Source organism: Streptomyces sp. NPDC001027 (assembly GCF_040299045.1).
Lineage (GTDB): Bacteria > Actinomycetota > Actinomycetes > Streptomycetales > Streptomycetaceae > Streptomyces.
This window is the reverse complement of sequence record NZ_JBEPBI010000048.1, coordinates 1-48619: the sequence shown is the minus strand read 5'-3', so window position 1 is coordinate 48619 and position 48619 is coordinate 1. Positions and strand designations below refer to the sequence as shown.

Annotated in this window: 53 protein-coding genes and 4 pseudogenes; 26 read left to right on the top strand and 31 right to left on the bottom strand. The window is 68.9% G+C overall.

What is annotated here, in order from left to right; genetic code table 11:
• Positions 1–972: helix-turn-helix transcriptional regulator (locus ABT300_RS16405; protein ID WP_351675769.1), on the bottom strand; the 972-nt coding region annotated here is incomplete at its 3' end.
• Between the two features lie 101 nt (positions 973–1073).
• Here ABT300_RS16405 and ABT300_RS16400 point away from each other — a divergent pair.
• The gene (locus tag ABT300_RS16400) at positions 1074–1472 is read left to right on the top strand and encodes a VOC family protein (RefSeq protein WP_351675767.1); all 399 of its coding nucleotides are present in this window, start codon (positions 1074–1076) and stop codon (positions 1470–1472) included.
• A 112-nt stretch (positions 1473–1584) separates the two neighbouring features.
• Here the strand turns inward: ABT300_RS16400 and ABT300_RS16395 are convergent, their stop codons facing one another.
• The 3 genes and pseudogenes from ABT300_RS16395 to ABT300_RS16385 all read right to left on the bottom strand — a co-directional run.
• A complete protein-coding gene (locus ABT300_RS16395; protein ID WP_351675765.1) occupies positions 1585–1731 on the bottom strand; it encodes a hypothetical protein in 147 nt (48 codons plus the stop codon).
• A 10-nt stretch (positions 1732–1741) separates the two neighbouring features.
• Positions 1742–1945, bottom strand: a complete 204-nt coding sequence (locus ABT300_RS16390) for a hypothetical protein (protein ID WP_351675763.1) — start codon at positions 1943–1945, stop codon at positions 1742–1744.
• Between the two features lie 255 nt (positions 1946–2200).
• Positions 2201–2493: pseudogene (locus ABT300_RS16385) on the bottom strand (helix-turn-helix domain-containing protein); the annotation flags it as partial.
• Between the two features lie 143 nt (positions 2494–2636).
• On the opposite strand from ABT300_RS16385, the gene ABT300_RS16380 reads away from it, so the two are divergent.
• Entirely contained in the window at positions 2637–3626 is a 990-nt protein-coding gene (locus tag ABT300_RS16380) for an alpha/beta fold hydrolase (protein ID WP_351675761.1), read from the top strand.
• Positions 3627–3636: 10 nt separating this feature from the next.
• Here ABT300_RS16380 and ABT300_RS16375 read toward each other — a convergent pair whose 3' ends face one another.
• The 4 genes from ABT300_RS16375 to ABT300_RS16360 all read right to left on the bottom strand — a co-directional run bounded on the left by ABT300_RS16375 (position 3637) and on the right by ABT300_RS16360 (position 6060).
• On the bottom strand, positions 3637–3807 hold the full coding sequence (locus ABT300_RS16375) for a hypothetical protein (RefSeq protein WP_351675759.1): 171 nt from the start codon (positions 3805–3807) through the stop codon (positions 3637–3639).
• A gap of 141 nt (positions 3808–3948) precedes the next feature.
• Entirely contained in the window at positions 3949–4668 is a 720-nt protein-coding gene (locus tag ABT300_RS16370) for an SGNH/GDSL hydrolase family protein (protein ID WP_351675757.1), read from the bottom strand.
• The gene (locus ABT300_RS16365; RefSeq protein WP_351675754.1) at positions 4665–5141 is read right to left on the bottom strand and encodes a cupin domain-containing protein; all 477 of its coding nucleotides are present in this window, start codon (positions 5139–5141) and stop codon (positions 4665–4667) included. Before ABT300_RS16365 ends, ABT300_RS16370 begins: the two co-directional genes overlap by 4 nt.
• 82 nt (positions 5142–5223) lie before the next feature.
• Positions 5224–6060: an AraC family transcriptional regulator gene (locus tag ABT300_RS16360; RefSeq protein WP_351675777.1), complete on the bottom strand. Its 837-nt coding sequence runs from the start codon at positions 6058–6060 to the stop codon at positions 5224–5226.
• Between the two features lie 528 nt (positions 6061–6588).
• Between ABT300_RS16360 and ABT300_RS16355 the strand changes: the two genes are divergently transcribed.
• From ABT300_RS16355 to ABT300_RS16345, 3 genes are all read left to right on the top strand, one after another.
• Positions 6589–8826 carry an FG-GAP-like repeat-containing protein gene (locus ABT300_RS16355; protein WP_351675752.1) on the top strand — a complete coding sequence of 746 codons (2238 nt, stop codon included), beginning with the start codon at positions 6589–6591 and terminating at the stop codon, positions 8824–8826.
• A gap of 157 nt (positions 8827–8983) precedes the next feature.
• Positions 8984–9934, top strand: a complete 951-nt coding sequence (locus ABT300_RS16350; RefSeq protein ID WP_351675750.1) for an RNA-binding protein — start codon at positions 8984–8986, stop codon at positions 9932–9934.
• A gap of 336 nt (positions 9935–10270) precedes the next feature.
• Positions 10271–10876, top strand: coding sequence for a hypothetical protein (locus ABT300_RS16345; RefSeq protein WP_351675748.1), 606 nt, complete (start codon positions 10271–10273; stop codon positions 10874–10876).
• A gap of 122 nt (positions 10877–10998) precedes the next feature.
• Here ABT300_RS16345 and ABT300_RS16340 read toward each other — a convergent pair whose 3' ends face one another.
• The 3 genes from ABT300_RS16340 to ABT300_RS16330 all read right to left on the bottom strand — a co-directional run bounded on the left by ABT300_RS16340 (position 10999) and on the right by ABT300_RS16330 (position 13107).
• Positions 10999–11142 (bottom strand): hypothetical protein, encoded by a 144-nt coding sequence (locus ABT300_RS16340; protein WP_351675746.1) that lies wholly within the window; start codon positions 11140–11142, stop codon positions 10999–11001.
• A gap of 146 nt (positions 11143–11288) precedes the next feature.
• Entirely contained in the window at positions 11289–11942 is a 654-nt protein-coding gene (locus ABT300_RS16335; protein ID WP_351675744.1) for a hypothetical protein, read from the bottom strand.
• 247 nt (positions 11943–12189) lie between these two features.
• Positions 12190–13107, bottom strand: a complete 918-nt coding sequence (locus tag ABT300_RS16330) for a transposase family protein (protein WP_351675742.1) — start codon at positions 13105–13107, stop codon at positions 12190–12192.
• Positions 13108–13510: 403 nt separating this feature from the next.
• Between ABT300_RS16330 and ABT300_RS16325 the strand changes: the two genes are divergently transcribed.
• The gene (locus ABT300_RS16325; protein ID WP_351675740.1) at positions 13511–13702 is read left to right on the top strand and encodes a hypothetical protein; all 192 of its coding nucleotides are present in this window, start codon (positions 13511–13513) and stop codon (positions 13700–13702) included.
• A gap of 295 nt (positions 13703–13997) precedes the next feature.
• Here the strand turns inward: ABT300_RS16325 and ABT300_RS16320 are convergent, their stop codons facing one another.
• Positions 13998–14267: a hypothetical protein gene (locus ABT300_RS16320; protein WP_351675738.1), complete on the bottom strand. Its 270-nt coding sequence runs from the start codon at positions 14265–14267 to the stop codon at positions 13998–14000.
• 6 nt (positions 14268–14273) lie between these two features.
• Positions 14274–14798: a hypothetical protein gene (locus tag ABT300_RS16315; protein WP_351675736.1), complete on the bottom strand. Its 525-nt coding sequence runs from the start codon at positions 14796–14798 to the stop codon at positions 14274–14276.
• A 77-nt stretch (positions 14799–14875) separates the two neighbouring features.
• Between ABT300_RS16315 and ABT300_RS16310 the strand changes: the two genes are divergently transcribed.
• From ABT300_RS16310 to ABT300_RS16300, 3 genes are all read left to right on the top strand, one after another.
• On the top strand, positions 14876–15187 hold the full coding sequence (locus tag ABT300_RS16310) for a hypothetical protein (RefSeq protein WP_351675734.1): 312 nt from the start codon (positions 14876–14878) through the stop codon (positions 15185–15187).
• A 24-nt stretch (positions 15188–15211) separates the two neighbouring features.
• Positions 15212–15373, top strand: coding sequence for a hypothetical protein (locus tag ABT300_RS16305; RefSeq protein ID WP_351675732.1), 162 nt, complete (start codon positions 15212–15214; stop codon positions 15371–15373).
• Between the two features lie 366 nt (positions 15374–15739).
• Positions 15740–16144, top strand: a complete 405-nt coding sequence (locus ABT300_RS16300) for a hypothetical protein (RefSeq protein ID WP_351675730.1) — start codon at positions 15740–15742, stop codon at positions 16142–16144.
• A 362-nt stretch (positions 16145–16506) separates the two neighbouring features.
• Here ABT300_RS16300 and ABT300_RS16295 read toward each other — a convergent pair whose 3' ends face one another.
• Both ABT300_RS16295 and ABT300_RS16290 read right to left on the bottom strand, forming a co-directional pair.
• The gene (locus ABT300_RS16295) at positions 16507–16755 is read right to left on the bottom strand and encodes a hypothetical protein (protein ID WP_351675728.1); all 249 of its coding nucleotides are present in this window, start codon (positions 16753–16755) and stop codon (positions 16507–16509) included.
• 124 nt (positions 16756–16879) lie between these two features.
• Positions 16880–17545, bottom strand: a complete 666-nt coding sequence (locus ABT300_RS16290) for an NADPH-dependent F420 reductase (protein ID WP_351675726.1) — start codon at positions 17543–17545, stop codon at positions 16880–16882.
• Between the two features lie 73 nt (positions 17546–17618).
• On the opposite strand from ABT300_RS16290, the gene ABT300_RS16285 reads away from it, so the two are divergent.
• Positions 17619–18014 (top strand): winged helix-turn-helix transcriptional regulator, encoded by a 396-nt coding sequence (locus ABT300_RS16285; RefSeq protein WP_351675724.1) that lies wholly within the window; start codon positions 17619–17621, stop codon positions 18012–18014.
• 17 nt (positions 18015–18031) lie between these two features.
• On the opposite strand, the pseudogene ABT300_RS44505 reads toward ABT300_RS16285, so the two are convergent.
• The 6 genes and pseudogenes from ABT300_RS44505 to ABT300_RS16260 form a co-directional block, all read right to left on the bottom strand.
• Positions 18032–18211 (bottom strand): annotated as a pseudogene (locus ABT300_RS44505) (IS5/IS1182 family transposase); the annotation flags it as partial.
• Between the two features lie 134 nt (positions 18212–18345).
• A complete protein-coding gene (rbsD, locus tag ABT300_RS16280; protein WP_351675722.1) occupies positions 18346–18747 on the bottom strand; it encodes a D-ribose pyranase in 402 nt (133 codons plus the stop codon).
• Between the two features lie 4 nt (positions 18748–18751).
• The gene (locus tag ABT300_RS16275; RefSeq protein WP_351675720.1) at positions 18752–19702 is read right to left on the bottom strand and encodes a ribokinase; all 951 of its coding nucleotides are present in this window, start codon (positions 19700–19702) and stop codon (positions 18752–18754) included.
• Entirely contained in the window at positions 19695–20495 is an 801-nt protein-coding gene (locus ABT300_RS16270) for an ATP-binding cassette domain-containing protein (protein WP_351675718.1), read from the bottom strand. Before ABT300_RS16270 ends, ABT300_RS16275 begins: the two co-directional genes overlap by 8 nt.
• A gap of 8 nt (positions 20496–20503) precedes the next feature.
• Complete coding sequence (locus ABT300_RS16265; RefSeq protein ID WP_351675715.1) at positions 20504–21463, bottom strand: ABC transporter permease; 960 nt, start codon at positions 21461–21463, stop codon at positions 20504–20506.
• 7 nt (positions 21464–21470) lie between these two features.
• Complete coding sequence (locus ABT300_RS16260) at positions 21471–22508, bottom strand: sugar ABC transporter substrate-binding protein (protein ID WP_351675713.1); 1038 nt, start codon at positions 22506–22508, stop codon at positions 21471–21473.
• 1032 nt (positions 22509–23540) lie between these two features.
• Between ABT300_RS16260 and ABT300_RS16255 the strand changes: the two genes are divergently transcribed.
• The 5 genes from ABT300_RS16255 to ABT300_RS16235 all read left to right on the top strand — a co-directional run bounded on the left by ABT300_RS16255 (position 23541) and on the right by ABT300_RS16235 (position 28235).
• Positions 23541–24536 carry a LacI family DNA-binding transcriptional regulator gene (locus ABT300_RS16255; RefSeq protein ID WP_351675711.1) on the top strand — a complete coding sequence of 332 codons (996 nt, stop codon included), beginning with the start codon at positions 23541–23543 and terminating at the stop codon, positions 24534–24536.
• A gap of 354 nt (positions 24537–24890) precedes the next feature.
• Positions 24891–25202 (top strand): hypothetical protein, encoded by a 312-nt coding sequence (locus ABT300_RS16250; protein WP_351675708.1) that lies wholly within the window; start codon positions 24891–24893, stop codon positions 25200–25202.
• Positions 25203–25779: 577 nt separating this feature from the next.
• Entirely contained in the window at positions 25780–26487 is a 708-nt protein-coding gene (locus ABT300_RS16245; RefSeq protein ID WP_351675705.1) for a peptidoglycan recognition protein family protein, read from the top strand.
• A gap of 140 nt (positions 26488–26627) precedes the next feature.
• A complete protein-coding gene (locus ABT300_RS16240) occupies positions 26628–27221 on the top strand; it encodes a YdeI/OmpD-associated family protein (RefSeq protein WP_351675775.1) in 594 nt (197 codons plus the stop codon).
• 423 nt (positions 27222–27644) lie between these two features.
• Positions 27645–28235, top strand: coding sequence for a hypothetical protein (locus ABT300_RS16235; RefSeq protein ID WP_351675702.1), 591 nt, complete (start codon positions 27645–27647; stop codon positions 28233–28235).
• A 225-nt stretch (positions 28236–28460) separates the two neighbouring features.
• On the opposite strand, the gene ABT300_RS16230 is transcribed toward ABT300_RS16235, so the two are convergent.
• Complete coding sequence (locus tag ABT300_RS16230) at positions 28461–29420, bottom strand: extracellular catalytic domain type 1 short-chain-length polyhydroxyalkanoate depolymerase (protein ID WP_351675699.1); 960 nt, start codon at positions 29418–29420, stop codon at positions 28461–28463.
• Positions 29421–29476: 56 nt separating this feature from the next.
• The gene (locus ABT300_RS16225; RefSeq protein WP_351675697.1) at positions 29477–30409 is read right to left on the bottom strand and encodes a CE1 family esterase; all 933 of its coding nucleotides are present in this window, start codon (positions 30407–30409) and stop codon (positions 29477–29479) included.
• Positions 30410–31371: 962 nt separating this feature from the next.
• On the opposite strand from ABT300_RS16225, the gene ABT300_RS16220 reads away from it, so the two are divergent.
• Entirely contained in the window at positions 31372–32019 is a 648-nt protein-coding gene (locus tag ABT300_RS16220; RefSeq protein ID WP_351675773.1) for a dihydrofolate reductase family protein, read from the top strand.
• 484 nt (positions 32020–32503) lie between these two features.
• Positions 32504–32821 carry a hypothetical protein gene (locus tag ABT300_RS16215; protein ID WP_351675694.1) on the top strand — a complete coding sequence of 106 codons (318 nt, stop codon included), beginning with the start codon at positions 32504–32506 and terminating at the stop codon, positions 32819–32821.
• Between the two features lie 139 nt (positions 32822–32960).
• Here the strand turns inward: ABT300_RS16215 and ABT300_RS16210 are convergent, their stop codons facing one another.
• Together ABT300_RS16210 and ABT300_RS16205 are read right to left on the bottom strand one after the other, a co-directional pair.
• Positions 32961–33434: an NUDIX hydrolase gene (locus ABT300_RS16210; protein WP_351675692.1), complete on the bottom strand. Its 474-nt coding sequence runs from the start codon at positions 33432–33434 to the stop codon at positions 32961–32963.
• A gap of 73 nt (positions 33435–33507) precedes the next feature.
• Positions 33508–33963 (bottom strand): MarR family winged helix-turn-helix transcriptional regulator, encoded by a 456-nt coding sequence (locus ABT300_RS16205; RefSeq protein ID WP_351675689.1) that lies wholly within the window; start codon positions 33961–33963, stop codon positions 33508–33510.
• Between the two features lie 63 nt (positions 33964–34026).
• Here ABT300_RS16205 and ABT300_RS16200 point away from each other — a divergent pair, with 63 nt between their 5' ends.
• The gene (locus ABT300_RS16200) at positions 34027–34860 is read left to right on the top strand and encodes an alpha/beta fold hydrolase (protein WP_452992761.1); all 834 of its coding nucleotides are present in this window, start codon (positions 34027–34029) and stop codon (positions 34858–34860) included.
• 104 nt (positions 34861–34964) lie between these two features.
• Here the strand turns inward: ABT300_RS16200 and ABT300_RS16195 are convergent, their stop codons facing one another.
• Both ABT300_RS16195 and ABT300_RS16190 read right to left on the bottom strand, forming a co-directional pair.
• Positions 34965–35255, bottom strand: a complete 291-nt coding sequence (locus ABT300_RS16195) for a hypothetical protein (protein WP_351675683.1) — start codon at positions 35253–35255, stop codon at positions 34965–34967.
• 239 nt (positions 35256–35494) lie between these two features.
• Entirely contained in the window at positions 35495–35950 is a 456-nt protein-coding gene (locus ABT300_RS16190) for an Lrp/AsnC family transcriptional regulator (protein WP_351675680.1), read from the bottom strand.
• 122 nt (positions 35951–36072) lie between these two features.
• On the opposite strand from ABT300_RS16190, the gene ABT300_RS16185 reads away from it, so the two are divergent.
• From ABT300_RS16185 to ABT300_RS16170, 4 genes and pseudogenes are all read left to right on the top strand, one after another.
• Positions 36073–36618, top strand: coding sequence for an RBBP9/YdeN family alpha/beta hydrolase (locus ABT300_RS16185; RefSeq protein ID WP_351675677.1), 546 nt, complete (start codon positions 36073–36075; stop codon positions 36616–36618).
• A gap of 64 nt (positions 36619–36682) precedes the next feature.
• Positions 36683–36853: pseudogene (locus tag ABT300_RS44500) on the top strand (helix-turn-helix domain-containing protein); the annotation flags it as partial.
• A gap of 765 nt (positions 36854–37618) precedes the next feature.
• Positions 37619–37879: a hypothetical protein gene (locus ABT300_RS16175; RefSeq protein ID WP_351675675.1), complete on the top strand. Its 261-nt coding sequence runs from the start codon at positions 37619–37621 to the stop codon at positions 37877–37879.
• Positions 37876–39786 (top strand): helix-turn-helix domain-containing protein, encoded by a 1911-nt coding sequence (locus ABT300_RS16170; RefSeq protein ID WP_351675672.1) that lies wholly within the window; start codon positions 37876–37878, stop codon positions 39784–39786. Before ABT300_RS16175 ends, ABT300_RS16170 begins: the two co-directional genes overlap by 4 nt.
• 160 nt (positions 39787–39946) lie before the next feature.
• On the opposite strand, the gene ABT300_RS16165 is transcribed toward ABT300_RS16170, so the two are convergent.
• Together ABT300_RS16165 and ABT300_RS16160 are read right to left on the bottom strand one after the other, a co-directional pair.
• A complete protein-coding gene (locus ABT300_RS16165; RefSeq protein WP_351675670.1) occupies positions 39947–41242 on the bottom strand; it encodes a M20 metallopeptidase family protein in 1296 nt (431 codons plus the stop codon).
• 409 nt (positions 41243–41651) lie between these two features.
• Positions 41652–41903, bottom strand: a complete 252-nt coding sequence (locus ABT300_RS16160) for a hypothetical protein (protein WP_351675667.1) — start codon at positions 41901–41903, stop codon at positions 41652–41654.
• Between the two features lie 694 nt (positions 41904–42597).
• On the opposite strand from ABT300_RS16160, the gene ABT300_RS16155 reads away from it, so the two are divergent.
• From ABT300_RS16155 to ABT300_RS16145, 3 genes are read left to right on the top strand one after another with little or no spacing between them, the layout of a single operon-like run.
• Positions 42598–43014, top strand: a complete 417-nt coding sequence (locus ABT300_RS16155; protein ID WP_351675665.1) for a RidA family protein — start codon at positions 42598–42600, stop codon at positions 43012–43014.
• Positions 43008–44327 (top strand): MalY/PatB family protein, encoded by a 1320-nt coding sequence (locus ABT300_RS16150; protein ID WP_351675662.1) that lies wholly within the window; start codon positions 43008–43010, stop codon positions 44325–44327. Before ABT300_RS16155 ends, ABT300_RS16150 begins: the two co-directional genes overlap by 7 nt.
• A 52-nt stretch (positions 44328–44379) precedes the next feature.
• Positions 44380–45156 carry a helix-turn-helix transcriptional regulator gene (locus tag ABT300_RS16145; protein ID WP_351675659.1) on the top strand — a complete coding sequence of 259 codons (777 nt, stop codon included), beginning with the start codon at positions 44380–44382 and terminating at the stop codon, positions 45154–45156.
• A 171-nt stretch (positions 45157–45327) separates the two neighbouring features.
• On the opposite strand, the pseudogene ABT300_RS16140 reads toward ABT300_RS16145, so the two are convergent.
• Positions 45328–45474: pseudogene (locus ABT300_RS16140) on the bottom strand (thioredoxin-disulfide reductase); the annotation flags it as partial.
• 154 nt (positions 45475–45628) lie between these two features.
• Entirely contained in the window at positions 45629–46405 is a 777-nt protein-coding gene (locus ABT300_RS16135) for a hypothetical protein (protein ID WP_351675657.1), read from the bottom strand.
• 132 nt (positions 46406–46537) lie between these two features.
• Between ABT300_RS16135 and tap the strand changes: the two genes are divergently transcribed.
• Positions 46538–48619, top strand: a 2082-nt coding sequence (tap, locus tag ABT300_RS16130) for a telomere-associated protein Tap (RefSeq protein WP_351675655.1), incomplete at its 3' end; no start/stop codon positions are given.

Genomic DNA, 48619 nt, shown 5'->3' with positions numbered 1-48619 from the left:
CTCCGTGAGCCGTTGGGCGAGAGCTTCGACAAGCCCGCGGAGCTCATCCGGGCGTTCGACGACGAAGGGCCGGTCCAGCGAGGCGAGTACAGCAGGCAGCCAGTCGAGCCGGTCCACACGCAGTTCGACGCGGAACCAGCGCTCGGTCTGCGGATCTGCGCCGTGCGGGCACGCCAGTTCCTCCACGATCGCGACGCCGGCGGGAAGCCGGGTGCGGATGTGCTCGGCCGTTCCCTGGATCCGGAGGGTCACCTCATGCTGGTACGAGGCAGTGGCGAACCCGGTCAGGACGCGCACCGCCGGGTCGAGTCCGGCGGGTGGTTCGAACGAGCCGGGCAAGGCCCTCACACCGGTGATGCGATCCAACCGGAACGTCCGGTCCTGGCCGGACGTGAGATCCGCAGCCGTTACGTACCACCGGCCCGAGTGGGCGACGAGCCCGTGCGGGTGCAGTGTGCGTTCGCTGCGCCGGCCGTCGGCGGCGGTGTACCGGATCGAGATCGGCCGGTGATGGTTCACGGCGTCGGCGATCGGGAGCAGGACCGTGGAATCCGGGGCGGCTGTCTCACCGGGCGGGGTCGTGAAGGCAAGGGAGCCGAGCACGGCGTCGAGTGTGAGGCGCAGCCGCTCGGGCAGCACTCGCCGGATCTTGGCCGCCGCTGTCTCGCTCGCCGCACCCGCGGCCGTCATCAGGCCTGCCCGCCGGCCCGCGAGCAGGCCGAGCAGCACGGCGAGCGCTTCGTCGTCGCTCAGCATGAGCGGAGGCATGCGGTAGCCGGGGGCGAGCCGGTAGCCGCCGTGGCGGCCGCGCACCGATTCGACGGGCACGTCGAGGTCGAGGAGGTGGTTGACGTAGCGCCGCACGGTGCGTTCGTCGACGCCGAGCCGGTCGGCGAGTTCGGTGACGGTCCGGATGCCTCCCGACTGCAGAAGCTCCAGCAGGGTGAGCACGCGGGCAATAGGGCGAGGCATGCCCTGAAGTCTTCCAAATATACCGGGCGGGTTCCGCCCGGTATTCGTCGTAGCGTGCGACCAGAAGAACCGACCTGCACCGATCTGCCAGGAGAAGACTCATGGATTTTGTCTCTGTCCGCATCATCACGGGCGACGTCGCCCGTCTCGTCGAGTTCTACGAGCGTGCCACCGGCGTATCCGCCACCTGGTCCACCGAGGACTTTGCTGAGCTCAGGACCGCCTCGGCCACCCTCGCGATCGGCAGTGCCCGTACGGTCCCTCTGTTCGCGCCCGGCTCCGCCCGCCCGGCCGACAACCACAGCGTCATCGTTGAGTTCCTTGTCGACGACGTGGACAGCGTGCACCAGAACCTGATCGGTTTCGTGGAGGACTTCGTCAACGAGCCCACCACGATGCCTTGGGGCAATCGCGCACTCCTGTTCCGCGATCCCGACGGCAACCTCGTCAACTTCTTCACCCCTGTCACGCCGGCCGCCATTGAGAAGTTCGCTCGCTGAGAACTACACGGCCGCCCGGCAGGCACACGGCTTCGGCATCGAGCCGACTTCGCTGGCAAACGGTCCGGGCTCGTTGTCACTCAACACCCGGATCGGCCCGTCGGGTGTCACGTCACGTGGTGCCCCGCGCCCGCCCGCCGTACTCGTTCAGGCAGTGGAGGTCGTGGTGGTCCTCGGGCTCGTGCAGCACCAGCGGGCCTTCGGCGCCGTACGCTGCGGCGGCATCGAGCAGGCCGGCCTGCTGCAGGGCGGCCAGCATGTGGGCGGGTTCAGGCAGCTCGTTGGCAGCGCAGGGCGGCGTCGGCGGCCGGGACGTACGTCCTCCCGGTGGTGGCGGGCAGCTGCGCGATGCGTTCCCACTCTGCGACTTCGGCGGGGCCGCGTTCGCCGTCGCCCAGGCCCTCGCGGTCGCGGCCGAGGTGCTGATGCAGCCGGGCGCCCTTGAGCGCGGCCGTGGCCTCAGTGGCGGTCATGCCGGTGGCGCGCCGTCGAACCGAGCTGCCGCCGGCCTCCGCCCGGTCGACGGTTGGCGGGGAGCGGCCGCGCCGGGCGCGGGAGCGCAGGAACGGCGACCGGATCGAGGCTCAGGGGTGCTCGCACGGGCCTCTCAATCGTCACGGAAAGGACGCGATATCGGGCGCCGCGTCTCGGGTGCGGCGGCCACAGATGAGCCGAGACTCAGTAGTTGTCACCGGCAGAGCCGGAGACGGGGCGAATGAGACCGAATGAAGCAGCACCTTGCTGTCGTCGAAGCTCAGCGGCGCCGAGGTGCGCGGCTCGACCGCTGGGACGGGTGCGATACCGGCCAGCTCGTCCAGCGAGACGCCGTACTCCTTCGCCAGCCGCAGCACCACCTCCAGGGTGGGCTTGCGCCGGCCGGCCTCGATCCGCGACAACGTGCTCGGTGAGATGCCCGTCGCGCGCAGCTGATACCGGCGAGCGTGGCGCCGTGCTGCTCGCGCGCGGCTCGCAGCCTGGGCCCCGTCGCCGCCAACGTGCCGTCCACCTCGTCGACTGCCACCGTGACCGTTCCTCCCGACCGCACTGCTCCACCGTCTGCCCTGCGAGTTTGCCAGGATGGCAAGGTCGATCGCATCGGGTGGGCGCCGCGCCGCATGATCGATGAATAGTCGCGTCTGCCCGCCAACCGAGGAGAAGCCCCCCATGCAATCCGAGCCGACCGCCGAACTCCGCCACCGCACCGTCGAGGCCCCGGCCGGACGCCTGCACCTGGTCGAGCAGGGCACGGGCCCGCTGGTCCTGCTCGTGCACGGCTTTCCCGAGTCCTGGTACTCCTGGCGCCGCCAGATCCCGGCCCTCGCCGCGGCCGGTTACCGGGTGGCGGCGATCGACGTGCGAGGCTACGGCCGTTCTTCCAAGCCGGAGGCGACCGGCGCCTACCGGATGCTCGACCTGGTGGAGGACAACGTTGCCGTCGTGCACGCCCTCGGCGAGGAGAACGCGGTGGTCGTCGGCCACGACTGGGGTTCCAACATCGCCTCCGCCTCCGCCCTGCTCCACCCCGAGGTCTTCCGCGCCGTCGGCCTGCTGAGCGTTCCCTACGCGCCGCCCGGCGGCCCCCGCCCCACCGACGTCTTCGGCCAGATCGGCGGCCCTGAGCAGGAGTTCTACGTCTCCTACTTCCAGGAGCCGGGCCGCGCCGAAGCGGAGATCGAGCCCGACGTCCGAGGGTGGCTCGCGGGCTTCTACGCGGCCCTGTCCGCCGACACCATGCCCGCCCAGGACGAACCCGACCCGCACTTCGTTGCGCGCGCCGGCGGCCGGCTGCGCGACCGCTTCCCCACGGGGGTCCTCCCGGCCTGGCTGAGCAAGGACGACCTCGACGTCTACGCCGGCGAGTTCGAGCGCACAGGGATCACCAGCGCACTCAACCGCTACCGCAACATGGACCGAGACTGGGAAGACCTCGCCCCGCACCGCGGAGCCCCGATCAAGCAGCCCGCCCTGTTCATCGGGGGCGCCCTGGACGCCTCCACCACCTGGATGGCCGACGCCATCGACGCCTACCCCACCACCCTCCCCGCCCTGGCCGCCTCCCACCTCTTGGACGGCTGCGGCCACTGGATCCAGCAGGAACGCCCCGATGAGGTCAACAGCCTGCTGACCGACTGGCTCGCCACCATCCACGGCTGAACCGGGCGGGCTACCCGGGCACCCTGGCGGTTCGTTCGGGGTGGGCGGCGGTGACGCAGCGCGTGGCGGTCTGCCCGGTGATGCCGAACATCCGCATCAGCCCGAGCGGGTCGGCGATTCCGGCCGCTTCAAGGAACGGAAGGCGCCGCCGGTACTCGGCGACGGCGGGACGGGGCCGCATCCTGCACCCGTAGTCAGCGCTTCTGTCCCGCGCCTCAGACGAGCAGCACTCGGCGTCGTACCGATCGGCGCCGAGCCGATGCCCGAAGCCATGCCACCACTGCGCGGTAGATGGCTTCGGCTGGTCAGGCGCCGGAAGGAGCTACGCGCTCCGGGTCAGCAGACCGGCGTCGATGACCTCAGCGATAAGGGTGGCGCCGCGGCTGTTCTGGTGGATGTGGTCGGTCGTGAGGACGAGACCTCGCCGCCGCGAGATCGTGTCGAGGCTGCGGCGCAGCACTGCGTGCTGGACGAGGACGCCGACGCCCGCTGCGGGCGTCACCTCCCGGTAGGAAATCGGCGGCGGGTCCACTTGGCGCAGTTCCTCGATCTGGCGTTCGTGGAGCGGCAGGTAGGCCACCTCGTCGGTGGCGGCGACCTCGGCGATCATCCGGCTGTACGCCTGCGATGCCTGTGCCGCTGCTGCGTCGAGTTGTTGGCCGAGTACCGGTAGCGACAGCAGACCGATCGTCGCGTCGGTCTCCGCTCGCAGCCGTGCGACGACGGCTCCCAGGCACTGTTGGAACCAGCCTGCCGACGGGCGATCGGGGAGCTTTTTGCGCTTCATGGCCTGCTCGACGGGGTAGCCGGCAAGGCTCGCTCGGGCGTCGTTGGTCCCGATCAACACGGTGATCACATCGGGTGGGTTCGTGACGACAGCGTCGAGGCGCTGCATGAGTTTGTAGGCGAAGTCGCCGTTGGCGCCGAAACGGGCAAGCTGCACGTCGCCGGGAGGGAGGCGTCGTCCGAGAAGTTCCAGGTAGTCGACGCTGAACTGCGCGCGGGTGAGGCTGTCGCCCAGGCACGCGATGCGTGTCGTCACGGCGCTTCCTCAGGGCTGGGCATGCCGACGCGTTCGATCGGGCGGGTGCGGGTGCCGGTCCGAGGACGGTGGTCGGTGCCGAGGGGCGCAGTGATGGCCAGGATGGACGTCGACCCCTCCATGTCGACCACGTGCCAAACACCGGCCGGGTTGATGGTGGCCTCGCCCGGCCCGAGCAGAACGTGGTCCTGCAGCCCGTCCACGTCGCGAGTGACCGTCACGGACCCGCTGAGGCAAACGACCAGCTCGTCGCCTGCAGGGTGGCTCTCCCAATGGTCGCCGAGCCCGTCGCCGTCGAAGATCATCACCATCCGTCCCTCGGCGCCGTCTGCCGCGACCGCGGCGCTGTAGGCCTGGAGCGCCTCCGGGTCCCAAGTGAATCCCTCGACGGGCTTCGCTCTCGATCCCAGTCCGAGATGCACGGGGGTGGTCCGCAGGTCCACGGCATTGCGTTCGTGGTTGACGAGTCTCATGCCGACGATCGTCCACGACAGCGATCGGGCGGTCTTGAAGAAAAGGGAAGTGAAGCCGACGCGAAGGGCGCACGGTTGGCGGCTACCCCGCTCCGAGGAGGACTTCGCCGCGACGCCAGGCCGTCGGCGATCGGCCCGTGAACTCGCGCCAGTCCCGGACGAGATGGGCCTGGTCGGCGTAGCCGGAGACGGATGCCACATCGCCCCACGGGAGCGCGTCCTGCGCCGCCGCCAGCTCGTGCGCGTGCTCGAAGCGCAGGACTCGGGCGACGGTCTTCGGCGACAGGCCCACCTCACCGCGAAACCGCTCGGTGAGGTACCGACGGCTCCAGCCGAGTTCCGCGGCGACCGCACCGACCCGGACGCAACCCCGCGCGGCGACGAGACGGCGCCACGCCTCGGCCACCTCGGGGCGCAGCCGACGCACAGGGTCGCCACTGGCGCCACGGCCGACAGCTCGAAGGAGCAATTCGTCCAGCGCGGTGAACCGCGCCGCCCATGTCGTCGCCGATCGGAGCCGGTCGACCAGCTCGACGGCAAGCGCTCCGAGAAGCTCGTCAAGTGGGACCAGCCGGCGGGCGAGCTCGGCGGACGGCATGCCGTAGATCGCACGGGCCCCGAGCGGTGTCAGCGATACCCGGACACCTTGCTGGCGTCCGTCGTGGTGAACCGCGACGGACCGGCACATCAGACCGCCGGCCACGCTGCCGAATCGAGTGACCGGTGACCCGTCGTCAACGCCCGCCGCCACCTCCAATGGATCTGACAGGCTGATCACCGCGTTGAGCGCGCGGCCCGGCGGGCCGCAATGCACCCCCGTCGGAAACCCGCGGAGGTCGAAGCCGACATAGGAGTCGACGTACTCCCGCAAGACAGGCGCCGGACGTGCACCGATCCCGGTGGCCGTGTGGTTCAGCAGCGGTGCACTGTACGTCTCCCGCCGTCCTTCGGCGAATTCGTACGGGATGTTGCGCCGGTTCTCGTCAAAGAACCGCTGAGGGTCCCGATCCACCACTACAACTCCCTAACTCCCCTGACATGCACCGCAGTTACCCGTGCGCAGGCTACAGGTGGGGTCTGTCTGACAGACCCCGTACACCCTCGCAGGCAGCGGCGAGTTCAACGGGACGGTGTCCACGACGCCGTCGCCAGCGACGCCGCGACCGGCATCTTGTGGCTCCACCCTCGCACCGCCACCGCTCTCGGCACCCGACAACAATCGGCAGCGGCTGGTAAGCGCCCCTGTGGCCCCGAGACATGGCGATCCACACGACACCCGCCCCGGGGCGGTATGTTGCGACCTGGGTTCGCTCCAGTAGCAAGATTCCCCGCCGCCAGGCGCACGGACGGTCGGCAGGGCCAATTCGCCTGCCGAGCCCTGGTCAACGCCCGCTTCTCCGAGATCTGCACCCTGCGACCTCGTCGCCTCAACGAAGGAACTCGCTCCTTGTTCCCCATACGCGACGCCCGGCGACGCCTCGCCGCGGCCGTCACCGTCGTCCTCGCCCTCACCGCCACCGGCGCCGCCCTGCCCTCACCCGCGACGGCCGCGCCCGCCGTCGGCCTCACGGCCACGGGGGCCGCGGACCAGTCGGTCGTCGCCTTCCCGAAGGGGAACGTCATCACCGGGGCCACCGCCTCGGGCTACCTGACCTACAACCCGGCCACCGGCCGAAGCTGGCTTCCCGCCGCGGGCGGCGCCGCGACGAAATGGCCGTCGAGCTTCACCGTCCTGGGCACCGGGTCCGGCGACCTCGTCGCCACGTACGCCGCCCCCGCCAACACCACCGGCATGATCACGGACATGGCGACCGGATCGGTCGTCTACTCCTACTACCCCGGCCCCTCCGCCTCCGGGGTCACCTTCGCGGGCGCCGCCGGCGTCTGCCTCTTCACCACGCTGGACAACGCCGCGGGCGGCAAGACGCTCCGAATGCACACCAACGACATGCCGCTGCGCACGGTGACCGGCCTTCCGGACACGGCCACCGAGGTGAAGGTCGTGCCCGCCACCGCCGCCCACGCCCAGGTGACCTACGCCACCGGCGCCGGCACGGACACACAGCGCTTCCTCGGTCTCCTCGACCTTGCCGCCGGCACCGTGACCGAGACCTACGAGCTGCCGGCCGCCGACGTGAGCACGGACATCGCGCTCTCGCCGACGCGCGTGGCGTGGGTCGAGTACGACCCCACGTCCGACGCGGCGTACGAGGCGACGGTGGCCGTCACCGACCGCTCCACCGGAACGCGGCAGCACATCCCCGTGGGCAAGGTGCGGTCCAAGAGCGTGGAGATCGGCCTGCAGGGCGACTGGGTGACGTACGGCGACCGAAGCGCCCTGGACGCCGACGGCACCTACTCCTCGGACGCGCTGACCGCGTACGACCTGACGAGCGGCGCCACCCGCAAGCTCCTCGACCACCTCACCTCCGCCGCCACCGCCCCCGACGGCACACTCTTCGCGCGCGGCGGCACGGTCGCCGGCAACGAGGGCGTGTACCGGATCGCGCCCGGCCAGGACGGCCTGCCGGCCGCGACCCTGGTCGCCGGCACCGGCGAGTCCACCCGGGTCACGCTGACCGGCTCCGACGTCCCCGCCGCGATCGACCTAGATCCACGCGGCGGCGACGCGGCGATGGCATGGAAGCTGTCCCGGAACAACGTCTTCGTGACCGTCACGCTGCGGCACGTCCGCACGGGCAAGACCGTCACCGCGTACTTCACGCGCCCCCTGCAGTCCTCCGTCACCTTCAACTGGGACGGCGAACTGGGGTGGCCGGAGCGAGGCAACGCCTACAACGGCGCCTACACCTGGACGCTCGTCGCCAAGCCCCTCAACGGCATCGGCCCCGACCTCACGTCTTCAGGCACGTTCACGGTCACACGCACCGCCAAGCCGCACGACTTCGACGACAACGGCGCGCCGAACGTGCTCGCACGAGACAGCGCCGGGCGTCTGTGGAGCAGCGACACCTACTACGACCCCTACAACCCCGGGCAGTTGGCGGAGCACGAGAGAAGGCTCATCGGCCCGGGCTGGAGCATCTACAACCAGATCGAGGCCGTCGGCAACGTGGGCGGCTCCCAGCACGCCGACCTGATCGCCCGTGACGGCAGCGGTGTGCTGTGGCTGTACCTCGGCACCGGCGCCGGCGGCTTCTCGAGCCGCACGAGAATCGGCGGCGGCTGGCAGACCTACAACAAGATCACCGGCGGCGCCGACTACACCGGGGACGGCCGGGCCGACCTGCTCGCCACCGACGCTTCCGGGGTGCTCTGGCTCTACAGGGGCACCGGCAACCACGCCGCTCCGTTCGCGACCCGGACGAAGCTCGGCGGCGGCTGGGGCCCCTACAACAAGATCACCGCTGTGGGGAACGTCGGCGGCACCGCCGCGGGCGACCTCGTCGCCCGGGACGCCGGCGGTGTGCTGTGGCTGTACCTCGGACACGGCAACGGCACCTTCGCCTCACGCGTCAGGATCGGCAGCGGCTGGAACGTCTACAGCGACCTCGTCGGCATCGGCGACGCCGACCACGACGGCCGACCCGACCTGCTCGCATACGACAAGAGACAGAACATGACGTACCTCTACCGCGGCACCGGCAACTCGTCGGCACCATTCGCGACGCGGATGAACTACTCCCCCAACAACCCAACCGTCGCCTACAACCGCCTGGCATGACACATGCGTGATCGCCGCGCAGCCCGTGTCCAGAGTTGAGGTTCAAGGCCCGACCATCGGGCCTTGAACCCGTCGATGCAGGGACCGCCTCCCCCGGCCGCGGAACCGGGAGCGGGATCTACGCTGGGCGCTCCTTCCGCCCTGTCCGAGGAGTAGCGTGCCGCCGGCCTTCGTCCACCAAATCACCAAATACGCACCTGCCGACCGCGACGAGCACGGCCGCTACACCGGCGCCGAGGACGCGGTCAGCGACCATGGACCTGTCGAAGCGGCGTATCTGGCGGCGATCGCCGCCTTCGCGGAGGCATCAGGCATCGACCGGTTGGAGATCCGCGAGCCTGCGATCACCGGCTTCGTCCAGTTCGGTGTGGAGGCGCCGGTTGAGGGGCACGGCCTCGACGGGCTCTTCCCGCCCGACCTGACCGGCTACCACGACGGGGCCGAGGTCTCTCTTCCGGTCGCCCTGGAACTGGTCCGGGCCATGCTCCGGGACCAAGGCGCTTGGTGCCGACTGGAGGTGGGGGATTTGTTCACCGTGCATGTCGGGTGGGACCAGTATGTGTACGTGGGCAGCGACCGGCCCTGTGCGGACGCGGTGGCCCGTACACGGGAACTCGGCCTCTTTCCGGAACCGCTTACCGCCTCGCCCTACGCGGCCGAGGCCGACGAAGCGGAAGTGACGGAACCAGCCGACGAGCACTTCTGGACACGCGTGAACGCCGCGCTGGCCTCACGACATGCACTGCTCCTCGAGGAAGGCTACGTCCGCAACGCCGCACGCTGGCACCGAATCACACCGGAGAACCTCGACACCGTGCGCGCCGACCTCGGGCCGCGCGCCCTGCTGACGGTCTGGCCCGACCTGACCCCGAACGTCGGCGCCGTCCTCGCCGCAATGCCCCAGGAGGAATCCATCGACTTCGTCTGGGAGGCACAGAACGGGACGATCAGTCACACGATCGTCGACGGCACCGACTACCAGGCGCTCAGCGCCCACGTGGCCAGTGCCCGTGCCGCCTGCGCCCTCCCCCTGGCGCTCGCCGAACGCCACCCGCTGCTCTGTGCCGCCCTCCCAGACAGCGACGGCGTACTGCGCGCCCGGTGGTGACCGGTTCGCATGCCACGCGAACCAGCAGGCCCTGTCCATCGACGACCGACACACCCTGGGGTGCCGCCGGCGGGCGTTCCATGCCAGTCATGCCATGCCGTGCCAGCGGCCGCATCGTGAGCCCTCGGCATCGGTGACATGCGAGTCGGCGCGCCTCGCCACCCAGATTGACCTGCACAGGCGGCGATGCTCTGTCTCGCCCCACCGGTCGCACGTCGTCGTCGGATCAGAGGAGTTCGGGCTGCGGTTCGCGTCGCGGTTCCGGGTGGGCCGGCACGGCCGTCAGTTCCGACTGCCTTCGTCTCTCCCGTCACCGGCGACACCACGGACGACGACGTGACTTTGTCGGCCACCCAGTCCAGTGCGTTCACCGCGGTGACGTACCAGTTCCGGATCGGCGACGGCGTCAACCGGGAGTCCATTCCCGTCACCTACGTGACGAAGAACGGCTCCTCTCTCTCCTCCTGGCCGCTCTCCTTCTCCTCTTCCGCCAACCCGGCCGACCTCACCTGGGCGGCGACGAGCCAGCTCACCGACGACGGCCCGGTGCAGGTAAGGGCGCTGTTCACCGACGGCGCCCACACCTACGGCACCGACCCGGCGACGGTCACCGTCGACCGCAAGGCCGAAAACGCGCCCAGCAACCCGATCGGTCCGGGCACGGTCAACCTGCTCACCGGGAACTTCGCCCTGGACGCCACGGACGCCGGCGCATTCGGCGCCTCAGTCACCCGTACCCTCTCCTCCCGTGACCCGCTCGCCGGGGCGGGCCAGCCCGGCCAGGTCGCCGTCTTCGGTCCCAACTGGACGTCGGGCATCACCGCGTCGGCCTCCGAGTGGACGTACGTGAAGAAGACGTCGACCACCTGCCAGCTCGTCGCCGACCTGCCGGGCCACGACCGGCCCTGCAGCCTGCCGCACGCGGCGAGAATGTGCTTGTAGTCGGGCGGGAGGATGGTCTCCTTTCACGACCGACGTGCGGTGCGGGACCACCATTACGGCCCATCCGCCCACTTGTCCGGACGTCCGCGCAGCCGAGGCTCGCCCATCGGGGAGCTGCTCGCTCATCCGCACAAGGCCCGTTCGGCGGGGGCGAGTTCGTCCCGCTCGGCCCTGACCTCCGCCAACTGCTGGCCCAGCTGTTCTTCGAGTTCGTCCGGCTCCGCACGCCGTGCGGTGATCCGTATCAGCCGTTCGGGATCCAGCATGCCCCAGACAGTGGGCGGCCACTCAACCGCGGCGGGCGGGAACCGGACGGCTGGGTACCAGTTTCTGCCGTCGACCGCATACGCAGGACGGCTCTGGCGTTGTTGCATAGCAGCCTTTTGATCTTCGACTTCAGGCCGGCGAAGGCTTACTGGTCGGCGACCGGGTGGGCGCGGAGCGCGGGGTCGAGCAGGTCATGGGAGGCCTGAGCCGGGGCTTCGTCCTCTCCATAAGCGTTTGCGGTGAGGAAGTCGGTCTCGATGGGCGTCAGGTTCGCGATCAGGGTGTCGAGTGGGTAGGTGTCGACGAAGCGGGCTCGGGTGTGAGTGACGAGCATGATCGCGAAGGGCTCGTCGCCGGGCATCGGGAGGCCGGGGTAGACGTCGCCGCCCCAGTACATGACCGGCGCCTCGGTGCCGTGGTGCGCGAAGCGGCCCGCGCCGGCCAGCATCAGCAGATCGGTCTGGGTGCTGGTCACCTCGCCGTGGTAGTCGTACAGATAGACCTCCAGAGCCTCGTCACGGTGGCGGAGCAGGCTGAAGCCTTGGGCGGCGCGCGGGGCGAGCAGTCGCAGGGGGGTCTTGTCCCGCTCGGCGCGGATTCCGGCGACTGCCTGCGGGTAGCAGGCGGCGGTCTCGGCCAGGTCCCAGTCCGGGTCGGCGCCGTCGATGGCCCACCCCACGTACATCGCGGACGGGTTCTCGATGATGTCAACGCCTGGCAAGGGCGTGCGCAGCCACTCGTCGAAGCCATCGCGCGACATCGGTATCCGTGTCGCCAGCATGAACGAACGAGCGCCCATCAAGTGTCTCCTCGGGGCAACAGCGGCGGACCTGACCGGCATCCGCCGACCACCGGCCCGGAAACCATCGGGTGCCTCGCACAATAGCCCCGCCCACCCACGCCGTTTCAGGCCCGCATACTTCCACGGCGAAACTCAGTATCAAGTTCCGTGGTTTCACCTAGCGGCCGCCACCGCAGCCGCGCCCCCTAACGAGCTCGTGCATGGTTGGCCGTGAGACGTCGAGGACTGCGGTGGGGCTCGGGGATCACATCTGCCCTGCCGATTTCAGGTCCGTGATCTCTTGGTGGGACAGCAGGCCGGCGATGGCCTGGACGGTGTCGCTCATGTGCTCGCGGCGGCCGAGGTGGCGTGCGAGTGCCCGCCAGTTCTTCAGGTGGGCGATGCCGTGCTCGACACGGATACGGCGTGAGGAGTGCGTTTTGCGCTGGCGCTCGTATATCTCCTCGTACCAGTCTGGGGCGTTCTTCTTGAACTTGCGGTGCGGTGGTGTCACCACACGTCCGCCGGTCTGAGCACCCAGACCCTGATAGCCGGCATCGGCGAGGATCTCGACCGCGGGTCCGTCGGCCAGGAGCTTGACCAGCCCCAACTGGCGTGCGTGGGTGATGTCCGCGCAGCTTCCGGGCTTGGTCGGGCTGCAGAACAGCACCCGGCCGTCCTCATCCGTGACCACCATGGATTTGACGGCGTTCTGCTTGTTCTTGCCGGAGATGAACTTGTCCCGGTCCTTGCGTCCTTGGGCCGGGCGGCGGACCCGGATCTCGGTGCCGTCGATGATGCCTGTCTTCCCGGTCGCGCCGAGATGGTCGACGACCTCGGCCAGGCTTCGCAGCCGCACGTCGGGGCTGATGGTGCACCCCCGCTCGGCGAGCAGGGGCCGCACCTCGCCGACGGCCCGGGTGATGGTCGAGCGGTCTACTCCGAACCAGCAGGCCAGCACGTCGTGGGTGGTCCCGTGACGGAGATGGACCAAGGTGGCCAGCAGCCGGTCATGGCCGTCACTCCCGCCGACTCCACCCGGTGCTCCTTGGCTCCCATGCGTTGCCGTCGATCCACATATCGTGGAGCGGGCGTGGTTACTGGCGTCCAGGTGGAGCGCGTTATTGTTCCTGCAGGAACCACAGCTCGCGTGACCTCGGCTGCGACAATCCTTGCGGACCAATCCTGGGAGGGGAACGTGATCCGGATCGAACCGGTGTGGACCTGGAAAAGCTGGTTCCAGCTTGCCGTTTTCCTCGCGTGGGGAGTCCTGGTGGGACGATCCGGGGGTGACGGCTGGTGGTTCTTCCTCAGCCTTCTATTCTTGATCGCCCAACTCGCATATCTGCCTCGTACTGTGCCGTTCCGTCGGGTCAGGACGGGAACGTTGACTGACGGAGGCCATGCGGCAGGGCCGCTACAGCCGTGGGGATCATCTTCGGATTGACGGCTGGAAGAGCGCTACCGCGATGCCCGAAGGGTCGTTGCCCCTGACCGAGTCGGGTCGCACCCAGCATGACTGAGCTTTTTGCATCGCCTGTTGACGGCCGCCCTTCACCGCTCTCGACGACGGATCCGGGCCGAACATGCTGGTGGTCCACCCCGGCGGCGGAGATGCGACGACCTGGGACGGCGTCACCCGCCGCCTCACCGACGACTTCCGCGTCGTGAGGATCCGACGACGAATCTACGTTCCCGAAGCAGACATCGCCCTTCCTACTTCGATGGCCATTCCCCTGGGCCGCACCTATTGCCTGCGGGGAAGACCGTTCGACTGAAGCCCCGCGGGGCTCTTCGCTGCGTAGGCGACCGTCGTCCACCACTACGCCGTCTCACCCGCCGCCTCGGGCCGGCCACAACGCCACCCCGGGGCAGCAGCCGTTCACGGCCGTGATCTGCCGGCCACGGTCCATGTTGCGAGCTCGGGCAGGCTGACGACGAGGTCGGCGGCGGACGAGGTGGCGGTCAGCGCCAGATTCAGATGTCGGCAGTGACCATGGCATCAGGGAGTACGTTGGGGCGACCATGCCGCGTGTGCCCGTCGTCGCTCTGACGCGTGTTCGGCCGAAGAGGCTAGCTCTGACCTCTCTGCCGCATTCTGGACCTGATGTACGCGACCACCGTGACAACGATGATGAGCAGGACTGTGTCCTCGACCAGGGTCCACAGCGCGTTCGTGACGGAATGTCCGAAGGCGACGGCGGTGACAAAGTGGGCGATCGCGATGGCGAAGAGCACGAGGGTGAGTCGCAGCAGCGTGAACCCTGGCTTCTTCTCGTTCGACTCAGCTGTCATTTCTGCCTTCATCGTCTCCGGCTCGCCGATCTCCCTGGGGTTCTCCATGATCTTCTAGCCCAGCCTGTCTTTGATCACGTTGGCGATCCTGGTCACCAGACTTGAGAGGTGGATACGTGCGAATTTGGATTCCACCTTCTCCGCTGCCTTGGTCAGGAACGATCTGGTTTTTTTGCGGAGGAAGGTCTTTCCGGAACTGGTTTTCAGGAACCTCTTGGTCGCGCCCCCGGGGACCCCGCCTGCGAAGGCGGCGATGACGAAGTTGCTGATCGCCTCGCCCCAGGAGAAGCCTCCGTCCCAGCGGGTTTCGACATAGTACGACGCCGCAGAGGACAGCCCGGTGACTATCGCGCTGCACAGAGCGAAGACCACGTTGGCCACGGTGCCCGGCGCCGTGGCCCACAGCTTGATCTGCCTGACCTGGCCCGCATAGTCGCCGAACGCAGATGAGGTCGCGGTGGTGTCGGAGGCGTACACGAACTCCAGGACGCGGCAGTCGGCCGTCGACGGGGCGTTCGCGCAGGCCGCGGCGGACACGGCGCTGGTCGGCGCGAGGACGTACTGCGGCTGGGCCAGCACTTCTCCGTCGGGAGACGTTGACCGCGCGAGAGACGACGGTGGTGGTGTTCGCGGAGGAGTCGCTCACCGCGTAGCTGGTGTCCACCTGCCAGGTGGACGCGGCGCTGGACACCTTCTTGAACTTGGTGACGCTGCCGCCGGAGTCCTTGAGCGTGTACGTGTCCGCGCTGAGGGTCAAGGTGAGGTTCTCCGCGCCGGTCTCGGGTGTCCAGCCGCCGGAGGAGTTGAGGGTGAATCCGGTCTGGCCGCCGTCAGCGTCCATGACGGCGACCGAGGTCGACGTCAATGTGCGGGCCAAGCTGGAACCGCTGCGTGGGAAGCTGGTCAGACCCGTCGACCGCGGCTGGCTGCGCAAACTCCCCGATGACCGGTGCACCATCCGTCTATGAGCTGCTCCGCCACCGACTACGGCCGTGCTGCGAAGCCGTAACCACAATGTCCTCGGCAACAAGGTGTCCGAATCCGCCATCCGCCGCTGGCGCGACGAGCTGATCACCCTGCTCGCCGCGCAGGCCCCGCGCTTGGACCGTGCCCTGAAGCAAGTGGCCAGACAGGGCGGGGAAGTGGTCCCCTGATCGACGGAACCCTCATCCCCACCCACGCGCAGCGTTGGCCGTCCAGGGGTAGTCAGGGGCGTCCGGGGGTGGAAGGGGAGGAATTCGGGGGCTGTCGGCCACACGTGAGCCACCTCGATGGTGTTTTGGCGCAGCCAACATCTCCGTGCCCCTCGTGCAGGGTTGCGCGGTCGCGCTTCTGGACTGCCGGCAGGTGGTCCTCATCAGGCGGGCCGCGCCATCGCGGCCGCCGCGGCGGCCCTGGCTTCGGCTGGACCGCCCGGCCGCCTCACGACCATGTCCCAGAACGCGATCTGCTGCCATGCTGAGAGTCGCCGTCGTCGGTCGGGGTCCGATCGTCGTGGTCTTTCGGGGGAAGGGGCGGGCATGGCCGATCGTAAGGACGTCGGGGTACCGGATCGGCGTGCCGTCGCGTGGGGCTGGTTTGTGGCGTGGCTCGCGGTGGGGGCGTGTGCCGGAACCGGACTGGCCGCCCTGCTGTCGGTGGGCGTCGTCCTGTTGCTTGTGGCCGCGGTCGCGGCGGGTCTCCTGCTGCGCACGTCTCCCAGGAACGCGATCGTCGGGCTGTCGGCTGGTCCGGCCGTGCCGCTCTTCTACCTCGCTTACCTGAACCGGGGCGGTCCGGGGACCGTGTGCCGAACGTCCGCCGACGGCCAGTCGTGCACCGACGAGTACACTCCGATCCCGTTCCTCGTAGGGGGCCTGGTCCTCCTCTGCGCAGGCTTTCTGATCTTCATGGCGCTCCACCGCAGAAGCAGGCGAACCGGCTGACCCGACGACGGCCGTTCGCGAGGCGGGCGTGGGCGGTGCGACCGTCACCAGGTTCCATCGGCCGTGCTCTTCGCCGGGCCGAGGACGTCGACGTGACCGTGATCGCCGTAGACGGCTCTCCGCCGGCGGCGGCGAACACGGTCGCGGTGCGGTCCGACCGCGCCTGCTCGTCCACGCCGTAGTCGGTCCGCACGACGGCCTCGCGGATATGAACGCTCTTCACACACCGATTCGCCTGCTCAGACTGTCCCTCCAGCCACGTACCGGGGTAATCCCGTACGGCCTCCGCGACGCAGGCGCCTGGCCAGACTCCACATCGCGGGCGTCTTCTTCTGGCCCGGCCGGTGTCCATAAGAAACTGCCTAGTCGCCGGGCGTGGTCACGCATCGGTGGCCGGCATGGTGGTGCGCGCATCCACCCGGAGGCATCGCGTGGACGACCCACTGGATCCCGAGTGCCAGGGCCGCCGCGGCTGTAAGAAGGATCGCGACGTGGGCCGTTCGAGCCCACCAGGTCTTCCAGATCCTGACGGTCAGCGCCAGAACCAGGACGACCAGCCCCGACAGCACCAGGACTGCCACGGCGATGCCCGCTATGAGCACTTGAAGCATGAGATCACCATGCCCGCCCGCGGCCATGCCCACCCCCGCCGCACGGCGGCGGTTGCCGCTCATCCAGGACAGGGCGTCCGCGAAGGCCTCCCGGACAGGCCCGACTTGATGGAAACATCCCAGTCTAGGCGGTTTCCCGATGGCTCGGTCCGGCCGCATAGGCCAGCGGAGGTGCGATCGCCTGGACGTCCGCTCCCTCGCCCACCCACAGCGCGATGAACAGGGCGGCGGTCGCCTCCAGGAGCCCGGCCCGTGAGAGACCGCCGCCGGCCACCGGTTCACAGCCCACGTCCCGCACCAACTCGCGTACACGCGCGAGGGCCGTCTCGTCGTCCCCGCAGACCGGCACGGCCAGTGGTCGCCCATCGAAGACGGGCGGCCGCATACGCCACACGTCCTCGTGACAGAGGTTGAAAGCCTTGACCACATGAGCTCCCGGCGCCGCAGCAGCCAGTTGCTGCGCGGCTGAAGGGCCTCCTTCCGTCAGCAGCCGAAAGCCCGGGCCGACCGGGTTGGAGCAGTCGAGGAGCACCTTGCCCTCCAGGGCCGCGCGCAGTTCCCGTGCCACCTCTGCCCCCGCGCCGAAGGGCAGCGCGGCCAACACCGCCTCCTGACCGAACTCGGCCGCCGCCCGCAGACTGGCAGGCCTCACGTCGCTTCCGATGCGCATGGCAAGCCGCTCCGCCTGGTGTGCGTCCCGTCCCCCGACGGTCACCTCGTGCCCGGCCCGCACCCAGTGGGTGGCGAGCGCGTCGGCCATGCGTCCCGTTCCCAGCACGCCGATTCTCATCACACGTTCCCTCTCCATGCCTTCTTCGCCGTTCACACCGACGCTAGAAGGCGGTTCGGGCACCATTTGGTACGTGACGACCGACGCCTTCCTCGCCGACTGCCGCGCACGCCTCGCCTTCGACCTGCTCGCCAACACCTGGAACGCTGTGGTCCTCTGGGCCCTGCGAGACGGCCCCAGGCGCCATGTCGACCTACGGGAGCGGATCGGAGGCATCAGCTCCAAGGTCCTCACCGAGACTCTGCGACGGCTGCAGTTCAACGGACTGGTCGACCGGCAGGCACACCCCGACGCGCCATCACGGGTCGAGTACCGACTCACCGCTCTGGGCCGGACCCTGCTCGTGCCCATCGACGCCGTCGGCGCATGGGCCTTCGAGTACGGCGACGAGGTCATGGCAGCCCAGGAAGCAGCATGCACTCCCGCCCCGCAGCCCCTTCGTCCCACTCGCCAGAGCGGTCCACAGTGAGAGCACAGACGTCGCCGGCAGATGAGTGCACAGCCCAGGACGAGGAAGGCTTCGGGGATGTCGCCGCGCATCTCCCAGCGGACCCGCAGGCGGCGGAACCAGCAAGGGTGGGCTAACGCGCGCTCCACGAACCAGCGTTGGGTGCCCAGACCGCAGCCTTGCTCGGTGCCCCGGCGGGCGATCAACGGCTTCACGCCGAGACCCCAGATCATGCGGCGGTACGAGTTACCACGGCTGCGGCCGCGCCGCGCGCTACTCCGGGTTCATCAGTCACGGAGTGATCCATTTCCTCAAGGAGCATTTCGTCAGGGGCTCTTGGTTCTTGTTCTCGTCAGTGCTCGGCGGAGAACGGGACTCCGGCGCGGAGGAGGACGTTGGCGAAGAAGCTGTCCTCACCCGTGCGCACGGCGAACCTTGCGGCTCCGACCCGCAGTTTGAACTCGTCGTGATCGAGAGGTTCCGGGTCGAGCCCGAGCGAGCAAAGTCCGGTGTGGACGGCGGGGTTGACCTCTCGGACCTTGCCGGTCACCCAGCTGCCCTCGACCACGATCTGTCCCAGAACGGCCTCGACGACGTCCAGGAAAGGAGGTTGACCGTACCGGTAGCCGAGATCCACGGTGGGGGTGCCCGGTGCCAGCGGCAGCCCCGCGTCGCTGATCACGAAGGTGTCGGTGTGCCGAAGTCCGGCGATCAGGCCGGCCAGCTCCTGGTGGATGATGCCGTTGCGTTTCACGGGTTCAGTCCTTCTTGTCGGGGGTGACGGTGGCGACCATGGCGCGAAGCGTGTCCAGGTCAGCGCAGTACTGTTGGGCGCCGGCCGCCCGCACCGCCAGGGAGCCGGCGGCGGTCCCCAACTGGGCGGCGTGCAGAAGGGAGTCGCCGGCCGCGAGCCGGGCGGCGAACACCCCGACGAACGCGTCGCCGGCCCCGGTGGTGTCCCGGACTGTGGCGGGGATGGCGGGGATCGCGGTGGTGGCGCCGTCCGTGTCGGTGATGATCGCGCCCGCGCCTCCCAACGTGGTGACCACCGCCTTGGCGCCCCGGGCACGCAGCGCGGCGTGCGCTTTCCGTACGGCGGCCGGGTCCGTGCTCCTCTCGGTGTCTGGCTGCCCGGAGACCACCGCTTGCTCGTGCTCGTTCACGATCAGCACGTGGCAGCGGGAGATGAGCCGGTCCGGCAGTTCGGCGGCCGGCGCGGCGTTGAGCAGGAATCGCCCCTTGCAGGCCGCTGCCGCGCGCTCCACCACGTCCAGCGGGATCTCCAGTTGGGCCAGCACGACGTCCGCGTCCGCGCCGGCGCCGCCTGTCGGGTCGCGCTGGGGCGGCCACCGATGATTGGCCCCGGAGACCACGATGATGGTGTTGTCTCCGGCCGCCACGGTGATCCACGCGGTTCCGGTCTCCGCGCCGGGCACGGGGATGACACCGTGTACGTCCACGTTTCTGGCGGCGAGCCCGGCACGTGCCGTGGTGGCCGCGGCGTCGGCGCCGACCCGGGCGACCATCGCGGTGCGCACCCCGGCTGACGCGGCCGCCACCGCCTGGTTGGCTCCCTTGCCGCCGAGCGTGACATGCGCCGTACGGCCGAGGACGGTCTCTCCGGGGGACGGGAAGGCGTCGGACTCCACGACGTGGTCGACGTTCACCGAGCCGATCACCACCACCAGCGGCGGGCGGGGCTCAGCCACGCACGTCTCCTTCGATCGCTCCCGTGATCAGACCGACCAGTTCGTCGCCGGTGGTGTCGGCGATCGTCCGCCGGGCGGCGGTCTGCCCACGGCGCAGCACGTACGCGGTGTCCGCCACCCGCATCACCTGCGCCATGTCGTGGCTGATCAGCAGTACGGTCACGCCCGTGTCGCGCAGCCGGTGGATCAGCGCCTCCACAGCCGCCGTCTCCCGCACGCCCAGGGCGGCGGTCGGCTCGTCCATGATCACCAGGGTTTTGCCCCAGTTGGCCGCCCGGGCGATGGCTATGCTCTGCCGCTGGCCGCCGGACATACGGCGTACCGTGGCCCGGACGTTCGGCACGTTCACGTCCAGCCGGGACAGGATGTCCTGGCTGTGGCCGATCATGGACTTCTTGTCGAGAACCTGGATGGGACCGAACCCCGTGGTCAGTTCCCGGTTCAGGTAGAGGTTCTGCCATACCGTCAGGTCCTCGATCAGCCCGAGGGTCTGGTACACGGTCTCGATGCCCAGTCGCCGCGCGTCGTCCGGGGAGCCGAGCCGGATCTGCTCGCCGCGGAAGCGGATCTCGCCCTCGTCCGGTGGGTGTACGCCTGTCAGGCAGCGCACCAGGGTGGACTTGCCCGCCCCGTTGTCGCCCAGCAGTGCGGTGACCTCGCCCTCGGCCAGTGTCAGATCCACGCCTTGCAGCGCGCGCACCGCGTCGAAGGACTTGCGCAGCCCGCTGATCTCCACGAGCGGCGGGTCGACGGCGGAGGCTTCGCCCGCCGCGCGGGCCAGTGTGTCTGTCATGGCTGTCCCTACTTCTGGAACCGGGAGATGAAGGCGGCGCTGAGCACCACGGCGCCGACCGCGACGGGCTGGTAGTACTGCGAGATGCCGAGCAGGGTGAAGCCGTTGACCAGGGACTGCAGCAGCACCGCGCCGGCCAGGGAACCGAACACGGAGGCCTTCCCGCCGAACAGGCTGGACCCGCCGAGCACCACGGCGGCGATGGAGCTGAGCAGCAGGTCGGTCTGCAGGCTCGGGTCGGCGCCGCCGGTGCGGGCCACGAACAGCACGGCGGCCACTCCGCAGGCCAGCCCGGAGCCGGCGTAGGCGATGAGCCGCATGCGGTTGACGTGGATGCCCGCCTCACGGGCGGCCTCGATGTTGCCGCCGGTGGACAGCAGATACGTACCCGTGCGGGTGCGGAACAGCAGGAAGCCGACCAACACCGCCGCCAGGACGGCCACCACCCAGAACCAGCGCACCGGGCCGAAGCCGTCCAGCGCCAGGTCACGCAGGAAGGAGGAGTTCACCGCGACGGTGTTGCCGCTGCTCAGCAGGAGGGTGAAGCCGCTGACCACGGTCAGCGAGCCGAGCGTGACGATGAAGTCCGTCATGTTCAGCCGCGCCACCATCAGGCCGTTGATCACGCCGACCGTCAGGCCCGCCAGCAATGCCAGGAGTATCGAGAGGGGCAGCCCCCAGCCGTTGGTGTAGGCGTATCCGAGTACGGCGGCCGCCCAGGGCAGGTTGGACCCCACCGACAGGTCGATACCGGCAACGGTGACCACCAACTGCTGGCCCATGGCGAGCACCAGCAGGATCGAGGTGGACACCAGCAGGTCGCTGATGTTGGCCACGGTGAGGAAGTCGGGTGTGGCGATGAAGAAAACGATGAAGACCAGGGCCACCCCGATCGGGGCGGCGAATCGTGCCGCCGCCCCGACTGAGAGGTGCCCGGCGAAGCGACCGGGCGCCTGAACGTCTGCCATGGTCAGCTCACTTCCCGGCCGTGGTCAGCGGGTTGGTGAACGGCTCGACCGGCTGCGGGAAGGAACTGATCGCCTTGTCCACGTTGCCGGAGTCGATCAGCGCCGTCGGGGAGACGATGCGGCTGGGCACGGTCTTCTTCCTGACGAGGTCGATGCACGCCTGCACGGCCATCTGCCCCTCGGCGTAGGGGTACTGCGAGATGGTGCCGCTGAGCGTGCCGGCCTTCACGGCCTCCAGCGCGGCGGTGATGCCGTCCACCGAGATGATGGAGACCTTCCCGCTCAGCCCCGCGTTCTTCACCGCCTGCGCGGCGCCCAGGCCCATGGAGTCGTTGGCGGCGAAGATCCCGGTGATCTTCGGGTGCGCCTTCAGGATGGCCTCGGTGACCGTCTGCGCCTTGGCCTGGTCGTAGTCGGCCGGCTGGGTCGCGACGATGCTCAGCTTCCCGGCGACCTTCTCTGAGAAGCCCTTCTGGCGGTTGATGCCGTTCTGCTCGCCGGCGATGCCCTGGAGGATCGCCACGTCGCCCTTTCCGCCCATGCGCTTGAGCAGCGCCTCTCCGGCCTGCTGCCCGGCGGACAGGTTGTCCGAGCCGATGAACGACGCGTAGGACACCCCAGCCTGCTGGGAGGCGTCCGGGTCGATCTGGGTGTCCAGGTTCAGGATCGGGATCTTCTTCTGCGCCACCGGCACAAGCGGGGTGATCACGTTGGTGGCGTTCACCGGCACCACGCCGAAGCAGTCGTAGTTCTGCCCGGCCAGGGTGGACAACTTGGCGTTCTCTCCAGTGGAGTCGGTCTCCGACTGGCCGGCCTGGACCTCCACCGTGACGCCTTGCTTCTTGCCCTCGGCCAGTGCGCCGTCGCGCAGCGCCGCCCAGTAGGGGTTGGTGAAGTCACGGGTGACAATGGCGATGCGGACGCCCTTGCTCCCCCCGCTCCCGCTGCTTGCGTTGTCCCCGCCCCGCCCACAGGCGGCCACTGCGGCCAGCACGGAAAGGGCGACGGTCACGGTGCGCAGCCGGCGTCTGGTGTGGTTGGACATGGTGGTGCCTTTCTTCGCGTCATTGCGTCCGGTCAGGTGTGGTCGACCGGTAGAAGGTGGCTCTGGCGGTTGGCCGAGTCCGGCGACTCGGCCGACTCCGAAGATCCGGCTGACGGCTGAGCCGACGCCGGGGTGGTGCGTGACGGAGGATGCGGAATTCGACAGCGGCCGGCTGGTCCGTTTACGGCGTCATCGGCAGGTGCGTGTCGTTGCGTGGGGGCCGGCCGGTGCGCCGGTGTCATACCAGCAGGGCGGCCGGGTGGTGATGCCGAACGGGTTCAGGGGTCGGTGATCCGGCTGCCGTCGATCTGCGATGGGCAGCTGGAGGAAGGACCCGGCATGGTGAGCTCGGGCCGGCGGAGGGGGCATGGGGAGTCTGAGGCGTTCCCCATCGCCGCTGGAGGGGTGTTGCTTTTCCTGATTCCGTTTGTCGTCAGGTCCTCGACCAGCCTCCGGGTGAAGAGGGAGATGGCCAGGATCAGAGACGGCTTTCGACAGCAGTCACTGTCGGCGGACCGTATTACGGATGCTTGGGGATTACCTGAGCAGTTGATCCGAAGTGCACCATGGGTTTTCCAGCTCACGGGTGCAAGAAAGCCACAGGTGGTAATCAGGGCACGATTCTGGACAGCTTGTGGCTGTTCTGCATTGCGGCGGATCTCATGGGTCGCCGCTGAAACCAGGCATGGCCGGCGGGGTGAACGACGTCCGCGTGCAGTTCGTTCGTCCCTGACCGTTGTTTCGAGGCGGTGATCTCCCCGCCACTGGTAGGCGGGGCACGGCGCGACCGTTTTACGCAAGGCTTCATCGCGCACGTCCCTTCTTTCGTGTGGATGGCTGTGCAGAACGGACGAACACGTGCGAGCAACCGGTTACGTAATCGATTACATCGCTTATGGCGAGTTATTTAAACGGCGGCTCTCGACGGGTGTCAAGGTCCGGGTGTCACCACATTCGGCATGCGTCGGACACCTTGACGGCGCGGTGGGTAATCGATTACAAGGGATCCGAGACGGTAGAAGGAGGTGCCCGATGGCGGTGACCGTCGCAGACGTCGCTCGGCACGCCGGAGTCTCGACGGCGTCGGTGTCGCGGGCGCTGTCGGGTGCAGACGGCGTCAGCTCGGCCGTACGGGAACGCGTCACCGCGGCAGCGCAAGCGTTGGGTTATCGACCGAACACTGTCGCGCGTTCACTGCGGACCACGCGGACGCAGACGATCGGACTGATCATCCCGGACGTCGTGAACCCGTTCTTCAGCGAGCTCGCCTGGGCTGTCGAAGAGGCTGCGCACCAGTACGGATACAGCGTGATCCTGTGCAACGCCAACGAGGAGACCGAACGCCAGGACGGGTACATAGACCTGATGCTGGCCCGACGCGTCGACGGCCTGCTGCTGACCCCTGTACTCGAGGAGTCGTCCGCCTTGCGCGCCGTGGAGCGCCAGGGCGTGCCCATGGTGTTCGTCGACCGGGCGGTGGCCAGCATGGACGCGCCGGTGGTGCGCGCGGACGGACACGCGGCGATCTCCCAGCTCGTCGACCACCTGGTGAAGCTGGGACATGAGCGGATCGCTGTCATCAGCGGCCCTCCGCAGACGCTCACCGGCCGCGAACGACTCGCCTCTTTCCGGAACGCGATGCGGGCACACTCCCTGGATCTCCCGGAGGAGCTGGTACGGTTCGGCAACTTCCAGGCGGACAGCGGCCGGCGGGCGGCCGCCGAGCTGCTCGACCTGGACGAGCTGCCCACCGCGGTGTTCGCCATCGACAACCTGATGACACTGGGAGTCTTCCAGGAAATGCGCAAGCGGGGCCTGCGGATCGGCACCGACGTGGCAGTGGCCGGTTTCGACGACCCGCCCTGGTTCCAACTGCTGGATCCTCCCCTGACCACGGTGTCGCAGCCGGTGACCAGAATGGGGGCTCTGGCGGTGGACATGCTGATGGAGGCGATCGGCTCCGGATCGGTCCAATCCCACTTGCTCGACTGTGAATTGGTGATCCGGCAATCGTGCGGCGAGTCCTAGCCTCTTGAGGTGAGGGTCGGCGCCCGGATCAAACGCCGTAACTCCAGGTAGGAGCCGAGAAGCCGTGTTCGCCGGCTCATGGTGCGTAGCTGCTGCCGACGTCAACGACGTCACGCAGACCCTCGCCGTGGTCGACGGCATCCCCTCCCGTGTCCGGGCGTCCCGGCCGGCCACGCCGCCGCCCCCATTCGCTGCTCGGCGACAAGGGCTACGACTCCGACCCCCGACCGCGCGGAGCCGCGTAAACGCCGGATCCTGCCGGTCATCTCCCGCAAGGGCGCTGCACATTGCCTCGCCGCCATCACCGACCGACCACGAGGCTGACGGTGAACCTCCGCCAGTAGGCTCCGCCACATGACGAGAATCAGCACACGTGAGGCGCAACTGAACCGGCTGTGGGGCGCTGCATGCGCTTTCGCCGGAATCTTCTTCCTTGTATGGGCTGCCTCCTTCGTCAAGGCGAACGTGCTCAACGAGGGGTTGCGAAACCGATGCGAGGCTTTCCATGCGACCAGCTTCCCTTTCGAGAAGTCGTGCACACATGCCGATGGCACGGTCGAGGGCGCGAACGGACTGATCTTCGAGACCGTTTTCTTCGGCTCGATGGCCATGGCTGCGGTATGCCTGATAGCCGCGTTCGCGATCGAGGCGAGCCGGAGGAGGTAGCAACCCCCTTCTCTGCGGCCGGAGGCGCTGCACAGCGCGAACGCACGCCCCGAGCGAAATTGACAGGGTTTGCACACGGGGCGAACCTGGAGTAAGACGCCCTGCACGGGCCCGTCAGCATGAACGGGCAGGTGCGAACCGTCACCGGGGACGGGCCGATCTCCATGAACAAGGTCAGCCCCTGACCACTCGCTCCATCAGGCGGACGGCTGGCAGCCGGCGCTGGTCACCGAGGTGGTCGCCGACGACGACGCCCAGTTCGGCCGCCATCCGCACCGGTGTGCCGGTTCGCGGATACGGCGCGCGGCATCTGCGTACTCACCGCCAACCTCCTGGCCCCGACGGTGGCGGGGCCTGCGTACGCGGCCCACGCCCCACGACCCGGCTGTCCCAGATTCAACAGGGCACGCTGTTCCTCCAGCACGTCCAGGCGGCCCTTCGTGGAGCACTCCACGAAGCAGCCCGACCGCCTGACGGGCCGTAGCTGAACCGGCGCGTGGCCATCGTGCCGCACCTTCTCCTCGTCCGGCCCCCGGACCAACTGATACGCGAAGTCACGCAAGGAAAGGACGGCGTCATGTCCGAGAAATACGTCGACGACGACGTGAAGGCGGTCATCGAGAGGACCGACACCGGCGATGGGCCCGGCACCGACAACCTCGACGACCTTCCGGAGAGCGACTTCGTCGGTTTCGCCGACGACGGTCGCCACGCGACCGCCACCATTCCTTACGACTGTCCCGTCGCGGACTTCATCGACGAGCTCAGCGCGACGGGCCACGTCACCCACACGTCGTACAGGAAGACGTCGGTCACGCTGCACCACAACGCCGGCCGGCTTTCGCACCAGGATGTGCTCGACGTGTGGAAGGTACGTCCGGCTTCGGCTCACTTCGACGTGGACGCCGCCGGCGCCGTCGCCCAGTACGTCAAGGTGAACGAGTACGCCTGGGCCGTCGGCAACACGGCCGGCAACCAGAGCTCGATCAGCATAGAAATGGCGAACGCCACGCTCGAACCCGACTGGACGGTCGGCGAGACTGCCTGGAAGAACGCCGCACGTCTCGCGGGCTGGCTCTTCGCCAAGGTGCTCGGCGAACGCCCCAACAACAGAAACCTCTTCTATCACCACCACTGGAAATCGACCATCTGCGCCGGTCCGTCCATGGACCAGATCTACGACGAGGTCCTCGCCGCCGTGCAAGTGGCGTACGACTACTTCAAGGATGCGCACCCCACCCTCCGGCCGGATGCCGAGCCGGTACCGGTCGATCGCCGGCGCTGACCAGTCGAGGCGAACGTGAGTCCGCCGGGTGGAGCTCGGTGCCAGTGCCGGAGCCCGAGCGGTACGGAACCTTCATGATCGGCATCCCGCATCCCGCATCCGAGGCGCGGCGGGCCGAATGCCTCGTGACCATCGGTCGAGTGTGGTTCGCTGCTCGGGTGACTCAGGACTTGGAGATCGTCGCGTTCGAATCCGCCGAGGCATTCCAGGAATGGCTCGGCGAGAACCACGCCGTCTCGCCCGGCATCTGGCTCAAGCTTCGCAAGAAGGGTCCCGGAATCACCGCGCTGGACTACTCCCAGGCGCTCGACGTGGCACTCTGCCACGGCTGGATCGACGGCCAGAAGGCCAAGTTCGACGACGAGTGGTGGCTCCAGCGGTTCACCCCGCGCAAGCCGAGCAGTAAGTGGTCCAAGGCGAACCGGGACAAGGTGGCCGCCCTGGTCGAGCAGGGCCGGATGCGTCCGGCGGGACAGGCCGAGGTCGACCGCGCCAAGGCAGACGGCCGGTGGGAAGCGGCCTACGACGGCGCGAAGACCGCCACGGTGCCGGACGACCCCACGGCGGCCCTGACCGCTGACCCGGCCGCGGCGGCGTTCTTCGAGACGCTGGACCGGCAGAACCGCTACGCGATCCTGTACCGGATCCAGGACGCCAAGAAGGCCGAGACCCGGGCGCGCCGGATCGAGAAGTACGTAGCGATGCTGGCGAAAGGCGAGAAGCTGCACCCGTAGTCACCGAGAGAGAGGGGCCGGGTGCTGCCCCAGGACGGGCGGCTCCGGCCCCCGCCCCGCACCCCGCCCTGGTGCTGGTGCACGCCGTGCCCGAGACCGGCTCCCACTGGCGCCATCTGGTCCCGAAGCTGACACCCCGCCACACCCCTGCACTCAGCCGCCTCCTCGTCCCCAACGGCTGACGGGCGACCCGGACCGAACGACTGCATACGGCAGCACACGACTGCGAGGCGCGGGAGATGTCCGGTGCGTACGTCGACGGTGTGAGGGCCAGGCGATGAGTGACGACCTGTCTGATGAGAGGGCAAAAGGGGGCTACAAGGCAACGGAGTCGGGGGATCATGTCCGAGATGGCCTTGCATGTGCCGCCGTGTGCCAAGAGACCGGGGAGCAAGCGTGAATGACCCTCGTACAGAGTTTCTCGTGTCCCCGGACAAGAGCCGGTTCGGACGCGTTGCCCTGGCCGTGGTGCCGGCTGTCATCGTGCCGGGCATCAGCATGACGCTCATGCTCGCGCGCGGCCGCGGTACCAGCGAGGGGCTCGGGCCGATGGCGATACCCGCGGCCGTCGCCCTCGTCGCGCTCCCCTTCCTGTGGTACGTGGGCTATGCGGTCCTGCACACCGTCAACACGTATGTGGCCTTCGCGGACGGCGCCGTCCTGGTGCGCAACTGGGCGCGTCGGCTGACCGTCATCGAAGGACCGGGTTTCGTGGCCCGGACCCATATCGACTCCAACGGCATCGCCGACGCGGTGCTCGTCGTGGGCGACGACCGCGCCGCAGTCATGCTCAATCCCCGCCAGTGGCGTGAGGCCGAACTCGACGAGGTGTGGCGTAGGGCGGCTCTTCCGCAGCAGTTCGGGGGTACGCCGACCCCGCGTGAGCTGCGCAAGCGTTATCCGACCATCCGGATCCCGCTCTACATCCGGTATCCCGGCGTCGTCTACACCTTCTGGACGATCCTCGTCATTCTCTACATCGGCGTGGTGGTCAACGTCTTCGCCCGCATCTGAGCGGTAGCCGCTGCCGGCGAGCCGGCGGGGCGGTCTCCGTCGTCGAAGCACCCGCCGTGGACCGGGGGCCACCAGGTCAACGCGCTGCCGCGCGCTTGGTCCGTGGCGGGTCGGGAGCGACGACTTCCGCCCGCCACGCACTCATCAGTGTCGGTCAGTCAGGACTGTTCGCGCCTACGCCGGCGATCGCGCCGTGCAGATCAGGTCAGGTCAGGTCAGGTCAGGTCAGGTCAGACCCATGAACTGCAGGGCCAGCGGTTGCATGCCGCTCTGCGGCAGGTTGTGGCCGACGCCCTGGACGCTGATCGCTTCCACGGGGGCGGTGGCGCCGGTGCCGCCGTACCGGGTGCGAGTCCAGGCCGACTTGGGGTGATCGGTGAGGACGGGCGTCTGGTTCACACCGAGAACGTTGGTCCACTGCTTGATCTCTTCACCGAATTCGACGTAGCTCAGTGTGGTGTCCTGCGTGCCGTGCCACACCTGCATGCGCGGGCGGGGCCCGGTGTAACCGGGATGGGCGGCGCGCACGAGGCTGCCCCACTGCTGGGGCGTCTTGGTGATCCTCCCGCCGGAGCAGTCGCTGTTCCACTCCGAGCCGTTCGTGGTGGCGAAGCAGCCGAACGGCACGCCGGAGAACGCCGCGCCGGCCTTGAACACGTCGGGGTAGTCCCCGAGCAGGACGTTCGTCATCATCGCTCCGGAGGAGAAGCCGGTGGCGTAGACGCGGTTCGGGTCCGCGCCCCGGTGCTGCTGCTCCCACCGCACCATCGACACGATGCCCGCCGGGTCACTGCTGCCGTTGTGGGTCAGGGCGCGCGGCGACGACACGTCGAAGCACTTGCTGCTGCGGGTGACCGACGGGTACACGACGATGAACCCGTGTTGGTTGGCCAGCGAGGCGAACTCGCTGCCCGAGTACATGGCCGGTCCGGAGCCTCCGCAGTAGTGGTTGGCGACCAGGATCGCCGGGTGGGCACCCGCGTTCGGCGGCACGTACTCGTACATCCTCAGGTTGGACGGGTTGTAGCCGAAGCCGGTGACTTCGGTCAGTGCCGCCGCTGTCGGCGTCGCCGCGGCGGCCGCTGCCGATGCGGTGCCGGTGAGCACGCCGACGCTGAGCGCAGCGGCCGCACCGGTCGCCAGCAGCGCGCGCCGAAGATGGCGTAACCGTGTCTGGAGTGACATGAACGAGCTCCTTGGATGGGGGGTCTGTCTCACCCGGAACGAGGGGATGAGGCGCCTCAGAACTGTGTGAAGAACTTCCAGACCTCGGCCGGAACCCAGGTCCTGGAGCCGCTGTCGCCGCCGGCGCCGTCCTGTGGGGCGGCGATGTGGCCCTCGTCGAACGCGGCCCACTTCACGGGGTGTCCGGCGGAGCATCCGGAGTAGGCGGTGACGCGGTGGGTCCGGCTGCCCTGGGCGGGCTCGGGCGGGTTCTGGGCGGCGCAGCCGTTGTTGCGGACGAACCGGTCGCGCAGGCCGCGTCCGCCGGAGACGCCCAGGACGTTGTCGCGGATCCCGTGGATGCCGAGGTAGGCGATGGGCTGGGAGCCGCCGCTGCAGCCGCTGAGCTGTCCCCCGGACTGGACCGCGACCGCGCGGAACACCGTGGCCCGGGTGCATGCGAGCGCGTAGCTCATGGCGGCGCCGTAGCTGAAGCCGACGGAGAACAGGCGGGTGGTGTCGACGCACAGCGCGCCTTCGGCCTGGTTGATCACGGCGTCGGTGAAGGCCACGTCCTCGCCGCCGGAGTTGGCCCAGCCGTTGTTGAGGCCCTGGGGCGCGACGAAGACGGCGCTGTTGTCGGCCAGCCGCTGGAGTCCGTAGTAGGCCCAGGCGCCGTTCTCCACCGTGCGGCCCGTGGCCACGTCGGTGGCGGAGCCGCCCAGCCAGTGAAAGCCGAAGACCAGCCGGTAGGCGTGGTTCCTGTCGTAGTTGTCCGGCACCTTCAGGATGTAGCTGCGGGTCTTGCCGTTGACCTGAAGGGTGTGGGTGCCGTTCGTCAGCCCTGGGGCCCTGCCGCACCCGGCGGTCGCCGTGGCGGAGTGGGCGGCCGCCAAGGCCGTGCGCTGCTCACCCGCGCCCCCGACCCCGCGCAGCGCCGTGCCGCCGGTGGCCAGGGCCAGGGCGAGAAGGGCCGCGACGAGGGCGGGCCATAACTTCGGTTTGGACATCGTCCACTCCTTCGTCCGTCCAATGTGGTGTGAAGCAAGAGGTGTTCGTCGACCGCTGCTCAGCGGTAACCGGCCGCGGCGATGTCGGCCTGCACGGCGTTCTCCGTGACCTCTGCGTGGGGAGACGGGAGACATGCCGAACTCCAAGGCTGGTCAACGGCCTTGCCAGCACGCGAGGAGACACCGATCGTGCTCGCCGGCGGGAAGCAAGGGCCTTACCGGTACGGACCGTACGGGTGCGGTGGGGGAGCCGTCGCTTGCGTTGCCGCGCGAGAGCCGGGGCGGTGGGCGCCCCGGACTCCTACCGCACGTTCGAATGCCGAGCCTAGGTCGTCAATTCGACTCTCTGGATGATAGACATCCCATCGCAGTCGTCAATGCCTGCCGCGCTATTCCCATGCGATCACGGCCACCGACACCCGCAAGGCGGCGATGCCACCGCCTTCCACCAGTGCATGCGCCACAAGCGCAGAGGCTCGGACTCGGGCCGACAGAGCCGATACGAGCCTTCGCCCACCACACCTGTGCGGTCGGCGACGACCGGCCCAGCCTCAAGACAGGTGATGATTCAGCATCGCGCACCAGCATCAAGCCGGCATACACGCACGGGTGCCGCTCACCGCAGCGGCGCTCCGTCTCAGAACCAGTCCTTTCGGAGATGCCGGGGCTGACATGTCGACGCCCAGGGTGTGACCAGCGACCGCCGGGGCGAGGCGGCCCTGCGTACCGCTGCCCCGGCCGACGGAATCATTGAAGCGAGCGACCGACGGTCCCAGGGCTCGCGCCCCCGTGCCGCTCCAGTGAGCGGCGGGATGCCGCCGAATGGCGCAGACGAACGGTCGCGCGGGGCACGCTTCGGAAGAACTCGGGTGCCGCTGTCGATTCCGCCACGTCCCGTTCGACATCCTGATGTAGGACGCATCGCCCGTACGAGGAGGCGACAGAACCTGATGAGGGAACACGTGGAACAGTTGCTGCGAGTGCAGAACTTCACCGTCTCGAGCGACGGTATCGCCGCCGGCGAGGACCAGAGCCTGGAACGGCCATTCGGCCACGACATCGATCCGGGAAAGCTCTTCGCCTGGGCCGGCGCCACGGCGAGTTGGCCAAACCGCACCGAGCCCGGGGGGAGCCGGGGCCTCGACGACTACTTCACCCGCGACTTCAGCCACAACATCGGCGCCGAGATCATGGGCCGCAACAAGTTCGGACCCCAGCGCGGCGAGTGGCGCGACCACGAATGGCGCGGCTGGTGGGGTGACGAGCCGCCCTTCCACACGCCGGTCTTCGTCCTGACCCACCACAAGCGTCCGTCGTTCACGCTCTCCGACACCACGTTTCATTTCGTGGACGGCGACCCGGCCACCGTTCTCACGCAGGCACGGGAGGCCGCGCACGGCAAGGACGTCCGGCTCGGCGGCGGCGTGACCACCATCCGGGAGTTCCTGGACGCCGACCTCGTCGACACCCTGCACGTGGTCGTCTCACCGGTGAAGCTCGGATCGGGCCTGCGCCTGTGGGACTCGCCGCAAGACCTGCTGGACCGGTTCCACATGGAGATCGTGCCCAGCCCGAGTGGCGTGACGCACCACCTCTTCTGGCGTAGATGACACGAGAAGCCGCGCGGTGACCTCGGCACGGTCGGACGCGAGCGCCGCAGACAGACGCTGTGGTGGGCGCCCTCCCCCGGGTGCGCCCCGCCGATCGTTCGTCGGCTGGTCTGCGGCCTCGTTCGTCATGGGCCCGTACGCGCTGCAGCATCCCGGGGACGTGGCGGGCATGTTCCTTCTCGCGCCCATCTCTCCCCCGGCCGGCCGCTGGTCGACACACCCCGAGGCGCCCTTCGCCCCGCCTCCCGGGACTGCCGACGCAGCCCGAGTCCAAGCCGCCCGCGGTCTTCGGCTTCCCGATGAACCTGACGAGCAAGGCGAGCCTGCAGGCCACCGTCAGCGACAAGGAACTCGCCGGTCACGTGTGGCAGACCATCATGGACTGCGACAGCCTCGGCCAGAAGTGGGGCGGCACCACCGCAGGGGCGCCTGACGGCGTCATGCGGGGCGCAACTCCTACTGGTGGGGCTGGAACACGAGCACCGTGCCGTACGGCTCCACGCTCGGCACCGCTGTGCCGGTGTGCATCGTCTACGGAGACCACGACACCACGGCCAACACGGCTGTGGAGTTGGGACCGGTGCTGCACTTCTCCGTTCCGGACCTCTACCAGGCGATTCCGGGCGCCGACAAACTGATGATCCGGGTCGAGGGCTGGGACCACCAGCCGGTCTGGGAACGCAGGCCCAACCAGATGCTGCAGCAGATGTCCTGGAAATGGCTCGACGACAAGAAGGTGTACGGCGTCGAGAGCGGAAGCTGGGTCATGGACGCGGACGGCGTGGTGAGCGAACTGGAATGAAGCCCTCGGGTCACAGCGACACGCAGGGACGAGCCGGGACCGGGCCGCGGAGCAATGCGTGCGGCCCGGCGTCGACGGCCAGGGCCGAAGATCAGTGATCATCACCGCCCTGCGGGTCGGCCCGGATGTCGATGAGGCCTCAGTGCTGGATCAGACCGCCGACCGGGACGGCGGCGACGTGGCCGGTCGCCGGAAGCGTCTGAGCCAGGGCAAGACCGATGTCGACCAGTGATGACCGGCGCAGGCAAGCGACATCGGGAATCGGAGTCCAGGCCGACTCAGCGACCCCTCCGTTCGGCTCCGGCCGCAGTTGGCCTGCGGTGATACGAACCTGGTAGAAGACGCCGACATTCTGATGCTCGGGTCCGCCGGGGACCGCACGTTCGGCCGCGGGGATCACCCGGGAGTCCACACCCAACAGGCGCTCGACCACCGCGTCGCAGCCGGTCTCCTCCGCGACCTCCCGGATCACCGCGTCGAACGGATCCTCCGCATGCTCGACCCTGCCACCCGGCAGGCTCCAGTTGCTCTCGCCGTTGGCCAGCACGTTACGGGCGAGCAGCACCTGCGCACCCTCGATGCACACGGCGTACGCCGCCAGCCGCATACTCATGCCCGCACCTCCCACCGGACCCTATCCCGACGTCCACAATCCATGCAGTGCCACGAACTCGGAGCGGAGTCCTTCAGCCCGCCCCCGCCCGCCCGGCGGATTCCAGTACCGCAGTCAGAAAACGACGCACCGTCTCCAACTCGCCCGCCTCGAACCCCTCCGCGGCCGCCACCACCTCGCCGATCACCGGGCCGAAGAACGCCCACCCGAGTTCCGTGGCCTTCTCCTGCACCTCCAGCAGAACGCGCCGCCGGTCAGCCGAGTCCCTGCCGCGCCGGACGAGTCCGAGCCGCTCCAGCCGATCCACCAGGGCAGTGGTCCCAGCAGAGTTCAAGCGAAGTTGCTCGCCGAGCCATCCAGGCGTGGCCCGTGTACCGGCGCGGGCCGCGTCCAGCAGGTGGATCAGCGCGCGGACATCAGTGGGATGCAGCCCGTGGCGTGCGGCGAACTCGGCGCCGAGCTGGTCGAACTCCACGGTGACCGCACGCAGCAGGTGCACCAGACCCATCACCGGGCTCTGATCATCCATGCCCACTCCTCGAAGACGTTCCCGTAATATCTCGCTGAACGAGATTATCGCCCGGCGAGAGGAATGCCCGTGCCCCTGCCCGCCTTCGACCGTGCCTACGACGAACTCCGCGCCCGCTGGCCCGAGTCCACACAGGAGCGCGACGTCGCCACGCCGTACGGGCGCACCCGGGTTCATGTGTACGGCCCGGCGGACGGCAGGCCACTGGTGCTGCTGCCCGGCGGCTCCGCCACAGGCCTCACCTGGTTCGCCAACGCGCCCGCCTTGGGTGAGCGATACCGGGTCCACGCGGTGGATCTCCTGGGCGACGCCGGCCGCACCGAACGGCGAGGGACGCCACTGAAGAACGTCAACGATCTGACGGCGTGGCTGGACGCGCTGCTGGACGGTCTCGAGCTCGCCCGCACGCACCTGTGCGGTCACTCGTACGGCGCCTGGCTGGCCTCCAGGTATGCACTGCACGCACCGCGGCGGGTGGACCACCTCGCCCTCATAGACCCCACCCAGGTCTTCACCGGATTCCGTCTCGGCTACCTGCTGCGCGCGCTGCCCACTCTGATCCGCCCGAGCGAGGCGCGCGCCCGCGCCTTCCTGGCCTGGGAGACGGCAGGCACACACCCGGACGAGACCTGGCAGCGCCTCTACTCGCTGGCCACCACCGTCCCCGGTCGGAAGCTGGTCAGCGGTGCCCGTCCGCGGACCGCCGACCTGCTCATGCCGGTCCTGGTTTTGCTCGCGGAACACAGCCGCGCCCACAACGCTGTCAAGGTCGCCGACCGAGCCCGCAAGTCGCTCTCGCAGGGTGAGGTGGCAGTGCTGCCAGGAGCCACCCATCACTCTCTGCCGCTCACCGAGCCCCAGCAGTTGAACGACCGGCTGCTGGCCTTCCTGAACTGACAACCCGCGGGAGCCGTAGCACCCGCACACCTGGCGGACCAGCGGAAGGTGCGAGCGGGTGCACCCACGCGACCCGGTCTGGAATTCCCACGCGATCGCGTCGATCACTTGCCGGTGGCGGTGCTCGCGTCCCCGGTCGACGTCCACCAGTCGATCACGCGGACGGCCATCGCGTCTGGCGGCAACCCCAGAGGGCCGAGACCGAAATGATCTTCCAGCTCGTGCTTCAGGAAGTCACCGATCTCAGGCCGATCGGCACCGGCGCGGAGCCGCTGGAGCAAAGGAGCGAGCATGCAGTCGTACTCGTCCTGCACATCGTCGGCCACACCGATCGGGTCCCACGCGTTGAGTAGATGCCGTAGGCCGTCCTCGGTGGAGGAGTTGCAGGATCTCATCGCCCAAGACTGCCACGCACGAACGACCGACATCACCCGCCTCTCGATCCTGTTGAGCGCCCTCCGAAGGGAGGCCCCCCGCCGTCCGGAGGTGTGAATTCAGAAGCCGAGTGCACCGGGATCTGACGATCCACCGCGGACGCGGGCTGCGCGCACGACCCGACGTGAAGCTTCTCCCGGCCTCGGCTGTCAGTCCGGGCGATTCGGGATGCTGAGGCGCACGTCCTGGCTGTTGCGGGTCAGGACGTTGTTGACGATGCCGATGGCAACGACTTGGGCGGGTAGCTGCGCAGGACGAGTGAGGTGGTGACCGGTCCGTAGCGGGCGAGGGAGTCCACGACCTGTTCAAGGCGTTCGGCGTGAGAACAGTGCACGTCGAACAGCAGGCAGTCCTCGCCAGTCACACGAAGCGTCGAGATGACCTCGGGAGTCTGGGCGGCAAGGGTGAGTGCTTGGGACAGCTGCGAGTGGGTGGTGCGTAGCCGGACGATGGCGTGGATGTTCAATCCGACTGCGGCTGGGGCGACGACGGCACGGTAGCCGGTGATGATCCCGTTCTTCTCCAGGCGTTGGATGCGGGCGCTGGCTGCCGGCTGGGACAGCCCGACTCGGCGTCCGACCTCGGCTCCGGTGAGCCGGCCGTCGGTCTGGAGCAGTTCCAGGATGGCGCGGTCGATCTCGTCGAGTGATTCCATCGTTGTCACCCCCACTTTCTTTGAGATCGCTTGCTGAGCCCGATTCCTGCCGCTGGTCCGTCGAGAATCGCCCCAAGGGGCCCCGCGATGTGTGAGGGGCACGATTGGAAGGGCGGTAGGCGATGGTCGCGTACGTCATCATCCCTGGGATCGACGGTTCGGATGAGGGGCACTGGCAGAGCTTGTGGGAGAAGCGATGGGGGCCCTCAGCGGTCCGGATCGCACCGGCCTCGTGGAGCCGGCCGGACCTGCCGGACTGGGTTGCCGCAATCCAGGCTGCCTACGAGATCGCTTCCCAGCGTGACAGCCAGGTGGCGTTGGTGGCTCACAGCCTTGGCTGCTGGGCAGCTGCGCACTGGCTGGAGCAGGCGCGACCCGACGCGGTGGCCGCGTTCCTGGTCGCGCCTCCCGATCCCCGGGGACCGGCGTTCCCACACGAGGCGGCATCGACGTTCCTGGGCCTGTCCGCTCGCCCTTTGCCGTGCCCAAGCCTGATGGTGGCCAGCGACGACGACGCATACTGCGACCCGACGACGTCAGCCTCCTTCGCGCACCAGTGGCAGGCGCCAGGCCGCCTCATCGGACGCCACGGCCACATCAACGCCGACAGCGACCTCGGTGACTGGCCGGCGGGCCTGGAACTCCTTCGCATGCTCGTCGACTGCTGAGTCGATCCGACACGGAGGCCCCCCGCGTCGACGCCGGCCCTCACCCTGCTCAAAAAGCCCGTGCCTGTCGCATCGCAACGCCCCACTGTCTCCTGAAGGGCGGCGCCGTCTGATCGACCGCTGCCAGAACCGCCCGATCGCCCACGTCGCCGCAGAGACGGGAATCTCTCGCGCGTGCGCGTCGAAGTGGGTCAACCGCTTCCGCCGCCATGGCGACCTTGGACTCCTCGACCGCTGGCTCGCGCTCCACCCGGTCGGCGTCCGGGTGCGGGCCCATCCCGAACAGCAGCTTCATCTGCCGCTCGGCAGGAAAACAATTCCCGAATGAGTCTCTGTCCAATCCGACACAGGATAGCCGCACAGAGAGTGAGTCCGTGACGACGCAGCACTTCGCCGCTGTATTTTATGAAGATGCCTCTCCGAGCGGCGGCCATTCCGAATAGGTCGGAGCCTCCTTGAATCGGAGGCGACGACGAGAACGACGAGGGGGCTCCAGCCGGTAACAGGAGCCCCCTCTCTCTCGCCCCTGTCGATGCGCTGCTGTGCCCAGGAAGGCAGTTCGGCATCTTGAGGACGCGCGGCCGGAGCCGCTCACAGCACCAGGTCACCATCACCATGGCTCTATCGCAAGATCCTTCGGACGTTCCGAAGGACCTGAACGGCAGATGCGCAGTTCGGGTGGCTCGTTCGGAAACCAGGCACGCCTCGCCGCTGGAGCAGCACACGGACTTCGGGGGCTGGACGAGGAGCACAGCGGCGACTCGGCGGCTGGCTGGAAGGTGCTTGGAACGAGCCGCTCGAACGAGCGGAAAATGAAAGAACGAACCACTAATTGAGCGTGATTGTTCGGTTTATTTCCGATGACGCCAACCGGGTTGTTTCGGTTCCGCAGAGACAAACAATGAGATCCAGACACCTCACTCCGCATCTCGGCCGGTAACCGGAAGCGGAGTTCTCAAGTCGGCACGTGTGCCGCGCCCAGGAAGGCAGGTAGCCCGTCATGTCTCTGCGTCTTTACCGAAGGACACCCCCGCAGCCCGCACCCTCATCTCAGGTTCTGTGCGGAACGGCTCTCACGCCCGGACACCGCATCACCGTCTTCACCGTCATTCTGGTGGTGGTCGTCGTCTGCGTCTCGAGCGGGCAGTCCGTCACGACCGCTCTCGGCATGGTCATGGCCGCCGGCGCCGCCGCGGCGCAGATCGGCTCCTGGCTCAGCGAGCAGCGTCTGACCGCCTCGTCCCCGGGCGGCGCCCAGTGACCGAGCAGACTCAGGACGCAGCGGGAGCGGGAGACGCGGGCGGCCAGGTGCCCGACCCGCTGCGGATCGCGGATCAGCGGGAGTTCCGCCAGGCGCTCAAGGAATTACGCGAGCGCAGGGGCATCACGCTGAAGCAGTTGGAGGTGGAGACGGACCGGCAGGGTTCGAAGCGGCTGACGTCTCCGACGGTCAGCACCACGCTGAAAGCGGATGATCTCCCCGACTGGGATTTCGTGGCCGCCTACGTGACCGCCTGCGGTGTGACGGGCGAGGGGCTCCAGCAGTGGGAGCGGGCCTGGGCCGCCGTCAGGAAGGGGACGGCGCCGGTGGAGCCCGACGCCGCCCCGAGCGCCCCGCCGGTGCCGCCGTCGGAACCCGGCGGGCGGTGGCGGCAGCGAGCCGGCGGATGGGTGAGGACCCGCCGGGGTCTGGTCGCCTGCGGAGCAGCGGCGACAGCAATGGTGCTGGCCGCGGCCATCGGCGGATGGCAGATCCACACGCGTCACGTCCAGGCACAGCGCGACCACGACAAGCGGGTGCAGGACGAAGCATTCGAGCGCAAGCACTGCGGCAGCAGGAACACGTCCCTGATGACGCATGCAGGGGAATGCACCGGCGTGACGGACGGCCAGGACGGCGCCGGGGTCTTCGGCAGCGGCCTCGAGCCGGTCCTCACCGCTCTCGACGCGGAGAACCGGCAGACGGTGAAGGACGGCAACTACGTCACAATCGGATTCCTGGCGCCGCTGACCTCGCAGGGCAAACAGAAGGACCTGACGCTCGACCAGTTCGTCGGGGAGATCGAAGGCGCCTACACCGCCGTCGAACGGGCGAACGAGAGCGACAGCCACCCGAAGATCCGTCTCGTCCTGGCCAACATGGGCAGCGGCGAGGAACGGTGGGAACACGCCGTCGAGGGCCTGAAAGCCGAGAAGGGACTCGTGGCGGTGGTCGGGATGGGCCTGAGCCAGCAGCAGTCAGTCGACGCCGCCCGGGCGTTGAGCAAAGCCGGCATTCCGATGGTCGCCGACCTCATCACCGCCGACGGGTTCGACAGCACCGGCGCCATCGACCCCCGCGGGCCGATCAACGGCCTCGTCCGCATCGCCATGCCGAACAGGGACCAGCTCACCGCCCTCGGAAGGAAACTCGACACCGGCCCGCACACGGTCGCTCTGATCGGAAGCGACGTGACCCCCACCGGGGGAAGCGACCTCTACACGAAATCCCTCGACCACGGCTTCCGAACGATCCCCTCCCTCAGCAAGTACCTGGACGACGACTCCCCCGACTTCCCCTTCAGCCCGCAGGGCGGAGCCGACGCCGCGATGCCCAGCATCAGCCAGAACCTCTGCCGCGGCGCCGACAGCATCGACGTCGTGTACTACGCCGCCCGGGCCAAGTACCTCCCCACCTTCCTCGAAGCCCTCCGGCACCGCAGCTGCTACAAGAAGCCGATCACCGTCGTCACCGGATCCGACGCAGCAGCACTCGACCCCGGAATGAAAGCCCTCCACGACCCCGAGGCCCCCATCACCCTCATGTACGCGTCCTTCCCCTCCCCTGCCGGTCTCGCCGCCGCCGCCAACCGCGACCACGGCCTCTACACCGGATTCGTCCAGGCCTTCGTCTCCGACCACCACGGCCTGCGCTTCCCCGCCGACCACCTCAAAGGCAGCTACTGGCCCGTCCTCGCCCACGACGCCGTCCTGACCGCCACCACCGCCATCCACACCGCCACCGCCAACACCAAGGGCCTCACACCCAACCGTTACGACGTCACCAACCAGCTCTACACCCTCGGCAACGAAGCCGTCCCCGCCGCAACCGGCCGCCTCGGCATCAACCGCCACGGCAACCGCACCAACCTCCCCGTCACCGTCCACACCGTGCCCACCCCCAACTGAACCGTCAGCCGAAGAGGCAGGCAGGGGGAGACCGATCCGGTCTCCCCCTGCCTGCCGACCGCCAAAGCTCACCAGTCACGCCGATCCGGGGAGCGACTCCGTCGCTGTATGTTCTCGGGCGGAACGCGGCCGGCGCGACTCGGCGCTCTGACGGACTTCTCTAGTCGCCGGATCTGCCGGGCAGGTCCGGCATGCTGCGGGTTCGCTCTGCGAGCCAGCCTGCCATCGCCCGTACGCCGAGGCCGATGGCGCGCTCGTCCGGGGCGAAGTCGGGGTAGTGCGGGTAGCTGTGGGTGATGGGGGCGTCGGGGGCGCGGACGCCGAGGAAGGTGAACGTGCCGGGGACGCGGTTCAGGTAGAGGGCGAAGTCCTCGCCGCTGAAGGGCGGGAAGGCGGCGTGGAGGTTGGTCACTGCGTCTCGACCGAGTGTGCGGCGCAGGTGGCGGGCGAGGACGAGGCCGTCGCGTTCTGGGCAGACCATGGCGGGGAACGGCTCGGCGGGGAACGTCACACCGGCGCCTGGGTACGACGTGGCCAGGCGGCGGATGTGCTCGCGGACTTCCGGGTACCGCTCCTGTGGCCAGCAGCGGTAGGACACGCTCACCTTGGCTTCCTGCGCTCGGGCCCGGATGGCCACGAACCGGGCCAGCGGCCCGTCGGGGGTCTGGGCGTCGGCGACCATCCGCTCCAGGTCCGCGGGAGTCTGCGGCGGTGTCACCGTTGCGAGCGCGCCGATCTCGGCGGCCAGTCGTCGCGCGGCGTCGGGCGCGTCGGGCCCGGAGAGCGTCACTTCCGCCTTGTCCTGACCGGGCAGCCCGTAGCCTGCGGTGACGGCGAACCGGCCGACGGGGAACGGTCCGCAGTGCAGCGCGTGGATCTCCTCCACGCGCGTACGCTCCAGCACTCCCGCGTCGATCATCGCGCGGGCGCCGGACAGTGCCTCCTCGGCGGGTTGGAAGAGGAAGACCACCGTTCCGCTCAGCTGCTGCCGCAGCCTCGCCAGGACCTGAGCAACGCCGAGAGCCACTGCGGTGTGGATGTCGTGTCCGCACAGATGGGCCGGCGCCGGGCCTCCCCCGACGATGTCCGTGGGCGGCACCGCGTCCATGTCTGCCCGGTAGGCGACGGTCCGACCCGGGCGCGAGCCCCTCAGGACCCCGACGACGCCGTGGCCGCCCACCCCCGTGGTGACCCTCAACCCCGCCGCGCGCAGCTCCCGGGCCACCACAGCAGCGGTGCGCTGCTCCTGACCAGGCCCTTCGGGATGTCGGTGGATGTCCCGCCGCAGCCGAATCAGCCGCTGCTTCAGACGCGCCGCCTCGGCGTCCACCGCCGCTTGCCCCGCGGGACGCCCCCACCCTCCGGCGACGCCCCTCCCCGCAGCTCCCCACACGATTGCCGCACCGGCCCCCGCCGCACCAGCCAGCAGGGTACGGCGCGCGGGAGAGCGCTCCATGGGACGATCCACTGTTCCCCCTTCATGATCCCTTGAGGTGGCCTTCCGAAGACCTGACTGGCAGTCGGCTCTCGACACGGTCCTCTGGACCGTCGTCGCCAGATCAGCGGAAAACCTGACTACGACACGATTGCCGCCCGCACATGCCGTTGCCCATCAGGCTGGCCACCACTTGGGAGTGGGGATAACCCCATCAGGGGGCCGCTGTCACCTCGGATCGAGCAAGGCCGCATCGTCGGCGTCGTGCGGGTCTGCGGAGCGGACGCGCATGGGCACCAGGGCGAGTACGCCCCGGCCCTGGCCGCGTCTGCGCCGTCCAGCCCGCCCTGCCTTATCCTCAACTCAGCCGGGGCCGGGGCGATACAGGGTCGCGAAGGGGATGTCCGACCCCGCAGGCCCGCACGCCTACTCAGCAGTTGGGCAACGGGTTCGTCTCGCTGGAGATCGCTGTGTCCTTCATCCAGCCCCACTGTCCGTCGTCCGCCTTCGTGAACTCCCAGCGCGTCGGGTGCGGTCCGCCCACCGAGGCCTGACGGTCCATCTTGCAGTCGAACCAACTGGGGTTGGAGTACATGTAGCCGACGATCACGTCGGGGTGGGGGTACTGCGTGCTCGCTCCCATCGTGCCGTAGACGGGCGCCCCGAAACGTTGTTGCACCACCAGCGCCCACCGCTCTGCCAGCCCCCGCAGGCCGCCCCGGCGGATGGCGTGCCGGCTCCCACCACGGCGACGGCGATTGCGGCGGTGGTCAGCACCGCACCCACCCTGCTCCTCTTGCGCATGTGAATCCCCCGTAAGTCCGTTGCGTGGCGCTCCCCCTTTGTCGACGCGGGGTCGGAGACCGTTCCCGCCGCCCGGTTCGTCATGAACGGTCACACGCTCACCGGGCACCTGACCGGCAGTGCCCGCGAGACGGAGGAGGCGATGGAGTGCGCCGTCGCCACCGGCATACGGCCCATGATCGAACGCATGCCGCTGGCGCGGGCCGGCGAAGCGGTCACCCGGCTGCGCTCCGGAGCCCCCGCTTCCGCATCGTCCTGGACACCGCCGGTGAGGCCTGACCGAACCCGTCGGACCCTCGTCGAACCGACTCCCCCATCTGGGCATCGACTTCCCCCAGCCGATTTCAACGCGCGGTTGAAGATCGTGGGACTCACCGTGGCCTATTGTCAACGCATGGTTGCGAACCGGTTTTCTGGACGCCCTCGTGACCTGCAAAAAAGTTGGGGCGGGCGACCGATTTTTTCAACAGCGCGTGCAGCTCTTGTCAGCTGGAGCGAAACTTGCAACTCTGTGTTGAGTGCACGGTGCGTGAAGCCGGCACCGATGCTCAGCCTCGCCCATGGAGGTCTTCATGAACCAGCCGGTCCCGGCGACTGCCCTGTTCGAGCGCGCCGTCCGCACCGATGCCCTTCTCTTCGTCTCCGGCCAGCTGCCGATCAGCGACGACGGCCTACGGCATCCCGGCGCCGTCGGACGAGACGTCTCCCTGGAGCAGGCACGGGAGGCGGCGGCCCTGGCGGCGCGGCGCTGCCTCGACGTCGCCAGGGCGGAGCTCGGCTCCCTCGACGCGATCAGGTCCGTGACCCGGATCGGCGGCTATGTGGCCGCCGGGGAAGGTTTCACCGACGCGCCCGCCGTCGTGAACGCGGCATCGCAGGCCGTGCTCGAGGAACTCGGTGAGCGAGGGCGTCACGCGCGTGTCGCACTCGGCGTGGCGTCCCTGCCCCTCGGTGCGTGTGTCGAGATCGAGATGGTGATCGCATGCTGAACGAGACCGGTACCGCCGGGCGAGGCTCCCCGGGCGCCGACGCTCACGCCGACGCCGCGACCGGCGCATGCCCGAACCCGCTGGAGCAGCTCTCGCTCGAGCAGCTCCGCCGGCGGCGCAGCATGAAGTGGCGCACGCATCCGGCCGACGTCCTGCCCCTGTGGGTGGCGGAGATGGACGTCCCGCTCGCTCCGGCGATAGCCGACGCGATACGGGCAGCCGTGGAGATGGGCGACACCGGCTACCCCGCCGGAACGGAGTTCGCCGAGTCGCTGGCCGCCTTCGCCTCACGCCGCTGGAACTGGGACGGAGTGGCGGTCGACCGCGTCACCGTCATCCCGGACGTGATGATGGGCGCCGTCCAGGTGCTGCGTCTGATCACCGACCCCGGCGACCCTGTGGTCGTCAACTCCCCTGTGTACGCACCCTTCTACGCCTTCATCGCCCACGACGACCGCCAGGTCCTCGAGGCTCCGCTCGGGCCGGACCTCCGGATCAGTCCGGAAGCTCTCGAGGAGACGTTCCGGCGGGCGCGCGAGCGCAGCGGCGGGGGCAAGATCGCATACCTGCTGAGCAATCCGCACAACCCGACCGGGACGGTCCACACCGCCGAGGAACTCACCGTCGTGGCGGAGCTGGCGCGCCGGTACGGCGTTCGCGTCGTCGCGGACGAGATCCACGCCCCCCTCGTGCTGCCGGGCGCGACCTTCACGCCGTATCTGAGCGTGCCCGGGGCGGAGAACGCCTTCTCGCTCATGTCGGCGACCAAGGGCTGGAACCTCGCCGGCATCAAGGCGGCGCTCGCAGTGGCAGGGCCCGAGGCGGCAGCCGATCTGCGCCGGATACCCGAGGAGGTCCACCACGGCGCCAGCTATCTGGGTGTCATCGCCCACACGGCGGCCTTCCAGCACGGAGACGAGTGGCTCGACGCGTTGGTGGCAGGGCTCGACGCGAACCGCGCGTTGCTCGGCGAACTGATCGCCGAGCACCTGCCCGGCGTCGGGTACACCAGGCCCGAGGGCACCTACCTCGCCTGGCTCGACTGCCGGTCCCTCGGCCTCACACCGGAGGAGGACTCGACGGGCATCGCGACGGTCACCGAGCTGGCCGGGCCCGCCCGGCTGTTCCTGGACCATGCCAGGGTGGCCCTGTCCTCCGGTCACATCTTCGGAAGCGGAGGGGCCGGGCACGTCCGCCTGAACTTCGCCACCTCTCGGACCGTCCTCACCGAGGCGGTCAGCCGCATGGGGAAGGCGCTGACTCACGGGGACGCCCGCCCCGGTATCGTTCAGCACTCTGCGGGAGCTGAGTAGTCTCCGGGTGGCCCAGCTGGTTTCCGACTCCGAACAGTGGACGGTGGGACGTATGGAATCGGTGTCGAGCAGTTCCATGCTCCCCTCGCCGGCGGAGCTGGAGGGGATGGACGCGGAGTGCGTCAACCGCGTGCTCGCGCTCCTCGTCGCCCCTCTCCAGGCGGCGGTGCTCCAGCCGACCGAAGTGGTGCTGCACGATCTGCGCCGCATTCCGAACACCGTCCGGGCGATCGCCGGGGCCGTCACCGGCCGGCGCGTCGGGGACCCTCCCACGGACAAGCTGCTCGAGCGCATCGCCGCAGGCGAACTGCATCACGAGATCGGCTATCGCTCCCAGCTTCCGGACGGGCGCGTCCTGCAGAGCACGACCATCATCTACACGGACGCGGACGGCCGCCCCGCGGCAGCGCTGTGCCTCAACACGGACGTGTCGGCCTGGGTGTCACTGAGGTCCGCCCTGGACCGCTTCGTGCTCGGGCACGACGTGTCCACGCTTCCGGCCGCTTCGACGCCTCCGGCCGCGTCCACGCCCTCGGTTCCGGGAGGACCGGCCCGGCCGCCCGCCGCGGCCCGTCAAGGGGAGTCCTTCCCGCGCAGCGTCGAGGAGCTGTGCGACGTGCTCGTGGACGCGGCCATCAGCTCGGTCGGCGTGCCGGTCGAACGGATGCGTAAGGAGCAGAAGCTCCAGGTGGTGGCCGAGCTGGAACGCCGCGGATTCTTTCTGGTCAAGCAGGCCCCCGAAACCGCGGCCACCGCGCTCGGGGTCAGCCGCTTCACCATCTACAACTATCTCAACGAGCTGAGCGGCACGGGCGAGGAGTCCGCCTGACAGGCCCCTGACCCGCGTCAGCGGGGAGGACTGGGAGACGAGGACCGGGACGAGGGCCAGGACGAGGAACATCCCGGTCCCCCGACTGGTGCGCTCACCGGTGACCGTGTCGGCCAGCGAGAGGCCAGTGACGCGGTCCTCGCCGTTGATGGCGACGACCGCGCTGTTCCACACGAACTCGATCTTCTCGTCGGCGATCGCCCGCTCCTGCATGATCTTCGTGGCAACGCAGGCTGTCGCGGCGGTGGATGACGTACACCTCTCGGCGAAGCGGCTGAGGAGGGTCGCCTCCTCCAGCGCCGAATCGCCGCCGACCACGGCGATCGTGCGGCCGCGGAAGAATAAGCCGTCGCAGGTCGCGCACCAGGACACACCCCGCTGCAGTCACCCGACGATTGTCGCCCGCCGCTGAACCCACGTACGACCGCCACCGTTCACGCATCGAACCTGGGCATCAACGAGGTCACGGTGGTCACTTCTGAAACACGCCCTTGTACGGTGCGTAGTGGCGCAAGTAGTCACGCACCTGCGGCTCAAGTCCGGAAAGGTCATTGCCGTTGAGGGCATGCCACAGACGGTTCTCGATCCAGAACCGATGGGCGAACTCCTCGAACGAAGGTGCACACCAGAGGATGGCGGCCCTTTGCTCCTCCGGATCGTCGAGATCGGTGTCCCTCTCCTCCCCATCGCGCCGTGCCTCGTACTCGTATTCGTAGTCGAGATAGGAGTGCACCACGAACGCCTCACCCGAAGGACGGAGGTAGAGGTACCAGATGACGCAGTCCTGTTGATCCCGCAGGAATCGCACGAGGCAGGCACCGGGCTCGACCGGACTGGGCAGCGGCTCTGAGACATCGGTCCAGCAGCCGGTCACCGAGACCTCATCCAGCGAGCCATGCAGCTTGGAGTCGGCCTGGAAGGCGACGAAGTCCCGAGGCAGCGTCAAACCCTGGGCCGCAAGGTTCTCCGCCAAGCGATCAAGCGCCGCGACCTGTTCGGGCACAGTTTCGCCGGTACCACCGAGCCGTTGAAAGGCACCCGTGAACTCGGTGGAGTCGAGATGCGGCAGACTCTCGTAAGGGTAGTACTCATACGTGTAGCGGCAGGGCCGGTAGTCGCCCAGGTCAGTGGCACACCAAGCAGAGTCGAAGCCTACCGAGGACAAGTCAGACCCTGATCCTTCGCCGGGCATCGGCCCCCCATTGATCACCGTGAGCGGAGTTGTCGACGTCAGCATCGCACTGCCCACTGACACTCCCTGCGAGGCGCCGCATCACGGGGTTCATCTCTGCGACCCGCAGCCGCCAGAGGCACTGGAGGGCTAAGGAACGGGATAAGTTGGTGGTTAAGCAATGCTTGTCTGGAGTGAGGGTGCAGGGTCATGGCATCTGAGGAAGAGCTGTTCGCGTCCGTCGACGCCCTGTTGAACGAGGAGCCGCACCTGCCGCCTCCGGCGGAGCGTGCCCGGCTTCGTGAGGCCGCAGGCATCACCCAGGCCCGCCTCGCCGCCGCGTTGAAGACCACGACCCAGTCGGTGAAGAACTGGGAGAACGGCCGCAGCGAGCCGAAGTCGCCGCGCCTGGACGCCTACCAGCGGCTGCTGAACGGATGGGCGGCGAAGTACCCCGCCCCCGGCGCAGCTCCGGCAGCCTCGGCTGCCGCCGCAGTGCCCGCGACGCTCACAGCACTCACGGCGTCTGCCGAAGCGGGTGCGTCCCCCGCCGTTCCGGCTGCTGCCGCGCCGGCGCGCCCCGCCATCCGACCCGCTGCGGCATCGCGGCGTCCGGCGAATCCGGCAACGAAGAAGGCGGCGCAGCGTGCAGCCGACCCGCGCTTCCCGCACGGCCCCCTCGCGGTCCTGGACGGCGACGGCTGCGCGTACGGCGTGGACGGGATCGTGCTGGACTGCCCGGCGGCCACGGTCCCGGAACTGGTGGAGTGGACGCTGCACGAGTCCGGCCTCGGAGCACCGCCCCTGCACCGCAACGGCAAGGACTCCGATCCGCTGATCGTCCTCACCGCCGCGGCCGCCGTGAAGCTCGGGCTGCCGGAGCGTCTGGAAGGCCACGAGCAGCGCCGCTCCTTGCGTCTTCCCGAGGACCATCCGGTGGTCGAGCAGGTGGTGAAGGCGAAGTGGCGGCTCACCCAACGCGGGTTCGGCCCGTGGGCGAGGATCTACCGCAAGGCCCAGGGGCGCGAGCGGCAGTGCGTGCAGCTCGCCATCCTGTCCTGGGACGCCCTCGACGAGCGAGCCTGGCCCGGCGTGAGCGAGATGGAGCCGGCCGACGTCGCCCGCGTGCTCGGTGTGTACGCCCAGCGGGTCATCACCCCGCGGGGATCAACGGCCGTGTCCGGGCTGGAGTTGATGACCGCGCTGCGCCCACCCACCCGCGCGGCGCGCGATGAGGCGACCGGGAACTGGGTGCCCGGCCACAACCCCGGCTCGCTGGGCACGGAGCCGATGGACCCGGCGCCGCCGGAGGCCACCCCCGAGCACCCGGTCGTCGTGGACTCCGGCTGGACGGGCGGGTTCCTTGATGAGGAGGCCTATCAGTGGGTGCGCGACGTCAGCCTGCTGAGCGATGAGGAGTGCACGCTGCCGTACGCGGTCGGCCTGGACCTCAACACCGCCTTCCTCGCGGCCGCGGCCCGCCTGGTCGTCGGCCTGTCCGCCCCCGACCACTTCCACCACCCGACCTTCAACCCGAAGATCCCCGGCTCCTGGCTGGTCGACCTCTCCCACATCCAGGTCGACCCGCGCCTGCCCTCGCCGTTCACACCGGACGGCGCCCGGCCGACGGGGCCTGCCTGGTACCAGACGCACACCGTCGCCTACGCCCAGGAGCTCGGCTACAACGTCCGTCCGCTCGAGGCCTACCTGCGCCGCGAGACCGGCGCGTACCTGGACCCGTGGCACGACAGGCTGAAGGAGGCGTACGTCGACACCCTCGCCGACCTCGGCGTCACCAAGGAGCTCACGGCCGCCGAGTTCCTGGCGGCCATGGAGCGGCACAAGGACGCCGACCCGGCCATGGCGGCCGTTCTGGCTGCGATCAAGGCCACGGTGAAGGGCGGCATCGGCAAGCTCCGCGAACGCCCGCAGGGCAAGAAGTACAAGGAGGGCGAGCGATGGCCGGCCCTCGAGCGGCCGACCTGGCGGCCCGACATCCGCGCCGCCGTCATCTCCAAGGCCCGCGTCAACATGCACCGCAAGCTGCGCAACATGGCCACGATGACGGGCCTGTACCCGCTCGCCGTGCTCTCCGACTGCGTCGTCTACCCCTCGCCGGGTGAGAGCCCGCTTCACTTCCTGCCGTACGCCGCTTCCGGCAAGCCGCAGCCGGGCGGGTTCCGTCTCGGGCCCTCGCCGGGCCTGGCGAAGCTGGAGGGGGTCCAGTCGATGCTGTGGGCGGTCGACCTCATGGAGCAGGGCTACAACCCCGCCCGCCACATCAAGGGCGGC

Coding starts and splice junctions, on each gene's coding strand:
- ABT300_RS16400 (WP_351675767.1), top strand. CDS start 1,074: ATGGATTTTGTCTCTGTCCGCATCATCACGGGCGACGTCGCCCGTCTC.
- ABT300_RS16395 (WP_351675765.1), bottom strand. CDS start 1,731: ATGCTGGCCGCCCTGCAGCAGGCCGGCCTGCTCGATGCCGCCGCAGCG.
- ABT300_RS16390 (WP_351675763.1), bottom strand. CDS start 1,945: ATGACCGCCACTGAGGCCACGGCCGCGCTCAAGGGCGCCCGGCTGCAT.
- ABT300_RS16380 (WP_351675761.1), top strand. CDS start 2,637: ATGCAATCCGAGCCGACCGCCGAACTCCGCCACCGCACCGTCGAGGCC.
- ABT300_RS16375 (WP_351675759.1), bottom strand. CDS start 3,807: ATGCGGCCCCGTCCCGCCGTCGCCGAGTACCGGCGGCGCCTTCCGTTC.
- ABT300_RS16365 (WP_351675754.1), bottom strand. CDS start 5,141: ATGAGACTCGTCAACCACGAACGCAATGCCGTGGACCTGCGGACCACC.
- ABT300_RS16340 (WP_351675746.1), bottom strand. CDS start 11,142: ATGCTGGATCCCGAACGGCTGATACGGATCACCGCACGGCGTGCGGAG.
- ABT300_RS16335 (WP_351675744.1), bottom strand. CDS start 11,942: ATGGGCGCTCGTTCGTTCATGCTGGCGACACGGATACCGATGTCGCGC.
- ABT300_RS16325 (WP_351675740.1), top strand. CDS start 13,511: ATGCTGGTGGTCCACCCCGGCGGCGGAGATGCGACGACCTGGGACGGC.
- ABT300_RS16320 (WP_351675738.1), bottom strand. CDS start 14,267: ATGGAGAACCCCAGGGAGATCGGCGAGCCGGAGACGATGAAGGCAGAA.
- ABT300_RS16300 (WP_351675730.1), top strand. CDS start 15,740: ATGGCCGATCGTAAGGACGTCGGGGTACCGGATCGGCGTGCCGTCGCG.
- ABT300_RS16295 (WP_351675728.1), bottom strand. CDS start 16,755: ATGCTTCAAGTGCTCATAGCGGGCATCGCCGTGGCAGTCCTGGTGCTG.
- ABT300_RS16290 (WP_351675726.1), bottom strand. CDS start 17,545: ATGAGAATCGGCGTGCTGGGAACGGGACGCATGGCCGACGCGCTCGCC.
- ABT300_RS16270 (WP_351675718.1), bottom strand. CDS start 20,495: ATGACAGACACACTGGCCCGCGCGGCGGGCGAAGCCTCCGCCGTCGAC.
- ABT300_RS16265 (WP_351675715.1), bottom strand. CDS start 21,463: ATGGCAGACGTTCAGGCGCCCGGTCGCTTCGCCGGGCACCTCTCAGTC.
- ABT300_RS16260 (WP_351675713.1), bottom strand. CDS start 22,508: ATGTCCAACCACACCAGACGCCGGCTGCGCACCGTGACCGTCGCCCTT.
- ABT300_RS16255 (WP_351675711.1), top strand. CDS start 23,541: ATGGCGGTGACCGTCGCAGACGTCGCTCGGCACGCCGGAGTCTCGACG.
- ABT300_RS16250 (WP_351675708.1), top strand. CDS start 24,891: ATGACGAGAATCAGCACACGTGAGGCGCAACTGAACCGGCTGTGGGGC.
- ABT300_RS16245 (WP_351675705.1), top strand. CDS start 25,780: ATGTCCGAGAAATACGTCGACGACGACGTGAAGGCGGTCATCGAGAGG.
- ABT300_RS16230 (WP_351675699.1), bottom strand. CDS start 29,420: ATGTCACTCCAGACACGGTTACGCCATCTTCGGCGCGCGCTGCTGGCG.
- ABT300_RS16225 (WP_351675697.1), bottom strand. CDS start 30,409: ATGTCCAAACCGAAGTTATGGCCCGCCCTCGTCGCGGCCCTTCTCGCC.
- ABT300_RS16210 (WP_351675692.1), bottom strand. CDS start 33,434: ATGAGTATGCGGCTGGCGGCGTACGCCGTGTGCATCGAGGGTGCGCAG.
- ABT300_RS16205 (WP_351675689.1), bottom strand. CDS start 33,963: ATGGATGATCAGAGCCCGGTGATGGGTCTGGTGCACCTGCTGCGTGCG.
- ABT300_RS16200 (WP_452992761.1), top strand. CDS start 34,027: ATGCCCGTGCCCCTGCCCGCCTTCGACCGTGCCTACGACGAACTCCGC.
- ABT300_RS16195 (WP_351675683.1), bottom strand. CDS start 35,255: ATGAGATCCTGCAACTCCTCCACCGAGGACGGCCTACGGCATCTACTC.
- ABT300_RS16190 (WP_351675680.1), bottom strand. CDS start 35,950: ATGGAATCACTCGACGAGATCGACCGCGCCATCCTGGAACTGCTCCAG.
- ABT300_RS16185 (WP_351675677.1), top strand. CDS start 36,073: ATGGTCGCGTACGTCATCATCCCTGGGATCGACGGTTCGGATGAGGGG.
- ABT300_RS16175 (WP_351675675.1), top strand. CDS start 37,619: ATGTCTCTGCGTCTTTACCGAAGGACACCCCCGCAGCCCGCACCCTCA.
- ABT300_RS16165 (WP_351675670.1), bottom strand. CDS start 41,242: ATGGAGCGCTCTCCCGCGCGCCGTACCCTGCTGGCTGGTGCGGCGGGG.
- ABT300_RS16155 (WP_351675665.1), top strand. CDS start 42,598: ATGAACCAGCCGGTCCCGGCGACTGCCCTGTTCGAGCGCGCCGTCCGC.
- ABT300_RS16150 (WP_351675662.1), top strand. CDS start 43,008: ATGCTGAACGAGACCGGTACCGCCGGGCGAGGCTCCCCGGGCGCCGAC.
- ABT300_RS16145 (WP_351675659.1), top strand. CDS start 44,380: ATGGAATCGGTGTCGAGCAGTTCCATGCTCCCCTCGCCGGCGGAGCTG.